The 57,671-nt window shown below is 62.7% G+C and carries 49 protein-coding genes, 1 other RNA gene and 1 pseudogene (1 of these 51 running past the window's edge); 14 read left to right on the top strand and 37 right to left on the bottom strand.

Annotated features, from left to right (window positions below; all coding sequences use genetic code 11):
* On the top strand, positions 1-106 hold the final stretch of the coding sequence (locus tag AWB75_RS27350) for an OsmC family protein (protein ID WP_061127173.1). The gene continues 317 nt to the left of window position 1, outside the view; only the last 106 of its 423 coding nucleotides appear in the window; the start codon falls outside the window, past its left edge; its stop codon occupies positions 104-106.
* A 65-nt stretch (positions 107-171) separates the two neighbouring features.
* Here the strand turns inward: AWB75_RS27350 and rnpB are convergent.
* The 3 genes from rnpB to pyrC form a co-directional block, all read right to left on the bottom strand.
* Positions 172-585: RNase P RNA component class A (gene rnpB, locus AWB75_RS27345), an RNA gene on the bottom strand.
* A gap of 18 nt (positions 586-603) precedes the next feature.
* A complete protein-coding gene (locus AWB75_RS27340) occupies positions 604-1,425 on the bottom strand; it encodes a DUF3025 domain-containing protein (protein ID WP_407642168.1) in 822 nt (273 codons plus the stop codon).
* A complete protein-coding gene (pyrC, locus tag AWB75_RS27335) occupies positions 1,421-2,494 on the bottom strand; it encodes a dihydroorotase (protein ID WP_061127157.1) in 1,074 nt (357 codons plus the stop codon). Before pyrC ends, AWB75_RS27340 begins: the two co-directional genes overlap by 5 nt.
* A gap of 180 nt (positions 2,495-2,674) precedes the next feature.
* Between pyrC and AWB75_RS27330 the strand changes: the two genes are divergently transcribed.
* A complete protein-coding gene (locus AWB75_RS27330) occupies positions 2,675-3,577 on the top strand; it encodes a class II glutamine amidotransferase (RefSeq protein ID WP_087086890.1) in 903 nt (300 codons plus the stop codon).
* 50 nt (positions 3,578-3,627) lie between these two features.
* Here AWB75_RS27330 and AWB75_RS27325 read toward each other — a convergent pair whose 3' ends face one another.
* The 6 genes from AWB75_RS27325 to AWB75_RS27300 all read right to left on the bottom strand — a co-directional run bounded on the left by AWB75_RS27325 (position 3,628) and on the right by AWB75_RS27300 (position 9,422).
* The gene (locus AWB75_RS27325; protein WP_061127155.1) at positions 3,628-4,353 is read right to left on the bottom strand and encodes an amino acid ABC transporter ATP-binding protein; all 726 of its coding nucleotides are present in this window, start codon (positions 4,351-4,353) and stop codon (positions 3,628-3,630) included.
* Positions 4,350-5,027: a glutamate/aspartate ABC transporter permease GltK gene (gene gltK, locus AWB75_RS27320; RefSeq protein WP_061127154.1), complete on the bottom strand. Its 678-nt coding sequence runs from the start codon at positions 5,025-5,027 to the stop codon at positions 4,350-4,352. Before gltK ends, AWB75_RS27325 begins: the two co-directional genes overlap by 4 nt.
* A complete protein-coding gene (locus AWB75_RS27315; RefSeq protein WP_061127153.1) occupies positions 5,027-5,767 on the bottom strand; it encodes an amino acid ABC transporter permease in 741 nt (246 codons plus the stop codon). The genes gltK and AWB75_RS27315 overlap by 1 nt, the downstream gene beginning before the upstream one ends.
* A 69-nt stretch (positions 5,768-5,836) precedes the next feature.
* Entirely contained in the window at positions 5,837-6,730 is an 894-nt protein-coding gene (locus AWB75_RS27310) for a glutamate/aspartate ABC transporter substrate-binding protein (RefSeq protein WP_061127152.1), read from the bottom strand.
* A gap of 298 nt (positions 6,731-7,028) precedes the next feature.
* Positions 7,029-8,342, bottom strand: coding sequence for a Glu/Leu/Phe/Val family dehydrogenase (locus tag AWB75_RS27305; RefSeq protein ID WP_061127151.1), 1,314 nt, complete (start codon positions 8,340-8,342; stop codon positions 7,029-7,031).
* Positions 8,343-8,450: 108 nt separating this feature from the next.
* Positions 8,451-9,422 carry a LysR family transcriptional regulator gene (locus tag AWB75_RS27300; RefSeq protein WP_061127150.1) on the bottom strand — a complete coding sequence of 324 codons (972 nt, stop codon included), beginning with the start codon at positions 9,420-9,422 and terminating at the stop codon, positions 8,451-8,453.
* 269 nt (positions 9,423-9,691) lie between these two features.
* Here AWB75_RS27300 and AWB75_RS27295 point away from each other — a divergent pair, with 269 nt between their 5' ends.
* Together AWB75_RS27295 and AWB75_RS27290 are read left to right on the top strand one after the other, a co-directional pair.
* The gene (locus AWB75_RS27295; RefSeq protein ID WP_061127172.1) at positions 9,692-11,080 is read left to right on the top strand and encodes an MFS transporter; all 1,389 of its coding nucleotides are present in this window, start codon (positions 9,692-9,694) and stop codon (positions 11,078-11,080) included.
* A 284-nt stretch (positions 11,081-11,364) separates the two neighbouring features.
* Positions 11,365-12,354, top strand: a complete 990-nt coding sequence (locus AWB75_RS27290) for a hypothetical protein (protein WP_143746512.1) — start codon at positions 11,365-11,367, stop codon at positions 12,352-12,354.
* A gap of 26 nt (positions 12,355-12,380) precedes the next feature.
* Here AWB75_RS27290 and AWB75_RS27285 read toward each other — a convergent pair whose 3' ends face one another.
* Positions 12,381-14,270 carry an ABCB family ABC transporter ATP-binding protein/permease gene (locus AWB75_RS27285; RefSeq protein WP_061127148.1) on the bottom strand — a complete coding sequence of 630 codons (1,890 nt, stop codon included), beginning with the start codon at positions 14,268-14,270 and terminating at the stop codon, positions 12,381-12,383.
* Positions 14,271-14,503: 233 nt separating this feature from the next.
* Here AWB75_RS27285 and AWB75_RS27280 point away from each other — a divergent pair, with 233 nt between their 5' ends.
* Positions 14,504-14,899: an acyl-CoA thioesterase gene (locus AWB75_RS27280; protein WP_061127147.1), complete on the top strand. Its 396-nt coding sequence runs from the start codon at positions 14,504-14,506 to the stop codon at positions 14,897-14,899.
* 10 nt (positions 14,900-14,909) lie between these two features.
* Here AWB75_RS27280 and AWB75_RS27275 read toward each other — a convergent pair whose 3' ends face one another.
* Both AWB75_RS27275 and AWB75_RS27270 read right to left on the bottom strand, forming a co-directional pair.
* The gene (locus AWB75_RS27275; protein ID WP_061127146.1) at positions 14,910-18,032 is read right to left on the bottom strand and encodes a sensor domain-containing protein; all 3,123 of its coding nucleotides are present in this window, start codon (positions 18,030-18,032) and stop codon (positions 14,910-14,912) included.
* A gap of 197 nt (positions 18,033-18,229) precedes the next feature.
* Entirely contained in the window at positions 18,230-18,709 is a 480-nt protein-coding gene (locus AWB75_RS27270) for a nitrate reductase associated protein (protein ID WP_061127145.1), read from the bottom strand.
* A gap of 188 nt (positions 18,710-18,897) precedes the next feature.
* Between AWB75_RS27270 and fdhD the strand changes: the two genes are divergently transcribed.
* Positions 18,898-19,725 (top strand): formate dehydrogenase accessory sulfurtransferase FdhD, encoded by an 828-nt coding sequence (gene fdhD / locus AWB75_RS27265; RefSeq protein ID WP_061127144.1) that lies wholly within the window; start codon positions 18,898-18,900, stop codon positions 19,723-19,725.
* 6 nt (positions 19,726-19,731) lie between these two features.
* Here fdhD and AWB75_RS27260 read toward each other — a convergent pair whose 3' ends face one another.
* From AWB75_RS27260 to AWB75_RS27175, 18 genes are all read right to left on the bottom strand, one after another.
* Positions 19,732-20,496 (bottom strand): enoyl-CoA hydratase, encoded by a 765-nt coding sequence (locus AWB75_RS27260; RefSeq protein ID WP_061127143.1) that lies wholly within the window; start codon positions 20,494-20,496, stop codon positions 19,732-19,734.
* A gap of 56 nt (positions 20,497-20,552) precedes the next feature.
* The gene (locus AWB75_RS27255) at positions 20,553-21,752 is read right to left on the bottom strand and encodes an acetyl-CoA C-acyltransferase (RefSeq protein ID WP_061127142.1); all 1,200 of its coding nucleotides are present in this window, start codon (positions 21,750-21,752) and stop codon (positions 20,553-20,555) included.
* A gap of 19 nt (positions 21,753-21,771) precedes the next feature.
* On the bottom strand, positions 21,772-24,201 hold the full coding sequence (locus AWB75_RS27250; RefSeq protein ID WP_061127141.1) for a 3-hydroxyacyl-CoA dehydrogenase/enoyl-CoA hydratase family protein: 2,430 nt from the start codon (positions 24,199-24,201) through the stop codon (positions 21,772-21,774).
* A gap of 692 nt (positions 24,202-24,893) precedes the next feature.
* Positions 24,894-26,681 carry an acyl-CoA dehydrogenase C-terminal domain-containing protein gene (locus AWB75_RS27245; RefSeq protein WP_061127140.1) on the bottom strand — a complete coding sequence of 596 codons (1,788 nt, stop codon included), beginning with the start codon at positions 26,679-26,681 and terminating at the stop codon, positions 24,894-24,896.
* Positions 26,682-26,752: 71 nt separating this feature from the next.
* On the bottom strand, positions 26,753-27,427 hold the full coding sequence (locus AWB75_RS27240; protein ID WP_061127139.1) for a TetR/AcrR family transcriptional regulator: 675 nt from the start codon (positions 27,425-27,427) through the stop codon (positions 26,753-26,755).
* Positions 27,428-27,698: 271 nt separating this feature from the next.
* Positions 27,699-28,940, bottom strand: a complete 1,242-nt coding sequence (locus tag AWB75_RS27235) for a phospholipase D-like domain-containing protein (protein WP_061127138.1) — start codon at positions 28,938-28,940, stop codon at positions 27,699-27,701.
* Positions 28,941-28,984: 44 nt separating this feature from the next.
* Positions 28,985-29,461 carry a dihydroneopterin triphosphate diphosphatase gene (gene nudB, locus AWB75_RS27230; protein ID WP_061127171.1) on the bottom strand — a complete coding sequence of 159 codons (477 nt, stop codon included), beginning with the start codon at positions 29,459-29,461 and terminating at the stop codon, positions 28,985-28,987.
* Positions 29,462-29,570: 109 nt separating this feature from the next.
* A complete protein-coding gene (gene aspS, locus AWB75_RS27225; RefSeq protein WP_061127137.1) occupies positions 29,571-31,373 on the bottom strand; it encodes an aspartate--tRNA ligase in 1,803 nt (600 codons plus the stop codon).
* 91 nt (positions 31,374-31,464) lie between these two features.
* A complete protein-coding gene (locus tag AWB75_RS27220) occupies positions 31,465-32,127 on the bottom strand; it encodes a DUF502 domain-containing protein (RefSeq protein ID WP_061127136.1) in 663 nt (220 codons plus the stop codon).
* Between the two features lie 131 nt (positions 32,128-32,258).
* Positions 32,259-32,672 (bottom strand): FmdB family zinc ribbon protein, encoded by a 414-nt coding sequence (locus AWB75_RS27215; RefSeq protein WP_087086886.1) that lies wholly within the window; start codon positions 32,670-32,672, stop codon positions 32,259-32,261.
* A gap of 149 nt (positions 32,673-32,821) precedes the next feature.
* Positions 32,822-33,439 (bottom strand): methyltransferase, encoded by a 618-nt coding sequence (locus AWB75_RS27210; protein WP_061127134.1) that lies wholly within the window; start codon positions 33,437-33,439, stop codon positions 32,822-32,824.
* A 13-nt stretch (positions 33,440-33,452) separates the two neighbouring features.
* Positions 33,453-35,027, bottom strand: a complete 1,575-nt coding sequence (gene ubiB, locus AWB75_RS27205) for a ubiquinone biosynthesis regulatory protein kinase UbiB (RefSeq protein WP_061127133.1) — start codon at positions 35,025-35,027, stop codon at positions 33,453-33,455.
* 21 nt (positions 35,028-35,048) lie between these two features.
* Positions 35,049-35,708, bottom strand: coding sequence for a ubiquinone biosynthesis accessory factor UbiJ (locus tag AWB75_RS27200; protein ID WP_087086892.1), 660 nt, complete (start codon positions 35,706-35,708; stop codon positions 35,049-35,051).
* Positions 35,709-35,901: 193 nt separating this feature from the next.
* Entirely contained in the window at positions 35,902-36,924 is a 1,023-nt protein-coding gene (locus AWB75_RS27195) for a Tim44 domain-containing protein (RefSeq protein WP_061127131.1), read from the bottom strand.
* 25 nt (positions 36,925-36,949) lie between these two features.
* A complete protein-coding gene (gene ubiE, locus AWB75_RS27190; RefSeq protein WP_061127130.1) occupies positions 36,950-37,681 on the bottom strand; it encodes a bifunctional demethylmenaquinone methyltransferase/2-methoxy-6-polyprenyl-1,4-benzoquinol methylase UbiE in 732 nt (243 codons plus the stop codon).
* 84 nt (positions 37,682-37,765) lie between these two features.
* Entirely contained in the window at positions 37,766-38,173 is a 408-nt protein-coding gene (locus AWB75_RS27185; RefSeq protein WP_061127129.1) for a gamma-butyrobetaine hydroxylase-like domain-containing protein, read from the bottom strand.
* A gap of 12 nt (positions 38,174-38,185) precedes the next feature.
* Positions 38,186-38,620, bottom strand: a complete 435-nt coding sequence (locus AWB75_RS27180) for an HIT family protein (protein WP_061127128.1) — start codon at positions 38,618-38,620, stop codon at positions 38,186-38,188.
* 36 nt (positions 38,621-38,656) lie between these two features.
* Positions 38,657-42,763 (bottom strand): DUF3683 domain-containing protein, encoded by a 4,107-nt coding sequence (locus AWB75_RS27175; protein ID WP_061127127.1) that lies wholly within the window; start codon positions 42,761-42,763, stop codon positions 38,657-38,659.
* A gap of 525 nt (positions 42,764-43,288) precedes the next feature.
* Between AWB75_RS27175 and ilvA the strand changes: the two genes are divergently transcribed.
* The 6 genes and pseudogenes from ilvA (at position 43,289) to AWB75_RS27145 (ending at position 48,677) form a co-directional block, all read left to right on the top strand.
* Entirely contained in the window at positions 43,289-44,812 is a 1,524-nt protein-coding gene (gene ilvA / locus AWB75_RS27170; RefSeq protein ID WP_061127126.1) for a threonine ammonia-lyase, biosynthetic, read from the top strand.
* A gap of 3 nt (positions 44,813-44,815) precedes the next feature.
* Entirely contained in the window at positions 44,816-45,727 is a 912-nt protein-coding gene (locus AWB75_RS27165; RefSeq protein ID WP_061127125.1) for a 5'-nucleotidase, read from the top strand.
* The gene (queF, locus tag AWB75_RS27160; RefSeq protein WP_061127124.1) at positions 45,724-46,548 is read left to right on the top strand and encodes an NADPH-dependent 7-cyano-7-deazaguanine reductase QueF; all 825 of its coding nucleotides are present in this window, start codon (positions 45,724-45,726) and stop codon (positions 46,546-46,548) included. Before AWB75_RS27165 ends, queF begins: the two co-directional genes overlap by 4 nt.
* 66 nt (positions 46,549-46,614) lie before the next feature.
* Positions 46,615-47,592, top strand: coding sequence for a hypothetical protein (locus tag AWB75_RS27155; RefSeq protein WP_200823041.1), 978 nt, complete (start codon positions 46,615-46,617; stop codon positions 47,590-47,592).
* Positions 47,593-47,646: 54 nt separating this feature from the next.
* A pseudogene (locus AWB75_RS38750) lies at positions 47,647-47,929 on the top strand (NADPH-dependent 7-cyano-7-deazaguanine reductase QueF); the annotation flags it as partial.
* A gap of 37 nt (positions 47,930-47,966) precedes the next feature.
* The gene (locus tag AWB75_RS27145; RefSeq protein WP_235012261.1) at positions 47,967-48,677 is read left to right on the top strand and encodes a hypothetical protein; all 711 of its coding nucleotides are present in this window, start codon (positions 47,967-47,969) and stop codon (positions 48,675-48,677) included.
* 121 nt (positions 48,678-48,798) lie between these two features.
* Here the strand turns inward: AWB75_RS27145 and AWB75_RS27140 are convergent, their stop codons facing one another.
* From AWB75_RS27140 to AWB75_RS27130, 3 genes are read right to left on the bottom strand one after another with little or no spacing between them, the layout of a single operon-like run.
* Positions 48,799-49,179 (bottom strand): RidA family protein, encoded by a 381-nt coding sequence (locus tag AWB75_RS27140; RefSeq protein WP_061127122.1) that lies wholly within the window; start codon positions 49,177-49,179, stop codon positions 48,799-48,801.
* A gap of 31 nt (positions 49,180-49,210) precedes the next feature.
* Positions 49,211-50,689 (bottom strand): N-acyl-D-amino-acid deacylase family protein, encoded by a 1,479-nt coding sequence (locus tag AWB75_RS27135; RefSeq protein WP_061127121.1) that lies wholly within the window; start codon positions 50,687-50,689, stop codon positions 49,211-49,213.
* A 2-nt stretch (positions 50,690-50,691) separates the two neighbouring features.
* Positions 50,692-51,579 (bottom strand): MurR/RpiR family transcriptional regulator, encoded by an 888-nt coding sequence (locus AWB75_RS27130; RefSeq protein WP_061127120.1) that lies wholly within the window; start codon positions 51,577-51,579, stop codon positions 50,692-50,694.
* 146 nt (positions 51,580-51,725) lie between these two features.
* Here AWB75_RS27130 and AWB75_RS27125 point away from each other — a divergent pair, with 146 nt between their 5' ends.
* On the top strand, positions 51,726-53,000 hold the full coding sequence (locus AWB75_RS27125) for an amino acid deaminase (RefSeq protein ID WP_061127170.1): 1,275 nt from the start codon (positions 51,726-51,728) through the stop codon (positions 52,998-53,000).
* Here AWB75_RS27125 and AWB75_RS27120 read toward each other — a convergent pair.
* Positions 52,997-53,467 carry a MarR family winged helix-turn-helix transcriptional regulator gene (locus tag AWB75_RS27120; protein ID WP_061127169.1) on the bottom strand — a complete coding sequence of 157 codons (471 nt, stop codon included), beginning with the start codon at positions 53,465-53,467 and terminating at the stop codon, positions 52,997-52,999. The genes AWB75_RS27125 and AWB75_RS27120 overlap by 4 nt on opposite strands.
* A gap of 17 nt (positions 53,468-53,484) precedes the next feature.
* Positions 53,485-55,080 carry an MFS transporter gene (locus tag AWB75_RS27115; RefSeq protein ID WP_061127119.1) on the bottom strand — a complete coding sequence of 532 codons (1,596 nt, stop codon included), beginning with the start codon at positions 55,078-55,080 and terminating at the stop codon, positions 53,485-53,487.
* 106 nt (positions 55,081-55,186) lie between these two features.
* Between AWB75_RS27115 and AWB75_RS27110 the strand changes: the two genes are divergently transcribed.
* Positions 55,187-56,035 carry an EcsC family protein gene (locus tag AWB75_RS27110; protein WP_061127118.1) on the top strand — a complete coding sequence of 283 codons (849 nt, stop codon included), beginning with the start codon at positions 55,187-55,189 and terminating at the stop codon, positions 56,033-56,035.
* Here AWB75_RS27110 and AWB75_RS27105 read toward each other — a convergent pair.
* Both AWB75_RS27105 and AWB75_RS27100 read right to left on the bottom strand, forming a co-directional pair.
* Positions 56,005-56,949 carry an alpha/beta hydrolase gene (locus AWB75_RS27105; protein ID WP_061127117.1) on the bottom strand — a complete coding sequence of 315 codons (945 nt, stop codon included), beginning with the start codon at positions 56,947-56,949 and terminating at the stop codon, positions 56,005-56,007. The genes AWB75_RS27110 and AWB75_RS27105 overlap by 31 nt on opposite strands.
* Positions 56,950-56,974: 25 nt before the next feature.
* The gene (locus AWB75_RS27100) at positions 56,975-57,421 is read right to left on the bottom strand and encodes a CHRD domain-containing protein (protein ID WP_061127116.1); all 447 of its coding nucleotides are present in this window, start codon (positions 57,419-57,421) and stop codon (positions 56,975-56,977) included.
* Positions 57,422-57,671: the final 250 nt, after the last annotated feature.

Below are 57,671 nucleotides of genomic sequence, written 5' to 3'. Positions count from 1 at the left end.
GGTCGAGCGCGCGATCAACCTGTCGCACGACAAGTACTGCTCGGCCTCGATCATGCTGGCGAAGTCGGCGGAGCTCACGCATTCGTTCGAGATCGTCGAAGTCTGAGCGCGAAGCATCCGCGCAAACAAAAAGAGCCGACGTCGTGCGACGCCGGCTCTTTCCTTTTATGTCGACAAAGCGGGCCGATAAGCCGGATTTTGTGCACACGCCCGGCCGAAGCCGGACGCGCGTGGCAATCATTCCTCTAGGCGCGCCATTGCTGACGCGCTCAAGCTTCCTACCCGCAGACGAAACGGGGGCCCCGTCCTGCATCGCGAGGATGCGCGCCTGCCTATTTGGAATTGCTCCGGGTGGAGGTTACCGTGCCGGAACGTCTCGCGACGTCCGCGGTGCGCTCTTACCGCACCGTTTCACCCTTACCTGATCTTCGGACTTGCGCCCGAAGCCATCGGCGGTTTGCTTTCTGTTGCCCTGTTCCGCGTGTTGCCACGGATGGCCGTTAGCCATCACCCTGCCCTGTGGAGTCCGGACTTTCCTCGCCCTCGGCGCCAAAACGCCGAAGCCGCGATTGCCTGGCCTGCTTTGCGGCATCGATTTTAACATCAGCGATGACGCCGGCCCGGGCGGAACACGGCGACATCGTCATAGAAATCGGGCGATGCGTTCGCCTCCCACCATCCCGGCACGCCCAGCACCGGCAGCGGCGCGAAGGCGCGGCTGTCGAGCGGCGCGTCGAGCAAGCTTTGCGCGATGCGTTCGTCGATGAGCGCGCGGCGGCCGGCATCGTCGAGCGTGAAATAGTCCGCAGGAACGTCGACGATCCACGCGTGCCCCGTGCACGCCTTGTACGGCGCGACGAGCTTTTCCAGCAACGCATGGCCGAAGATGCGCGCCTCGCAGCGCGTGCCCCACGCCGCGCGTTGTTCGATGAACAGCTTGCGCCAGTGAAAGCCGCGCAGCGAATCCGCGAGCGATGCATCGGTGCAGGCGAAGAGCACCGCGTTTTCGTCGAAGAGCGTGAGCGCGTCGCGCACGCCGCCGCGCGTCGGGCCGATGCCGCGTTCATCAATCTGCTCCGCCTGGCGCGCGTTGAGCGTCGCCTTGATGCGCGGATACGCGAACCACATCGAGCCGTTGAAGAAATCGTGGAGATTGTGGCGCGTCGGCACGCGGCCGGTCTGCGCGATGTGAGCTTCGTAAGACGCGCCGGCCGGCAATTCTTCCTGCGCGATGAACGCGAGCGGCCGCCCACGGCCCGTGAAAAGCGCGGCGGCGGACGCGTCTTCGTTCAGCGTCGCGAGATAGTCGGCGCAACCGGCGAGCGCCGCCGCCTGCCAGCGCCTGCCGCGCGGCTCGATCGGCGCGAGCCAGGGCCGCGTCCAGTCGATATCGGCGAAACCCGCGCTCACGTGCGTCGTGTCAATGCGCGTCCGAGAAGCGCCAGCCGATCGACTCGCCGCCGCGCAGCGGGACGATCGTCGCGTCGCCGGCGGTGAACTCGGCGGGCAGCGTCCACGATGCGCGTTCCAGCGTCACCTTTTCTGCGCTGCGCGGCAGGCCGTAGAAGTCCGCGCCGTGGAAACTCGCGAAGCCTTCGAGCTTGTCGAGCGCGCCAGCCTTGTCGAAGGTTTCGGCGTAGAGCTCGAGCGCGTGCAGCGCCGTGTAGCAGCCCGCACAGCCGCAGGCGTGCTCCTTCAGGCCCTTCGGATGCGGCGCGCTGTCGGTGCCGAGGAAGTAGCGCGGATTGCCCGACGTCGCCGCCTCGACGAGGGCCACGCGATGCATCTCGCGCTTCAATACCGGCAGGCAGTAATAATGCGGCCGCATGCCGCCGACCAGCATGATGTTGCGGTTATAGAGCAGGTGATGCGCGGTGATCGTGGCTCCGATCGGGCCTTCCGCGTCGCGCACGTAATCCGCGGCATCCTTCGTCGTGATGTGCTCGAACACGACCTTCAGCGCCGGAAAATCGCGGCGCAGCGGCGTCATCACGCGGTCGATGAACACCTTTTCGCGATCGAACACGTCGATGTCGCTGTCCGTCACTTCGCCGTGAGCCAGCAAAGGCATGCCGACTTCCTGCATCGTTTCGAGCGTTTTCGCGCACTTGCCGAGCAGATCCGTCACGCCCGCGTCGGAATTGGTCGTCGCGCCCGCCGGATACAGCTTCACGCCATGCACGAAGCCGCTCTCTTTTGCGCGGCGGATCTCGTCTGGCGGCGTGTTGTCGGTGAGATAGAGCGTCATCAGCGGCTCGAAGCGAGCGAGCGCTCCATCTTTCGGCAGCGCCGCCAGGATGCGCTCGCGGTACGCGGCGGCCAGTTCCGTCGTCGTGACCGGCGGCTTCAGGTTCGGCATGATGATTGCGCGGCCGAACTGGCGCCCCGTGTGCGGCAGGACGGCCGCGAGCGTCGCGCCGTCGCGCACGTGTAGATGCCAGTCGTCGGGGCGCGCGATCGTGAGCGATTTGGGCGAGGATGAGTTAGCGGACATGGCGAAGTGACGGGAGACGTTGGAAGGCGCACGTTCACGCGGAGACTGGAAAAAATCGCCGTGGAAAATCCACAACGCGTGCGCTGGCGAGCGCTCGCGCGATTTTTTCGCTTCAGCCTCGGTGCTATGCTTGTCGGACGTATTGTAACAACCAGGCCATAAGCCGCCCGCCCCAGCATCATGTGCCAACTTCTCGGAATGAACTGCGCCGCACCCACGGACGTGACCTTCTCGTTCACCGGATTCGCGGCGCGCGGCGGAGTGACGGATCATCACGCGGACGGCTGGGGCATCGCGTTCTTCGAAGACAAGGCCTGCCGGCTTTTCATCGATCATCAGTCTTCCGCCAGCTCGCCGCTCGCGGACATGGTGAAGCGCTATCCGATCAAATCGAAGAACACGATCGCGCATATCCGCAAGGCGACGCAGGGGCACATCCTGCTCGAAAACTGCCATCCGTTCATGCGCGAGCTGTGGGGACGCCACTGGATTTTCGCGCACAACGGCGATCTGGTCGGGCATTCGCCGGAATTGACGGGCGTGTATCAGCCGGTCGGTACGACGGACAGCGAGCTCGCGTTCTGCGCGCTGCTGCAGGGCTTGCGCAGCGCGTTTCCGTGCTCGCAGCCGCCGCTCGACGAGCTCTTCGACGCGCTCACCGACCTTACGCGCGGCATCACGCAACACGGCGTATTCAACTTCCTGATGTCGAACGGTCAGGCGCTCTTCTCGCACTGCTCGACGCATTTGTACTATCTGGTGCGGAGCTGGCCGTTCTCGACGGCGCATCTGATCGACGCGGACATGTCGATCGACTTCGCCAAGTACACGACGCCGGAGGACCGCGTCGCCGTGATCGCCACGTCGCCGCTCACCGACAATGAAATCTGGACGCGCTTCGCGCCCGGCGATCTCGCGATGTTCCAGGGCGGCGACCTCGCGCGCTCGGTGAACATTCCGGTGCCGGAGGAAGTCGCGAAGAAGGCGGCGGTGCCGCTCGCGAAGGCTTGTGTCGGGTCGGCGCTGAAAATCGACGAGATCCGCACGACGGCGGCGGTGGAAAGCGAACTCGGAATCGAATAAAAAACGGCGCTTCTTTTTCGGAAGCGCCGTTTTCTTCTTCGAAGACGAGGTCAGTGCAAAATCTTCGCCAGAAAATCCTTCGCGCGATCCGACTTCGGATTCGCAAAGAACGCGTCCTTCTGATCATCTTCCACGATGAGCCCGCGATCCATGAAGATCACGCGGTTCGCCACCTTCTTAGCGAAGCCCATTTCGTGCGTCACGCACATCATGGTCATGCCTTCCTGCGCGAGTTCGACCATCACGTCGAGCACTTCGTTGATCATCTCGGGATCGAGCGCGGAAGTGGGCTCGTCGAAGAGCATCGCGATCGGGTCCATCGACAGCGCGCGCGCAATCGCCACGCGCTGCTGCTGACCGCCCGAAAGCTGGCCCGGAAACTTGTCCGCATGCGCGCGCAGGCCGACGCGATCCAGCAGCTTCATGCCCTTCTGCGCCGCTTCGTCGTTCGAGCGGCCGAGGACCTTGATCTGCGCGAGCGTCAGGTTCTGCGTGATCGTCAGATGCGGAAACAGCTCGAAGTGCTGAAACACCATGCCGACCTTCGAACGCAGCTTCGACAGATTCGTCTTCTTATCCGTGAGCGACTGGCCGTTGATCGTGATCTCGCCCTTCTGGAACGGCTCGAGGCCGTTCACGGTCTTGATGAGCGTCGACTTGCCCGAACCCGACGGGCCGCACACCACGACGACCTCGCCCTTCTTCACTTCGGTCGTGCAGTCCGTGAGCACCTGGAACTGCCCGTACCACTTGGAAACATTCTTGATAGAGATCATCTTGCGACCTTTTTCTGAAGACTTTTGACGAGGGCCGACGCCACCACGCAGATCACGAAATAGCATGCGCCCGCGAACAGGATCATTTCGACGGACGTGCCGTCGCGGTCCCCGATGTTCGTCGCCGTGCGGAAGAAGTCCGCGAGGCTAATGACGTACACGAGCGACGTATCCTGAAAGAGCACGATGGCCTGCGTGAGCAGAAGCGGCACCATTGCGCGGAACGCCTGCGGCAGCACGACGAGTTTCATCGCCTGGCCATAGGTCATGCCGAGCGCGAACGCCGCGTTGACTTGGCCGCGCGGCACCGCCTGAATGCCGGCGCGGATGATTTCCGAATAGTACGCAGCTTCGAAGAGCGAGAACGCGACCATCGCCGAGGCAAGACGAATGTCGATGTCCGCCGACAGCCCGAGCACGTTCTGCAACAACTGCGGCACGATCAGGAAGAACCACAGCAGCACCATCACGAGCGGAATCGAGCGGAACAGCGTGACGTACGCGCTCGCGAACCATTGCAGCGGCTTGACGCCCGACAGGCGAAACAGCGCGAGCACCGTGCCCCAGACGATGCCGATCACGATCGCCAGCAAGGTGATCTGCAGCGTGATCTTCGCGCCCGTCATCAGCGTGGGCCACTGCGCAAGCACGTCACTCCAGTTGAACTGATGCATTACTTGCCTCCGATGTAGCCAGGCAGCCGCGTCTTCGCTTCGAGCCAGCGCATCAACGTCATCACGACAAGGTTGATGAGCATGTACGCGAGCGTCACCGCGATGAACGATTCATACGTCTGCGCCGTGTAGTCGACGAGCTGTCGCGCCTGCGCGGACAAATCCAGCAGACCGATGGTCGACGCCACCGCCGAGTTCTTGAACACGTTGAGGAATTCCGACGTGAGCGGCGGCACGATGATGCGGTACGCGACCGGCATCAGCACGTAGCGATATGTCTGCCATTGCGTGAAGCCCATCGCGAGGCCCGCGTTGCGCTGTCCGCGCGGCAGCGCGTTGATGCCCGAGCGCACCTGCTCGCACACGCGCGCGCCGGTGAAGAGCCCGAGACAGATGATCGACGATGAAAAGAACTGCGCGCCAGGCGGCAGTTGCTTGAACCAGTTGCCGATGGAAGGCGGCAGCAGCTCCGGTATCACGAGATACCAGACGAAGAACTGCACGATCAGCGGGATGTTACGGAAGATCGCGACGTAGACGGTGCCGATGCCCGCCAGCGTGCGATTCGGGACCGTGCGCAAGATGCCGAACAACGAGCCGACCACGAGCGCGATCACCCAGGCCGCGAGCGACACGGTAATCGTCACCCAGAAGCCGGAGATCAGCCAGCCGAGATACGTGGTGGGCTCGCCGGTCGAAACCGGACTCAGCAATATGCCCCAGTTCCAGTGATAAGACATGGACTCACTCCAAAAAGAAACGGAAGAAGCAAGCTCCTTCCGTTTCGTCTGTTCGATTATCCGAACCGGTTAGTCGATTGCCTTGTCATTCGGGCTCTTGTAGAGAGCCTTCATGTCGTCACTTTCAGGGAAGTTGAGGTTGAGACCCTTCGGCGGGATCGGGCTTTCGAACCACTTCTTGTAGATCTTGGCCGCATCGCCGGACGTTTCGACCTTGGCGATCGCGTCGTCGACGACCTTCTTGAACTCCGGATCGTTCTTGCGGATCATGCAGCCGTACGCTTCATGCGATTGCGGCGCACCCACGATCACGAAATCGTTCGGGTTGTTCGACTTGGCGCGCTCGCCGGCGAGCAGCGCATCGTCCATCATGAACGCGACGGCGCGGCCCGTCGACAGCGTCAGGAACGACTCGCCGTGATCCTTCGCGCTGATGATGTTCATGCCCATGTTCTTGTCCTGATTCATCTTGCGAAGCAGGCGCTCGGACGTGGTGCCGGCGGTCGTCACGACGGTCTTGCCCTTCAGGTCGGCCCAGTCCTTCACGCCGGAATCCTTCTTGGTCATGAGGCGCGTGCCGATCACGAAGATCGTGTTCGAGAAGGAAACTTGCTGCTGGCGCTCGGCGTTGTTCGTGGTCGAGCCGCACTCGATATCCACGGTGCCGTTCTGCACGAGCGGAATGCGGTTTTGCGAGGTGATCGGCGTGAGCTTCACCTTCAGGTCCTGCATGCCCAGCTTCTGCTTGACCGCTTCCACGACTTTCAGCGCGAATTCGTGCGAGTAGCCGACGACATTCTGCTTGTCGTCATAGTAGGAAAACGGAATGGACGATTCGCGATGCCCCAGCGAGATCACACCCGTGTCCTTGATTTTCTTGAGCGTGCCGGCGTCCTGAGCGTAAGCGCTCGTTGCGATGAAGCCCAGCGCGGCGACGAGAAGCGCAGCCTTTTTAACCTTCATGTGTTCGATCTCCTGTGGCGAAAAACCGCGGCAAGTTTAGCAGGGTAATTATTCTGAAAGAATGATTGTTAACCCACGTCGTCTTATTTCCGAGACGGTCGGGCCAACTCGCTGCGAGCGCGCATATTACTGGCGTTTTTACGCAGATGCTTGACCGAATACAGCTAGCCCGCCGACTTGTAGTTTTCATGCAAATGCGGGCGGCATTCCCGAGGAAATGCCGCCCGCATTTTAAGGGGCGCAATGGCGATCCGCTGATCGCGGACCGCTCGCCGGAAGCGCACTGAAGCGCATCGGATCAGGGATACAGGCCGCGCATTTCGCGCGCCTGCAGAATCCGCGTACACGCGACGATGAACGCAGCCGTGCGCACCGACACCTTGTGCTCGCTCGCGACCTGCCACACGCCGGCGAACGCTTCGCGCATCACGCGCTCGAGACGCTGATTGATCTCGTCCTCGGTCCAGAAGAAGCTGGAGAAGTCCTGCACCCATTCAAAGTACGACACGGTCACGCCGCCCGCATTCGCGATCACGTCGGGAATGACGAGGACGCCCTTGTCGGTCAGGATGTCGTCCGCCGCGGTCGTGGTCGGACCGTTCGCGCCTTCGACGACGATCTTCGTGCGAATCTTCCCTGCGTTCTTCTCGGTAATCTGATTTTCCAGCGCGGCCGGAATCAGGATGTCGCTTTCGATCATCCAGAACTCGTCCGCCTGCACCGGGTCCGCGCCCGCGAAGCCGCCCACGCCGCCGTTCTTCGCGACGTGATCGAGCAGCGCGATGGTGTCGATGCCCTTCGAGTTGTGGATCGTGCCCGTGTGATCCTGCACGGCGATGACCTTCGCGCCCGCTTCCTGGAACAGCTTCGCCGCGATGCCGCCGACGTTGCCGAAGCCCTGCACCGCGATGCGCGCGCCTTCGATCTCCACGCCGATGCGCCGCGCCGCTTCCGTGCCGACGACGAACACGCCGCGTCCCGTCGCTTCCTTGCGGCCGAGCGAGCCGCCCAGCGAAATCGGCTTGCCGGTGACGACGCCCGTGGCCGTCTGGCCCTGGTTCATGGAGTAGGTGTCCATCATCCACGCCATGATCTGCTCGTTCGTGTTCACGTCCGGCGCGGGAATGTCCGTGTTCGGCCCGATGATGATGCCGATCTCGCTGGTGTAGCGACGCGTCACGCGCTCGAGTTCGCCGCGCGACAGCGTGCGCGGATCGACACGGATACCGCCCTTCGCGCCGCCGTACGGCACGTTGACGGCCGCGTTCTTCACCGACATCCACGCGGACAGCGCCATCACTTCGGAGAGCGTCACTTCCTGGTGATAACGCACGCCGCCCTTGCCGGGACCGCGCGACGTATTGTGCTGCACGCGATAGCCTTCGAAGTGCGCGACGGTGCCGTTATCGAGTTCGATCGGGCAATCGACGACGAGAATGCGCTTGGGGCGCTTGAGCGTTTCGAGCCAGCGGGAGAGAGAACCGAGATACGGGGCGACGCGATCGACCTGCTGCAGATAGTTTCCCCAAGGTCCGAGATCGTCGGCGTGGAGATACGACGGAATGGCATGTTTTGCGTCCGGCGCTTGCACAGATTGCTTCGAGGCAGACATTGAGGCTCCAGCGGTGAAGGAATTCGCCCATTGTCGAAAAACGGCGTTTCCAAATCCAATGCCGTTTCCTTATCCGATCATGCAATTTCTGCATAACGTCAAAGAGCCTTACGCGGCGGGCTTTTCCGGCGATGCCTTCTGCAATTCCTCGCCGACCGCGTTCCAGAGCGCGCGCATCAACGCCTGACGCGGTTCCTCACCGGTCGCGGCGAGTTTGTCCCGATAGAGCCGGATGTCCATCGTCAGCGTGAACTGGCCGGCGGGCGTGCCGCGCGTGCCGCGATCGAGGCGAACGAGCCGCCCTTCTTCCACCGCGTCCTCGACGGCGCTGTGCGGCAGAAACGCGACGCCGTGGCCCGCGAGCGCCATCGCTTTCAGACCCTCGGCCATATCGGTTTCATAGACCTTGTCGAGATAGAGTCGCGTGGGCGCGGTCGCGATGATCACCTCGGTCATGCGGCCGAGATACGCATTAGGCGTGTACGACAGATACGGCACCGGCGATTCGGCCGTCGCGGGCAGCGTGAAGCGCGCGCGTCCGCCTTTGGTGACCGACGAGAACGGGCTGATCGGCTCGATTCCGAGCGTGAGCATGTCGTAGCGCGCGGGATCGAGCGCCACCGGATGACTCGGATGGTGATAGCCCATCACGAGATCGCAGCCGCCTTCGACGAGCGAGAGCACCGCATCGTGTACGTTCAACGCGCGCAGCCGCGTGCGAATGCGTCCGAGCCGCGCCTCGATGTGTTCGAGCCAGCGCGGAAAGTACGTGAGCGAAAGCGTATGCGGCACGGCGAATTCGATTGTCGCCGACGGCACCCCGCCCTGCCCGCGCAGCAGCGTGCGCGCCTCGTGGAACTGCGAGAGCATCGCGAGCGCCTGCTCGTAGAACACGTTGCCGGCTTGCGTGAGCCGCGTCGGATACACGGAACGGTCGATGAGCTCCGTGCCGAGCCACGCCTCCAGCGCCTGAATGCGCCGCGAGAAAGCGGGCTGCGTGATGTGCCTGAGTTCGGCGGAGCGGCTAAAGCTGCGCGTCTCCGCGAGCGAGACGAAGTCTTCGAGCCATTTCAGTTCCATTTCGACGGGCGCCGCCGGGCGCGTTGAAGGCGAAGACCGCATTCTAGCGGGCGCATGAACCGCGCGAAGGCGCGGCGCACCAACGCCAGGCGGTGGCGCACGGACGCGGTGCTTCTGCAGCGAAGACGTGACGCGCGCCGCGCCCTCGAATCCCGTCAGGCACGGCGCCGCGACGCATCGATGAAACAGGCATTCGATTGGCATGATGCTTGCAGTTTTCGGGGCCGTCGCGTGCTCATCCGGCGGCACGCGCGCATACGGAATCCGCAATGTCCAATCTGATCGCATCGCTCAAGAGCGGCAACTGGCGCTCGCTCCTCGCCTGCTTCCTTTATTTCGACACGGGTTTCACCGTCTGGGTGCTGTACGGGCCGCTCGCGCCGTTCATCGGCCACGAAGTGACGATGTCCGCCGCGCAGCAGGGCTTTCTCGTCGCGGTGCCGGTGCTCGCCGCGGCCATCCTCCGCGTGACGCTCGGCAATCTCTATCAATCGACCGATGGGCGGCGTGTCGCGCTGATGGGCGTCGTGCTCTCGTCGATTCCGTCGATCGTGCTGCCGCTCTTGCCCGGCGTGCCGTCTTATGCCCTCCTGCTCGTGCTCGGCGTGTTCCTCGGCATGGGTGGCGCGAGCTTCGCCGTCGCGCTGCCGATGGCCGGCAGCAACTATCCGCCGAAAGTGCAAGGGCTCGTGCTCGGTCTCGCCGCGGCCGGCAACATCGGCGCGGTGCTCGATGGTTTTCTGTTCCCGCATCTCGCCGATGCCTTCGGCTGGCAGATGTCGACGGCGGCCGCCTTGCCGCTGCTCGCGATCACGGCGGTTGCGCTGTATGCGTGGGCATCGGATGCGGGCGAAAAAACCGGCAGCACGCTGCGCGCGCTGTCGAGCTTCGCGGTGACGCTCGTCAGTCTGATCGTGCTCGTACTCGCGGTGCATGGCGGCGTGTTCGGCGGCGGCAAGGCCGGCGTGCTGCTCTTGCCGGTGATCGGCGCGCTCATCGCGATCGCGGTGCTGCCGCGGCACTATCGGTCGGTGCTCCGCGAGCGCGACACGTGGGTCATCATGCTGATCTACAGCATTACGTTCGGCGGGTTCGTCGGGATGTCGTCGTATGTGACGCTCTTGCTCACGTCGCTCTATCAGATGCCGAAGCTCGAAGCCGGGCTATTCATGTCGCTGCTCGCGTTTCTCGGCGCGATCGTGCGGCCGTTCGGCGGTTATGTCGCGGATCGCGTGACGGGCGTGCGTACGCTGCTCGTGCTGCTCGCCGCGATCGCAATCGGCGACTTCGCGTTCGCGATCTGGATGCCGCCGGTCACGGGCGGTCTCGCGATCTTGATCGGCCTGTATATCGCGTTCGGTCTCGGCAACGGCTCGACGTTCCAGCTCGTGCCGCATCGCTGGAAGGGCAAGACGGGATTGCTGTCGGGGATCGTCGGTGCGGCGGGCGGCATCGGCGGGTTCTATCTGCCGGTGATCATGGGCCTCGCCAAGGAAAGCACCGGCAGCTATCAGATGGGTTTCGCGACGTTCGGCGTGCTCGCGACGTGTGCGTTCGGCGCGTTGTTCGTGCTGCGCGGCCAGTGGCTGCGCTGGTCGTCGACGGCTTCGCTGTCGCGCGACGATGTGGCTATCGGCGGCGCGCACGCGATGGAGTGACGCAACCGATCATGGCCGGCGCACGGCTTCGCTGCCGGCGATCCATATTGATGGGAGTTTTCTTCTTTATGTGATTCGTTGGTTCTGGATAGATTGGTTGATGCAGCGAACAGGCCCGCATCCGGTGCTCGTTCGCTGCCAACCAATCTTCAAGAGGCGAATCAAATCAAGTGCGCATCGTCAAAACTTTACGCATCGCGGCACTCGTCGCGATGCTTGTTTCCGTTTGCTCAGGCAACGCTTCGGCCGCACCGGCCACGACCGGAGGTCAACCCAAGAGCATCATGATCCAGGTTGCGAGCTGGGGCACGTCGACAAGCGATCTGGTTTCGAAGATGGACTACATCTGCGCGGAGCATCGCGATCGCGCGAAGCCTGGGCTCATTCAGAACCTCGTGCTGATGGATGTCGCTTCCGCCGATCCAGACGCTTCCCCGCTGGAAACCACGCCGACGGCGAACGACGTCCTGTTGACCGACAGGATCGACGCATTGCTGCCTTACTTTCCGGGCGGCAACGGGCTATGCAATTTCGACAACGTCTTCGTCGGCACGGTCGATCTGAACGGCGCGAAGCCCGCGGGTACGGACGATAAATGGATCACGTATCGCGATGGAATCAAGGATCCGAACTTCCGCACGAACATGCTGCAGCGCTCGCTGAAGGTCGCCCAAGCCTTTCAGGACTATGTGAGCAAGTCGAACAATCCGAAGGTGGTCTATCACTGGTATGTCACTCAGGAAGCGCTGCTCGAAGCGTTCGCCGATCCGGCGGTCGAACAAGGCTACGAGGCGTTCATGATCCAGCACGTCGAGGATCTGTCGACGGTGGCTCCCAACCGTGCGTTCATCTGGTCGCCCGGCTTCCAGGCGCTGCCTGACAACGTGGGCGCGGCCGACAAGACCGTGTTGGAGACCAACCTCAAGACATTCTTCAATAACGTTCGCTCGGGCGTGCGTCCGTATAACGCATATCAGGCGAACAATGGCGGACCGCTCTGGCTGCATATGCAAGACCACGTCGGCTCGATGGCGAGCTTCTATCCGCGGATGACGAAGGAGGACGCCGCGAGCTGGTATGTCTTCGTGAAAGGACTTTTTCCCTTCACGAATATCGGCATGAACGTCGAACAGTTCACGACCATCAACTGGAAGTGCTGCTCCGCAGCCGATCCCACTGAGCTGATGAACCGCGAGCAGTATTATCTGCAGCAGAATATCGCGCTGGGCGCGGCATTCGAGCTTCGGTACTGGTATTCGAACAACCATCCGTAAGCAGCGAACCGTGCACCGCGACCGTTCTACGCGCCCGCGGTATGCGCGTCCTCGGTCGCGGCACTGTCGTGCGCCTCGCCCGCCCTCTGCTGCTGCAACGCCCACATCTGCGCGAACAAACCGCCCGCGCTCAACAATTCCGCATGCGTGCCCCGCTCCACGATGCGCCCGTGATCCATCACGATGATCTGCTGCGCATGCACGACCGTCGACAGCCGATGCGCGATGATGAGCGTCGTCCTTTCACGCGCGATCGAATCGAGTTCGCGCTGGATCGCGCGCTCGGATTTCGAATCGAGCGCGGACGTGGCTTCGTCGAAGATCAAAATGGGCGGGTTCTTGAGCAACGTTCGGGCGATCGCCACGCGCTGCTTCTCGCCGCCCGACAACTTTAGTCCGCGCTCGCCGACCGCCGTGTCGTAACCCGCCGGCAGCGCCTCGATGAACTCGTGGATATGCGCCGCGCGCGCCGCCGCGATGACTTCCTCGCGGCTCGCGGACGGCCGCCCGTACGCGATGTTGTAGTAGATCGAGTCGTTGAACAGCACGGTGTCCTGCGGCACGATGCCGATCGCCGCACGCAACGAATCCTGCGTCACGTCGCGAATGTCCTGCCCGTCGATCTCGATGCCCCCGCCCTGCGCGCGATCGAGATCGTAGAAACGAAAGAGCAACCGCCCGAGCGTCGATTTGCCCGAACCGCTGTGCCCGACCACGGCCGTCGTCGTTCCTGCTGGAATCGTGAAATCGACGCCGTGCAGAATCTGCCGCGCCTTTTCATACGCGAAGCTCACGTTCACGAAACGCACTTCGCCGCCGCGCACGGCGAGCGGCAGCGCGTTCGGCGCATCGGGCACTTCGCGGCCCGCGCCGAGCAGCGTGAACATGCGGTCCATGTCGGTCAGCGCCTGCTTCAGCTCGCGATACACCACGCCGAGGAAATTCAGCGGGATATAGAGCTGCAGCATGAACGTGTTGATGAGCACGAGATCGCCGAGCGTGAGACGGCCCGCCATCACGCCTTGAGTGGCGCGCCACAGAATGAACACGAGCCCGACGCCGATGATCGTCTGCTGCCCGAAGTTCAGCATCGACAGCGAGCGCTGCGACTTGATCGCAGCCGCCCGATAACGCTGCAGGTTCTCATCGTAACGGCGCGCTTCCCACGCTTCGTTGCCGAAATACTTCACGGTCTCGTAGTTGAGCAGCGAATCGATCGCCCGCGAGTTCGCCTTCGAATCGAGATCGTTCATCGTGCGGCGAAAGTGCGTGCGCCACTCGGTCACTTTCACCGTGAACACGATATACGTGACGAGCGCGATGAACGTGACGATCGCGTAATACGCTTCGTATTTCGTCACGAAGAACGCGAGCACGAGTCCGACTTCGACGAGCGTCGGCAGGATGCTGTAGAGCGAATAGGAAACGAGTTGCTGGATGCCGCGCGTGCCGCGCTCGATGTCGCGCGACATGCCGCCCGTCTGCCGCTCCAGATGAAAGCGCAGCGACAGCGAATGCAGATGACGAAACACCTGCAGCGCAAGTTGCCGAACCGCGCTTTCGGTGACCTTGGCGAAGAGCAGTTCGCGCAGCTCGGTGAAAAGCGAGGTCGACAGCCGCGCGGCCGCATACGCGATCACGAGCAGCCCGATGCCGCCGATCAGCACGATGCCCGGCGCATCGGTCGCGCGTCCGAGCGCGGTGAGATGCTGCACGGACGCCAGGCCATCGACGATGCGCTTCATCACGATCGGCACGCCGAGGTTCGCGACCTTCGCGCCGATCAGGCAAGTCAGCGCGAACGCGACGCGCCATTTGTACGTGGTGAGATAAGGCAGCAGCGAGCGGATCGTCTGCCAGTCGTTGCGCGGACCCTGGGCCATCGGGGCGGGCTCGCTGTTGGAGTAGCGGCGCATGAGTCGTATTGTGTGAGCGCGTCGCGTTGGGGCGCGGCGTCGGGGACGCTTATAGTCGAAGGGGGAGCACGTCTGATGCATGCTTCCCGTACAATTTACTGCGAGCCTTGGCGTTATCGAGTCATTGCCTCGCGCCGATGGGCTCTTCACAAATAAGCATTGTCGCAGAAGGTTCGAGGGGCCGCTTGGCGCCGCGAGCCAACGCTTGCGCCTTGCAAACCGGGACATCTTTCATGGCCGATCAATCGACACTTCCCGAAAAGCACGTCGCGCTGCGCGTCGTGCCGCAGCCCAGCGACGCCAACGTTCACGGCGACGTCTTCGGCGGATGGATCATGGCGCAGGTCGATATCGCCGGCTCCATCCCCGCGAGCCGCCGCGCGAATGGCCGCGTCGCGACCGTCGCGGTGAATTCGTTTCTGTTCAAGCATCCGGTGTTCGTCGGCGACCTTTTGAGCTTCTACGCCGATATCGTGAAGACGGGCAATACGTCCGTCACGGTATCGGTCGAGGTCTGGGCGCAGCGCATGAGCCTCGCGGAAGAACTCGTCAAGGTGACGGAAGCCACGCTCACCTATGTCGCGACGGACCGCGACCGCCGTCCGCGCGTGCTGCCGTCGCTCGACTGAGCACGCGGATTCAGTGAGGCAGCACGCCTCGCTGCAACAGGCCCGGAATCGCCTCGTGCGGCATCGGGCGTGAGAACAGGTAGCCTTGCATCTCGTCGCAGTCGCGTTCGCGCAGGAAGTCGTGCTGCGCGTGCGTCTCCACGCCTTCCGCGATCACCTGCAGTTCCAGCGAATGCGCGAGCGCGATGATCGCCGCCGTGATGGTTTCATCGTCGCTCGACGCGCCGATATCCGCGACGAACGAGCGATCGATCTTCAGCCGATGCACCGGAAAGCGCTTCAGATACGAAAGGCTCGAATAGCCGGTGCCGAAGTCGTCGATAGCAATGCCGATACCCAGCGCCGATAGCTCGGAAAGCATCGTGATGGCTTCCTCGGCGTTGCGCATGATCGCGCTTTCCGTGAGTTCGAGTTCGAGATAGCGCGGCTCCAGCCCCGTTTCTTCGAGCACGGACGTCACGAGCCGCGCGATGTCGCGCTGCTGGAAATGCCGCGCCGACAGATTCACCGACACGCGCGCCGGCGGCAGCCCGGCATCCTGCCAGGCCTTGTTCTGGCGGCACGCCTCGCGCAGCACCCACTCCGACAGCGGCCCGATCAGCCCGCTCTCTTCCGCCACCGGAATGAACGACGCCGGCGACACGAGCCCTTGTTCCGGATCGCACCAGCGCACGAGCGCTTCGATGCCGACGATCTGACGCGAGTTCATGTCCACCTGCGGCTGATAGTGCAGCAGGAACTCGCCGTCGCGCAGCGCGCGCCGCAAGCGGCGTTCGAGATTCATGCGCGCGCCGACGCTCGCGTTCATCTCCGGCTGATAGAACTGGTACGTGTTGCGGCCCATGTCCTTCGCGCGGTACATCGCGAGATCGGCCTTCTTCATGACGGTTTCGGCGTCGTCGCCATCTTGCGGGAAGAGGCTCGCGCCCATGCTGCAACCAACATACAGTTCGGTGTCGTCGAGCCATACCGGTTCCGAAATCGCCGCGCGCGTGCGCTCCATCCACGCGATCAGGCCGGCTTCGTCGGTGAGATCGGGCAGCACGACGACGAACTCGTCGCCGCCGTGACGCGCGACCGTATCGCTCGACCGCGCCGAGCGCGCGAGCCGCTCCGCGATCACCGCGAGCAGCCGGTCGCCGACACTGTGGCCGAGACTGTCGTTGACGTTCTTGAAGCCATCGAGATCCATGAATACGACGGCGATCTTCGTCTCGCGCCGCCGCGCCGCCTCGATCGCATGCTGAAGCCGATCCTTCAGCAGATTGCGGTTGGGCAGGCGCGTGAGCGTGTCGTAATTCGCCTGATATTCGAGCTCTTCCTGATAGCGCATCAGGTCGGTCACGTCGTTGATGATGCCGATGTGATGAGTGGTCAGTCCCTGCGCGTTCGGCACGGGCGCGACGAAAAGCTGATTCCAGAAGAGCGCGCCGTCCTTGCGATAGTTGCGCACCACGACGCTTGCTTCCGTGTTCACGGCAAGCGCGCGGCGAATCGATGTGAGTCCGTCCTGATCACCGTCCGGGCCATGCAAAAAGCGGCAATCATGTCCGATGACCTCGCTCGGGTCGTAGCCGGTGATGCGCTTGAACGCCGGATTCGCATATTCGATGACGTTCGCGCCGTCGACGACGCCCGTGATCAGAATCGCGTTGACGCTGGCATCGAGCGCGCGGCTTTGCAGACGCAGCGCGAGCTCGGCGCGCTTGTGATCGGTGACGTCGTGATAGGAGCCGAGTACGCCGATCGTCTCGCCTTCGCCGTCGAGCAGCGGCAGCTTGCTGGACACGACCGTGCGCAGCTGATCGCCCATTACGATATCGCGCTCGTGATGCATCTTCGGCACGGTAGTGACGATTACCTCCTCGTCGTCGGCGCGCACGATATCCGCGAGCGCGCTCCATGGCAGCTCGTAATCCGTCTTGCCGATGACCTGCTCGTTGTACGCAAGACCCGCATCGCGCGCGAACGCGTTGTTGCAGCCGAGATAGCGCAGCTCGCGGTCCTTCCAGAACACACGCTGCGGAATATTGTCGATGACCGCTTCGAGCATCTCGTTCGAGCGCCGCGCTTCCGCTTCCGCGTTGATGCGGTCCGTGACGTCGTTCGCCAGCATGAAGATGCCCGGCCGGTTCGAATACGCGAGCGCGTGATGCGACACGTCGGCGCTGACGATCGCGCCATCCTTGCAGCGATAACGCCACACGCCCGCCGGTCCTTGCCCCGACATCGCCGACATCGGCCGGTCGCCCGCTTCGGCGCCGCTGCGCGCGAGACGGGCGGCGAAGCTGTCGAAGTCGTCGGCATGATGCAGATCGCGCAGCGTCATGTTCATGAACTCCGGCTCGTTGAAGCCGAAGCGTTCGATCGCCGCCGGATTCACGGCGATGAAGCGCATCGTTTCGCGATCGACGATCCACATCGGCACCGGATGCGCCTCGAACATGCCGCGAAAGCGCTCGTTGCTGCGTTGCCGCGCGCGCACGACGCCGAGCTTTTCACGCGACTGCCGCTCGTGGCTCGCGAACAGATAGATGAGCACGCCGCTGCCCGCGAGCATCGTGAAGACGAGCAGCAGCATCGTGCCGCTCGATGCCTGCGCGGACCCGTCGAGCGCGGTGACCGTCGCGTTGTCGATCCGAGTGCGCACGACCGCGAGTTCCTCGTCCACGGCCTGCTGGTCTTCGCCGAGCGTGACGAACGCGGCATCGGCCCAGGCGCGCGAGTCGTCGGGTTGGGCGGTCTTCGCCTGCTCGAACGCGCGATCGGCATCGCGGCGCATCGCGGCGGCGCGCCTGGTGAGCGCATCGAACGCGGCGCTCATGCCGGGCTCCATCGCGAACTGCGCGCGCAGGCCGCTTTCGAGCGCGTCGAGATGCGCCACGCGCTCCTGATGGCGCGCTTCGGTGTCGGCGATACCGGTCGCTTCGAAGCGGCCCAGTTGCGTGAGCGATTCGCCGAGCGAGCCGCGATAGGCCGCGAGATCGCGCAGGAGGCTCATCGAGCGCAGCATGCGTGCGTCGCTGTCGCGCAATCCGCCGATGCGTTCACACGCGACGAACGCATTCGCGCCGAGCGCGGCCAATACGACAGCGATGTTGACGAGCAAACCCCTGGAAAGGAATCGAGTCATGAGCGGCGGGCGAATCCTTTGGTGCGCATCGGACGCGCATCGAAGGCAGGCGCGTCCACGCGAATGCGCGGCGTGCATCTCGTCCACACCGCGATTAATGGATAACGCCCAATAACGGCACCGCTCGCCCCATATTTAGGGCTGGCCTGCAAATAATCCGAAGAAAGCGGACGCTTAACGTTTGCGCACTACTGCGCTCACTCGGCAAGCCCGAACTCTCGCATCGCGGGCAGGAAGTCGTGATTGACCTTGTCCGTGTTGCGCGAGAGTTTCGCGAGCGCGTAACGCTGGAAACGGTCGAGAGCGCCCCAGCGATCGAGGCTCGGGGCGCTCACGCCGCACAGGCTGCTTTGCCGGATCACGGCTTCGGGCACGGCGTCGGCATGCGCCCACACGGGTTCGGGATCGCGCTCGATCTGCTCCGGCGCTGCGTTGGCGTGCGTCTTCATCATCTCTTCGAGCGCGAGGTCGAAGTTCTTCTCGAGTTCGGCATCGTCTTCGACGGGAAAGCGCGCGAGCAGCACACGATCCGCATGGGGAAGCTGCTGCCATTGATCGAGCGTGATGCGCATGCCGAAGCGGTCGAGATTAAAGCGCACGGCAAGCGGTAGGAAGCGCAGATTGTCAGAAGATTCGACTTCGAATTCGAAAAGACGCGCGGCGTCATAGAGTCCCATAACAAGCCTCGTTGGATTGAGGGGGTGCGCGACGCGCAACGCCACCTTAAGTTATTGTAGGGCCTTGGATCTGGCTGGAACCATTGCTGGCGAGCCGCTGCTCCGCACGATCACGCACGCGAACAGCAAGAACGGGCAGCAAGTCACGTACCCGACTTTACTTGAAGAACCGGTCTGGAGCAGCAAAAGTGAATCAACTCGAAACCGACGATCAACCCGGCTTCGTCGAGCGCCAGGTGCGCCGGCATCGCAAAGGCGAAAGCACGATCGCGGCGGATCACGTCGGTCAGGAATGGCCCGTCGCGCTCGTGTTCAACGGCATCTCGCATGCGGTGATGATGTGCACCCCGCGCGATCTCGAAGCCTTCGCCGTGGGCTTTTCCCTGACGGAAGGCATCGTCGAACGCGGCAGCGATATCCACGACATCGAAGTCTATTTCCGCGACGACGGCGTCGCCTTGCCGCATGCCGAAGTGCATCTGCAGGTCGTGCAGCAGGCGTTCGCGGCGCTCAAGGACAAGCGGCGCGCGCTGGCGGGCCGCACGGGTTGCGGCGTGTGCGGCATCGAGAGCATCGACTTGCTGGATCTTCAGCCCGAACGCGTGCCGGACACGGGCTTTCTCGCGCGCCTCGCATCCGATGCGATCGAGCGCGCCGCGCGCGAATTGCCCGCCTATCAACGGTTGACGAAGCTGACGGGCGGCCTGCACGCCGCCGCCTGGTGCGATGAAACCGGCGCCGTGCGCTACGCGTTCGAAGATGTCGGGCGGCATAACGCGCTCGACAAGCTCATCGGTCAGTTGATTCTCAGGCGCGAGGACGCGACTCAAGGCTTCGTGTTCCTGTCGAGCCGCGCGAGCTACGAGCTCGTGCGCAAGTCGGCGCGCGTCGGCGTGCCGATGATCGCGACGATTTCCGCGCCCACATCCCTCGCCATCGCGATTGCGAAGCAGGCGGGCCTGCGGCTCGTCAGCTTCGCGCGCGAGAACAGCTTCGTCGAATACGACGTGGAATGACGCCGCTCATTCGAACTGGCTGAAGTTCGGCTTGCGCTTGTCGAAGAACGCCTGAAACGCCTCGCGCGCTTCCGGCGCGACGAGCAGGCGCGCGAAGTGCGCGGCTTCCTCATCGATGCGTGCGGCCACTTCGCTGGCTTGCGCGCCTTTCATCAGCGACTTGGTCACCCGCAGCGACGACGCCGGCAGCATCGCCAGCCGCTTCGCCTTGTCGAACGCGTAGGCATCGAGTTCGGCGGCATCGATCGCGCCGTTCACGAAACCCATGCCGATCGCTTCGTTCACGTCGAACGCCTCGCCCAGCAAGAGCTTTTCCGCCGCGCGCTGATAGCCCGCCGTGCGCGGCAACAACAAACTCGACGCGGCTTCCGGACACAGTCCCAACTGTGCAAACGGCACTGAAAACTTCGCGCCCGGGCTCGCATAGACGATGTCGCAATGCAGGAGCATCGTCGTGCCGATGCCCACCGCCGTGCCCGCCACCGCCGCCACGATCGGCTTCGGAAAACCGCTGATACGCCGCAGAAACTGAAACACGGGCGCGTCGGAGCCTTTGGGCGGATCCTTCAGGAAGTCGTCGAGATCATTGCCCGCGCTGAACGTCGTGCCGACGGCGCGGATCAGCACCGCGCGCACGCTCGGGTCCATCTCGGCTTCGTAGAGTCCGTCGGCCATTTCCTGATACATCGCCGCGGTGATCGCGTTCTTCTTCTCGGGACGATTGAGCACGATGCTCAGCACGCCATCCGCGCGTTCGATCTGAATTTCCATACGTTGTCTCCTTTGGCGCAATCCACGCGCCTTCGCGACGCGTGGACGCGCATGGATCAAAGCCGCTCGATGATGCCCGCCGCGCCCATGCCGGTGCCGACGCACATCGTCACCATGCCGTACTTCAGCTTGCGCCGGCGCAGTCCGTGCACGACCGTCGAAGCGCGAATCGCGCCCGTCGCGCCGAGCGGATGGCCGAGCGCGATCGCGCCGCCGAGCGGATTGACCTTCGACGCATCCAGCCCGAGGTCGCCGATCACCGCGAGCGCCTGCGCCGCGAACGCTTCGTTCAGCTCGATCCAGTCGATGTCGTCCTGCTTCAGACCCGCGGCCTTCAGCGCGGCCGGAATCGCTTCCTTCGGGCCGATGCCCATGATTTCCGGCGGCACGCCGCGCACCGCGAAGCTGACGAAGCGCGCGAGCGGCGTCAGGTTGAACTGCTTCAGCATCTTTTCCGACACGACGATCAGCGCGCCCGCGCCATCCGACGTCTGCGAGCTGTTGCCGGCCGTGACCGAGCCCTTGTTCGCGAACACGGGACGCAGTTTCGCGAGACCTTCGATCGTCGTGTCCGCGCGCGGACCTTCGTCGAGCGCGATCGCGCGCGCGTTCACGCGCACTTCGCCCGATGCGAGATCCGGGAAGCGCTCGTTGAGCGTGTACGCCGCGATTTCATCGGCGAATTCGCCCGACTGCTGCGCCGCCAGCGCACGGCGATGCGACTCCACCGCGAACGCATCTTGCGCCTCGCGGCTCACCTTCCAGCGTTCCGCGACTCTCTCCGCCGTCAATCCCATGCCGTAGGCGATGCCGACGTCTTCATTGCGATCGAAGATATGCGGCGACAGCGACGGCTTGTTGCCCATCATCGGCACCATGCTCATCGATTCGCAGCCGCCGGCGATCATCGCATCCGCTTCGCCGACGCGAATGCGGTCCGCCGCCATCGCGAGCGCCGTGAGACCCGACGCGCAGAAGCGGTTCACCGTGACGCCGCCGACCGTGTTCGGCAAGCCCGACAGCAACGCGCCCATGCGCGCGACGTTCAAGCCTTGCTCGGCTTCGGGAATCGCGCAGCCGACGATCGCGTCCTCGATCACGCTCGTATCGAGCCCCGGCACTTGCGCGACAGCCGACTGAATCGCGTGGACGAGCAGTTCGTCCGGGCGCGTGTTCCTGAACACGCCGCGCGGCGCCTTGCCGATTGGCGTGCGGCTCGCGGCGACGATGTATGCGTCTTGAAGTTGTTTGGTCATTGCTTGTTTCGCTCCGCGATTAGTTACGAACCGGCTTGCCGGTCTGCAACATGCCCATGATTCGCTCTTGCGTCTTTTGCGTGCCGAGCAGTTCGACGAACGCGCGGCGCTCCAGCGCCAGCAGCCATTCCTCGTCGACGAGACTGCCCGCTTCGACATCGCCGCCACACACTGCTTCGGCGATGCGGCTCGCGATCAGATAATCGTGATCGCTGATGAAGCGCCCATCGCGCATATTGACCAGCGACGCCTTGATGGTCGAGATCGCCGAGCGGCCCGCAACCGGCACCTGCTTCACGCGCAACGGCGGCCGATAACCCGATGCGCTCAACGCGCGCGCTTCCTTCTTCGCGATGTCGAGCAGTTCGTGCACGTTGAAGACGATCGTGTCGGACGGCTTCAGATAACCCATCGCGCGGGCATCGAATGCGGAGGACGAGACCTTTGCCATCGCCGCGTTTTCGAACGGCTTTTGCAGGAACTTGAGCAGATCGGTCGTCGCGTTGACGGCGCTCGCGGCCTCGGCTGCGCGCAACGCGGCTTCCTTCAGGCCGCCGCCCGCGGGCACGAGACCGACGCCCACTTCCACGAGACCGATATAGCTTTCGACATGCGCGACGCGCGCAGCCGATTGCAGCAGCAGCTCACAGCCGCCGCCGAGCGCGATGCCCGACACCGCCGCCACGACCGGCACGTTCGCGTATTTCACGCGCAACATGCCTTGCTGGAATTTCTTCACGAACGGCTCGATGCCTTTCGCGCCGCCCATCATGAACGCGGGCATCGCTTCTTCGAGATTCGCGCCTGCCGAGAACGGTCCGCCCGGCGCGCCGAGTTGCAGCGAAGTCGGTTGCCAGATCACGACGCCCGCGTATTCCTTCTCCGCGAGTTCGATCGCTTGCGTGAGACCGTCGATCACGCCGGGGCCGATCGTGTTCATCTTCGTCTTGAACGAGACGATAACGATGTCGCTGTCGTCGCGATCGAGCCAGGCGCGGACGTTTTCGGTTTCGAAGAGAGTCTTGCCGAACGTCTTCGGATCGGCGCCCGACTCACCTTCGAGCGGCGCGCGGAACACTTGCTTCTCGTACACGGGCAACGTCGAACGCGCAACGAAGCGACGCGCGGCAGGCGACCACGAGCCTTCGTTCGTGTGCACGCCGTTCTTCGCGGCGACGGGACCGTCGAGCACCCACGCGGGCAGCGGCGCGTTCGAGAGCGCCTTGCCTGCATCGATATCTTCTTGCACCCACTGCGCGATCTGCTGCCAGCCCGCCGCTTGCCAGCTTTCGAACGGCCCCTGATTCCAGCCGAAGCCCCAGCGGATCGCGAGATCGACGTCGCGCGCGTTGTCGGCGATCGATTCCAGATGCACCGCGATGTAATGGAACACGTCGCGGAAGATCGCCCAGAGGAATTGCGCCTGTTTGTTGTCCGTTTCGCGCAGGAGCTTGAAGCGCTCGGCGGGCGGGCGCTTGAGAATCCGGCCGATGAGTTCGTCGGCCTTCGCGCCGCCATCGACATAGGACGCGGTCTTCGGGTCGAGCACCTTGATCGCCTTGCCTTCCTTGCGATAGAAACCGGCGCCGGCTTTCTGGCCGAGCGCGCCGTTTTGCACGAGCGCTTCGAGCACGGGCGGCGTCTTGTAGACGGCGAAGAAGGGATCGTCGGGCAGGTTGTCCTGCATCGTCTTGATGACGTGCGCCATCGTGTCGAGACCGACGACATCCGCAGTGCGGAAGGTTGCCGATTTCGCGCGGCCGAGACGCGAGCCAGTGAGATCGTCGACTTCATCGAAACGCAGGCCGAATTTTTCCGCTTCCGCGATCACCGCGAGAATCGAAAAAACGCCCACGCGATTCGCGATGAAGTTCGGCGTGTCTTTCGCGCGCACGACGCCCTTGCCGACCACGCTCGTCAGGAAGGTTTCGAGCTGATCGAGGATTTCGGGTTTCGTTGCCGTGGTCGGGATGAGCTCGACCAGATGCATGTAGCGCGGCGGATTGAAGAAATGCACGCCGCAGAAACGCGCTTTGAGTTCGTCGCCGAAGCCTTCCGATAACTCGGTGATCGACAGACCCGATGTATTGGTCGCGAAGATCGCGTTCGGCGCGATATGCGGCGAGACCTTCTTGTAGAGATCGTGCTTCCAGTCCATGCGCTCGGCGATGGCTTCGATCACGAGATCGCAGGTTTTGAGTTGCTCGATGTCGTCGTCGTAGTTCGCGGGCTCGATGTAGTGCGCGTCGTCTTTTATTCCCAGCGGTGCTGGGGAGAGCTTTTTGAGGTTGTCTATCGCTTTCAGCGCGATGGCGTTCTTCGGGCCTTCCTTTGACGGAAGGTCATAGAGCATCACCGGGACGCGGGCGTTGATCAGATGCGCGGCGATCTGCGCACCCATCACGCCTGCGCCGAGCACGGCGGCTTTTTTGATTTTCAGATTACTCACGAGGGGGTCACTCCTAGTGTTCGTGATGATTTGGTTTTGCTTCTTTTTTGGAATCCTGATTTCGTGTCGGTCTATTTGCTCTGCCCCTGTGCGGGGCGGCAGTCACTTTCTTTGCTGCTGCAAAGAAAGTGACCAAAGAAACAGCTATCCCCAGCCTAAGCACTTCATACCGGCCGCGGCGCAGAACTACTCTCGTGGTCCGGCAGTAGCGAGTACCCTCGTAGGTCTCACCGGGCTCGGATCGCGCACGATCCGTCACATCGCACCGCACTACTGACTGGTTCAGCACCATTTAGCTCCAGCCCGCTTCGCGGCCGACCGGTCAATCAGGTTTGCGTGAGCTTGCGTATTGCTAAGCATACCGTTGGTTTCCCTTGCAAACCCGGCGGCAGCGCGTAGCGCTGTGCCGAAGCAATTTTGTGCTGAACCTGCACGCTTGACGTTATAGGGCGGCAGACCGTGTGCGATCCAAGCCCGATTCTGCTTGTGAGGGCACTCGCTACTCCGGGTTCCATTCAGCCAATCGCCTGTGCCGCGGCCGGCGTGAAGTGCTTAGGCTGGGAGAAGCTGCTTTCTTTGGTTACTTTCTTTGCAGCAGCAAAGAAAGTGACTGCCGCCCCGCACACGGGCAACGCTAATAAACCAACACGAAAGCAGGATTCCACGAAAACCAACGCAAACGACAAAAGCAATCAGAAAAGCGCTTCGTCGAAATCCATCATCGGCTTGGCACCGGCCCTCGCAGCACGAATAGTCGAAGCCGTCTCAGGCAAAAGCTTGGCGAAGTAAAACCGCGCAGTCGCCAGCTTGGCGACATAAAACGCATCGCCGGAACCCGCGCGATCCAAAGCAACCCGCGCCATCCGCGCCCAGAAATAAGAAAACACAAGATGCCCGACGGTACGCATATAAGGCACGGCCGCAGCGCCAACCTCATCGGGATTCTGCATGGCCTTCATGCCGATCTCCATCGTGAGCTTCTGCACCTTCTCGCCGATATCCGCGAGCGGATTGATGAACTCCTGCATCTCGGGCTTCACACCCTCGGCCTCGACGAAATCCGAAACGAGCTTGCCGAAGCGCTTCAGCTTCGCGCCCATGTCGCCGAGAATCTTGCGGCCAAGCAGATCGAGCGCCTGAATCGAGTTCGTGCCCTCGTAGATCATGTTGATGCGCGCATCGCGAACATACTGCTCCATGCCCCATTCGGAAATGAAGCCGTGGCCGCCGTAGATCTGCATCCCCATGTTCGTGCCTTCGAACGCGTTGTCCGTCAGGAAGGCCTTGATGACCGGCGTCAGCAGCGCGACGAAATCAGCCGCCTCCGCGCGCACGGATTCGTCCGCATGCGAGAGTTCCTTGTCGATGTTCAATGCCGCCCAGTACGTGAATGCGCGGCCCGCTTCGGCATACGCCTTCTGTGTGAGCAGCATGCGCCGCACGTCCGGATGCACGATGATCGGATCGGCAGGCTTCTCGGGCGCTTTCGGGCCCGTGAGCGCACGCATCTGCAAGCGCTCCTTTGCATACACGAGCGAGTTCTGATAAGCAACCTCAGTGAGACCGAGCCCCTGCATGCCGACGCCCAGGCGCGCCGCGTTCATCATCACGAACATCGCGTTCAAGCCCTTGTTCGCCTCGCCGACGAGCCAGCCCGTCGCGCCGTCGAGATTCATCACGCAAGTCGCGTTGCCGTGAATGCCCATCTTGTGCTCGATCGAGCCGCACTTGATGCCGTTGCGCTGGCCCACCGCGCCGCTCGCATTCGGTAAGAACTTCGGCACGATGAAGAGTGAGATGCCCTTGGTGCCCATCGGCGCGCCCGGCAGACGCGCGAGCACCAGATGGACGATGTTCTCCGCCATGTCGTGCTCGCCGCTCGAAATAAAGATCTTCGTGCCGGTGAGCGCGTACGAACCATCGGAGTTCGGCTCGGCCTTCGTACGCAACATGCCCAGGTCCGTTCCGCAATGTGGTTCCGTCAGGCACATCGTGCCGGTCCACTCGCCCGAGACGAGCTTCGGCAGATAGGTCGATTTCTGTTCCGGCGTGCCGTGCGCGTGCAGGCATTCGTATGCGCCGTGCGAAAGACCCGGATACATCGTCCAGGCCTGGTTCGCGGAGTTCAGCATTTCGTAAAGCGCATTGTTCACGAACGCGGGCAAGCCCTGGCCGCCGTACTCGGGATCGCACCCGAGCGCGGGCCAGCCTGCATCAATGTACTGGCGGTAGGCTTCCTTGAAGCCGGCAGGCGTCTTCACGACGCCGTCGCCCTCGTAAGCGCAGCCTTCGCGGTCGCCGCTCTGGTTGAGCGGAAACACGACTTCAGAGCAGAACTTGCCGGCTTGCTCGAGCACCTGATTGATGGTGTCGGCGTCGAGGTCGGCATGCTTGGGCATGCTCTTCAATTCAGCTTCGACCTTCAGCACTTCGTGCAGCACGAACTGCATGTCGCGAAGGGGGGCGGCGTACTGTCCCATGTGTTTCTCCAGTTTCCTCGGGCTTCTGGTTTGCGCGCCGCCGAACCACCTTGTCGATGCGAACGGCGCCGCTAACGGCTATCGGTTTGATGCGAAGTCGCGTTCGTGGCCCCGTTCGGCGCCGGCTGCGAGGCGCCGGCTTCGGCGTTCCCATTCGGCGTCTGATAGGACACGATCGTCTTCTCCAGCGCGTCCCGCGTCAGTTGCACCGCTTCCGGCAGATGCAGGAAGCGCGCGTCGTGATGCAGGCCGAGCGTAAAGCTGTACAGCTCGAACAGCATCAGATGCGGATCGGTCTCCGCCTTCAGATGCCCTTCGTCCTTCGACTGGCGGATCGCGCGCAACAGCGCCTCGCGCCACATGCTCACGCTGTGCACCAACTGCTCGCGCACGGCGCTCGCGGCTCGGTCGTCGTACTCGACCGCTCCGCTGATGTAGATACAACCCGTGGTCACTTCCTGGATGCGTTTTTCCATCCAGCGATTCATCATCGCGCGCAATCGCGGCAGGCCGCGTGCTTCGCGCAGGCTCGGAAAGAACACTTCATCTTCGAAGCGCCTGTGGTACTCCCGCACCACTTCCACCTGCAGATCCTCGCGCGACCCGAAATGCGCAAACACACCGCTCTTGCTCATCTGCATCCGTTCGGCCAACAGGCCGATCGTCAGCCCTTCAAGACCGTCACGGCTCGCCAATTCCAATGCTGCGTCGAGAATCGCGGCCCGCGTCTGTTCGCCTTTTCGCATGATGTCCCTACCGTTCTTGTGTGACCCGTAAAATCGAACGGCCGTTCTATTATTGTGGCCGAACGTTTCTGATACAAGCAAATTTTTAGATACGCGTTTCTAAAACGCCCGGAAATGTCTATAGGATAAATCTCAACATTGCCCGCGGCCATTGTCGCGTTTTATGTACGGACTGCCTGTAAGTGACTGCCCGAGTTCCCAGTTCGTGGGAGGCTTTATCTAAATTTGCTTGCCGGCCTTTATTCTTGCGTATTGGCTGCCGATTGCCAGATTAATCGTACTGGCCGATGGTGATCATTTTCATCATCAGACGGTAGCCGTTATAGGCAAGCCAATTAAGCATCCGCTCGGTAAGCGGTCGCGACGCGTAGTGTTTTTCGTCGATGGGACGGCCTTCGTCGAAAGCCTGAAGAATCGCGTCGTGCAATTCGGCAATCTCCGGATGATTCACGAGCACCATGTTAGCCTCGTTATTGAGCACGAGTGAAAGCGCATCGAGGTTGGAGGAGCCGATCGTCGCCCAGTCCGCGTCCACGACAGCGACCTTACCGTGAAGCATTGTTTTCTCGTATTCGGCGATGCGCACGCCGTGCTTCAGCAGGTTGCCGTAGAGAAAGGGCGTGGCGTAATCGAGCGCGACGAATTCCTTGCGGCCGATGACGAGCGACACGCGCACCCCGCGCTCAGCCGCATGAACGAGCGCGCGCCGCAGCTTGCGCCCTGGCATGAAGTACGGATTCGCGAGCAAGACTTCGCTCTCGGCGTGCGCGATGGCCCGCAGATACGCCTTTTCGATCGCGCGTCGATTCAGCAGATTGTCGCGCGCGACAAAGGCGATGCACGGCTGATCGACCGCGTGAATCTCGCCGAGCCGCGCGCGCCTGCGCGCCAGCATCGCGCGGCGCGTGTTCCAGCGGCCCGGCGCGCGCTCGTCTTCCTGCGGCTCGCTTCCTGGTTGCGAAGGCTGACGCGGTTTCACGCCGAGACGAATGCGCTGCCATTGCAGATCGAACGCCTCGCGCACGTCCTTGACGACGGGGCCTTGCGCTTCCATCGCAAAATCCCAGCGCGGCCATTCGAGGCGCGTGCCGTTCTGTTCGTAGTCGTCGATGATATTGATGCCGCCGCAAAACGCGTACGTCTCGTCGATCAGCGCGAGCTTGCGATGCGTGCGCGACCAGCCTTGCGGGCCGAACAACAGATGCGGGTTGTAGATGCGATGCTCGACGCCGCGCTCCTGCCACAGCTTGAACATCGGCAGATTGCTTTGGGTGCCGATGCCATCCGTGATCACACGAACCGTGATGCCGCGTTCGGCCGCGCGCACGAACGCATCGGAGACGGCACGTCCGATGTCGTCGTTGGCGAAGATGTAGGTTTCCAGCGACACTGATTTCTTCGCGTTGTCGATGCGCTCGATCAACGCCGGAAAAAACTGCTCGCCGGTCCTGAAGAGCCGCACGTGATTGCCGGCCGTGAAGCACAAGCGCGGCGGCCGACGGCCAGAAAACATCGCCTGGCGCAGCCGCTTGAAACTGCGCCGAGGGCGCAGTCCGATCACCGGCTATGCGCCGCGAGGCGCTCGGGCAGTTGGAGAATGGCTTCCCGGTTCGACCACGAGAAGCACCGGTCTGCGGCCTCCCGGAACGGCAGCCACAAGTGTGCGGTGTGTTCGCGCGGCGCGAGTGTCACTTCGAGACAATGCGGCACGCACAGACTGAACTGATGTTCGGTGTTGTGCACGATGCCTTCCGCATAGCGATGCCGCCATTGCGGATAGATCTCGTACTGAATGCTGTGATGCCAGTCGATGAGCGCGGCTTCCGGCACCAGCGCGCCGCCGATCACGATGCCCGTCTCTTCCTGCACTTCGCGCACGGCGGTCTCGATGAACGGCTCGTCGATGCGATCCTTCGAGCCCGTCACCGATTGCCAGAAGCCCTTGTGATCCGCGCGTTCGATGATGAGCACGTCGAGATCCGGCGTGTGAATGACGACGAGTACGGATTCGGGGATTTTCGGCGGCTTGAGCATGTCGTTTTGAACGCGCGTTTCTTTGTCTGCATGGGCTTGGAGACTGTAACGCAAAAAATGAAAAAGGCGCACCCGGCGCCTTTTTCATCACTACGACAACTGAATCTGCTTAATGCGCCTTCTGTTCCGGCTGACGCAGACGGATGTGCAGTTCGCGCAACTGGCGCTCGTCCACTTCGCTCGGCGCTTGCGTGAGCAAGTCCTGCGCGCGTTGCGTCTTCGGGAACGCGATCGTGTCGCGGATCGAATCGGCGCCTGACATCAGCGTAACGATGCGGTCGAGACCGAACGCGATGCCACCGTGCGGCGGCGCGCCGTACTGCAGCGCGTCGAGCAGGAAGCCGAACTTCAGGCGCGCTTCTTCCGCGCCGATCTTGAGCGCGCGGAACACCTTGCTCTGCACCTCTTCCTGGAAGATACGCACGGAGCCGCCGCCGATTTCCCAGCCGTTCAGCACCATGTCGTACGCCTTCGCGAGGCAGCGACCCGGATCGGTTTCGAGATATTCGAGGTGCTCGTCCTTCGGGCTCGTGAACGGATGATGTGCGGCGACGTGGCGGTTCTCTTCCTCATCGAATTCGAACATCGGGAAGTCGATGACCCACAGCGGCTTCCAGCCGGTTTCGAGCAGGCCGTTGGCCTTGCCGAATTCCGAATGACCGATCTTCAGGCGCAGCGCGCCGAGGCTGTCGTTCACGACCTTCGCGCGATCCGCTGCGAAGAAGATGATGTCGCCGTCTTCCGCCGCCGTGCGCTCGAGGATCGCCGCGATCGCCGCGTCATGCAGATTCTTCACGATCGGGCTTTGCAGACCGTCGCGGCCTTTGGTCTTGTCGTTGATCTTGATCCACGCGAGACCCTTCGCGCCGTAGATGCGCACGAATTCCGTATAGCCGTCGATGTCGCCACGCGAGAGCTCGCCGCCCTTCGGCACACGCAAGGCAGCGACGCGGCCATCCTTCGAGTTCGCCGGCATCGAGAACACCTTGAAGTCGACGTCCCTCACGGCATCCGTGAGATCGGCGAATTCGAGCTTCACGCGCAGGTCGGGCTTGTCCGAACCGAAGCGGCGCATCGCTTCCGAATACAGCATGACCGGGAATTTCGCGGGCAGTTCGACGTCCATCGTCTCCTTGAAGACATGCTGGATCATCGCTTCGAACAGATCGCGGATTTCCTGCTCGGTGAGGAACGAGGTTTCGCAGTCGATCTGCGTGAATTCCGGTTGACGGTCGGCGCGCAGGTCTTCGTCGCGGAAGCACTTGGTGATCTGGTAATAACGGTCGAAGTTGGCGACCATCAGCAACTGCTTGAAGAGCTGCGGAGATTGCGGCAGCGCGAAGAACTGGCCGGCGTTCACGCGCGACGGCACAAGGTAATCGCGCGCGCCTTCCGGCGTGCTCTTGGTCAGCATCGGCGTTTCGATGTCGATGAAACCTTGGGCGTCCAGATACTTGCGCACTTCCATCGCGACGCGATAGCGCAGGCGCAAATTCTTCTGCATCTGCGGACGGCGCAGGTCGAGCACGCGATGCGTGAGACGCGTGGTCTCGGAGAGATTGTCGTCGTCGAGCTGGAACGGCGGCGTGACCGACGCGTTCAGCACGGTCAGCTCGTGGCACAGCACTTCGATCTTGCCGCTCGTCAGATTGGCGTTGACGGTGCCTTCGGGACGGTTGCGCACAACGCCCTGCACGCGCACGCAGAATTCGTTGCGCACGCCTTCGGCCACCTTGAACATCTCGGCGCGGTCCGGGTCGCAGACGACCTGAACGAGCCCTTCGCGATCGCGCAAGTCGATGAAGATAACGCCGCCGTGATCGCGGCGGCGATGCACCCAGCCGCACAGCGAGACGGTTTCGCCCAGTCGGGCCTCGGTCACCAGACCGCAGTATTCAGATCGCATCGACATGATGTTGTGTCTTTCGTTGTTCGTTGATCAACGGCTCGCGCGTTCGGGTCTCGCTCTTCCTTCGGCAGACTCGCGAATGCGCGCGCCGGCATTACATCGGCGGCTCGGTGGGGCGGCGGGCGGGCGCGACCGATGCCGGCGCGCTCGTCGAAGGCGCCACCACGCCCATCGAGACGATGTACTTCAGTGCGGCGTCGACGGTCATGTCCAGTTCGACGACTTCGCTTTTCGGCATCATCAGGAAAAAACCGGACGTCGGATTCGGCGTCGTCGGCACGTAGACGCTCACGTGATCTTCGTCGAGATGATTCAGCACGTCGCCGCCCGGAATGCCCGTCAGAAAGCCGATGGTGTACGAGCCCTTGCGCGGATACTCGATCAGAAGCGCCTTGCGGAACGCATTGCCGCTCGAAGAGAGCAACGTGTCCGATACCTGCTTGACGCTCGTGTACAGCGGCCCGACCACCGGGATATGACGCAGGATCGCGTCCCACCATTTCACGAGCTTCTGTCCGACGAAATTCTGCGTCAGCAAGCCGACGACGAAAATGAACGCGAGCGTCAGCACCGCGCCGACGCCCGGCAGATGGAACCCGACGACGCGCTCGGGCTGCCACGACTGCGGCAGGAGAAGCAACGTCTGATCCATCGTCCCGATGACGAGTCCCAGCACCCACAAGGTGATCGCGAGCGGCACCAGCACGAGCAGGCCGGTGAGGAACACGGTTTTCAGCGTAGTCTTTTTCGTCGTCATTTACACGGGCGAAGGCTGCGCCGGCTCTCGGTTGCGTTGGAGATTCGGCTTGAGGCGGGCCGCGCCGGTTTCAGGCGCGGTCGGCGAGATCATCTGCGGGTTGCGGCCGAACGGACCGGCCGTCTTGCGTTTCAGGCAGCGCCCGACGATGCGGACGCGCCCGCAGCGGGCTTGGCGGCTTCCGACGACGCAGTGCTCGCCGGAGTCGCGCTATCGCTCGCGTTCGAACTGTTCGAACTGTTCGAACTGTTCGAACTGTTCGAACTGTTCGAATCGTTCGAGCTGGCGGAACTGGAGGACGCATCATCCGATTTCGCCGCCGGCGCGTTCGGCGCGGCGTTGCCCTCTTTCGATGCGCTGTTGCCGCCACGGAAATCGGTGACGTACCAGCCCGAGCCCTTCAACTGGAATCCGGCGGCGGTCACCTGCTTCGAAAACGTGTCCTTTCCGCAGGCGGGACATTGCGTGAGCGGCGCATCGCTCAGTTTCTGAAGCACGTCTTTTTCATGGCCGCAATGTGCGCAGCGGTACGCGTAAATCGGCATGGCACTCTTCCTACAATGATCTGTCGACGCTTGCAAAGCCTTGAATTATAGCCGCAAACCCATATTGACCCGCGATTTTCGGGATCGCGGATACAAGATTAGTCGCCCGATATTTCAGGGCACAGTCGACACATTTCAAGCCATGCCGCTCAAAAACGCCGCCAGGTCATCCAGCGCTCGCGTCCGGCGAACACGGGTAGCGAGCCGCTCACCTCGCGGTCTTCGATCAGCTCGAAGTGCGGCGACAGCAGCGCGTCCAGTTCACCGCGCTCGATGCCAAAAGGCGGCCCTTTCGGCGTCGAGCCGATGAAAAAGAAGCCCGCGAGCAATGCGCCCGGCTTCAGAAGAGCCGCCATGCGGTCGGCGTAGTTCTCCCAGCGGTCTTTCGGCAGCGCGCAGAGAAAGGCGCGTTCATAGACCCAGTCAGTCGAAAATGGCGGCTCGTAGGCGAAGAAATCCGCTTCTTCGACGAGACCCGCGTGCGCGCCCAACTGCGCGCGCGCCGCCACGACCGCGCCGGCCGCGAAGTCGATCGCGCGCACCGGCCAGCCGCGTTCGGCGAGATAGCGCGCTTCATACGCGCTGCCGCAGCCGGGAATCAGCACGTTCTGCGTCTGCCGCGCGGCGACGAAGGTCTTGAACGCCTCCGGCACGCCGGCCTGATCCCACGGCGTGAAATGCTGGCCGAAGCGCTCGTTCCAGAAACCGGGCGAATTCGGATCGCGGTTTTCGAAGTCAGGCACGTCCGGATTCGTCGGATCGCTCATGGTGCTGAAGTCCTCACGGTTGGCCGAGCCACCACTGTGCGATCACGACGCCCGCGCCCGCCAACGCGATGAGACCACCGACGAGCAGCGTCACGAGCAAACGGTTCGTGCGTTTCTGCTCGGCGAGCAGGAGGCGCATGAGTTCGTCGCTGCCGCTCTTCGGCGCGTCGTGGCGCTCCGCGAGAATATGGTGGATGAGCCGCGGCAGTTGGGGAATGGTCTTGCTCCACTGCGGCGCTTCCATCTGCAGGCGTTCGTACCAGCCGCGCCAGCCGATCTGCTCGTTCATCCAGCGCTCGAGATAAGGCTTCGCCGTTTTCCACAGATCGAGCTCCGGGTCGAGCGAGCGCCCGAGCCCTTCGACGTTGAGCATCGTTTTTTGCAGCAGGACGAGCTGCGGCTGGATTTCGACGTTGAAGCGGCGCGACGTCGAAAAAAGGCGCATCAGCACTTGCCCGAGCGAGATGTCTTTCAGCGCGCGGTCGAAGTACGGCTCGCAGACGGCGCGAATCGAGCTTTCCAGTTCCTCGACGCGCGTGCTCGGCGGCACCCAGCCGGATTCGAGGTGCAGCGTCGCGACGCGGTGATAGTCGCGCTTGAAGAACGCGAGGAAGTTCTGCGCGAGATAGTTTTTGTCGAAATCCGACAGCGCCCCGACGATCCCGAAATCGAGCGCGATGTACCGCCCGAACGTCGCCGGATCGAGGCTGACCTGGATGTTGCCGGGGTGCATGTCGGCGTGGAAAAAACCGTCGCGGAACACCTGCGTGAAGAAAATTTCGACGCCTTCGCGCGCGAGCTTCGGAATATCGACGCCCGCCGCGCGCAAGGTTTCGACCTGGCTGATCGGCACGCCGACCATGCGCTCCATGACGAGCACCGTAGGCGCCGACATATCCCAATACATCTCCGGCACGAGCAGCAGGTCGAGCCCTTGGAAATTGCGGCGCAACTGGCTGCCGTTGGCGGCCTCGCGCATCAGGTCGAGTTCGTCGTGCAGATATTTGTCGAATTCGGCGACCACCTCGCGCGGCTTCAGACGCCGGCCGTCCGCCCACAGGCGCTCGGCCCAGATAGCGATGTCGCGCAGGAGCGCGAGATCGGAGTCGATCACCGGCAGCATGCCCGGACGCAGCACCTTCACCGCGACGTGCTTGCCCGCATGCTCGCCGTTCTTGATTTTCGCGAAATGCACCTGCGCGATCGACGCGCTCGCCACCGGCACGCGCTCGAAATCGTCGAACAATACGTCGATCGGCGCGCCGAGCGATTTCTCGATGATGGCTACCGCCACCGCCGAATCGAACGGCGGCACGCGGTCCTGGAGCTTCGCGAGTTCGTCGGCGATATCGACGGGCAAAAGGTCGCGCCGCGTCGACAGAACCTGGCCGAACTTGACAAAGATCGGGCCGAGACTTTCCAGCGCGAGCCGCAGCCGGATGCCACGCTCAATATTGAACCTGCGGCCGAATGTCGTGATGCGCATGAGAAAGCGCACACGGCGATCGTCGATGCCGCTCATCACGAGCTCATCGAGCCCGAAGCGGACGATCGTGAAAAAAATCTTGAGGAAACGCAGAAAACGCATGTTCGGATTCGCTTCAGCTCGTTATTTGTGCGAGTCGCGCACGGACTCGCCACCGGTTCGCGCTGAGGCGCCGGGATCCGGTCTTGATTGATCAGCTCTTTGTTCGATTCGTTCGATGCGCTTTTCGACGCGCGCAAGCGCATCGCGCGTTTTCGACAGTTCGGCGTTGAACGCGTCGAGCGCGCTCTTGCGCACGAGTTGCGGACGCTCGTCGAGGAAATACTCGGTGAAGGTGTCCAGCAGATTACGGCCGGTGCGCTGAGCCTGCTCCTGCACCGCGCGCGCTATGAGCCCCACGCGATGCGCGGGCGCGTCGCCGATCACGCGCGCGAGGTCCTCCTCGGGGTCCCAGCGCAGATGCTCCGCGAGCTTAGCAAGCGTCGTCGCGAATTCGGCGTCGCCTTCGATGCGCACGTGCTTCATCACCGCGGCCTGGCCGCCTTGCAGAAACGCGGGCAGCGCGTCGATCGGCACGGCTATGGTGACGTCGAATACGCCGGCTTCCGCCGCAGTGGTGGCGGCGAAGAGACCGTCGGGCTGCACCACGAGCGCGATCGAAACCGGCGTGCACGACAGCTTCACGCACTTGCCGGCGTACGGCTTCACGCGTTCACGAGCCCAGGGCTCGCGCGCTAGCAGATGATTCACGGCGGCCGCGAACCCACTGGACGCGGTCTTCAAGGCGGGATTTGCTACGGGACGGGCGGATTCGTCTGCGTTCGTCATCGGCTATGAGATGAAAAAACCCGCGCGAGAAGCTCGCGCGGGTTTCTATTCTACCGCCGCAACCGACGATCACACTGACGGCTGCCGGCTCCTGGCCATTCGGCCGATGGCGGCGGCCGGGGACTCGCGCCCCGGCGCGCGGTCACGCTCAACTGACCTGCTGAATCCCCGCCAGCAGCCACCCTTCGTTGCCCGCTTTCTGCTTCGACAGATTCCAGATCTCGACGAACGGCTCTGCCGCCGCGCCTTCCGACTCGCGGATCAGGCCGTGGAAGCGCACGCTCGCGAGATACTCGGCCGGGCGATCCTCGACGCCGAGGACATCGGCGTTGAGCTGCACCACGTCCGTGCGATTCGGCGCGCTGCCGCGTGCATCGACGTCGAGTTTCACTTCGGCGAACATTTCAGGCGTCGTGAACTCGCGGATGTCGTTGACATTGCCGCGGTCCCACGCGTCCTGCAGACGCACGAAGTAAACCTTGGCGTTGCGCACGAACGCTTCGGTGTCGAAGCCCGCCGGCACGTTCGCCGGCACGGCCTGCTGCGGGGCCGCGGACTCGATGTAGTTCGCGCCAAAGCCCGTCGGCTGTTGCGGCACCTGCGGCGGGTCCTGGTTCAGGCTCGTGCGCGCGGTCGCGCCGTACGGCGAACCCGAGGCCGAGCCCGCGCCGGCATACGCGGGCGCGCCGTTGCCCTGGTTGCCCTGACGCTTGCGCATGATGAAGCGGAACAGCATGACGGCCGCCAGCACGATCAACGCGATCATGATCATGTTGGCCATCGCGCCGGCGAACGCTTCGCCCAGCCCGAAGTGCGACAGCAGCGCAGCGATGCCCAGACCCGCCGCGAGACCGGCGATCGGTCCTAGCCAGCGGTTGCGCGCGGGTTGCGCCGCGGCCGGCGCTGCGGGCGCGGGTTGCGCCCGCTGGGCTTGCGCGGCCTGGCCCGGCTGGCCCTGCTGCATGGATTGCGACGGCGGCGTCGCCTGATGCTGCTGCGTGGCATTGGCCGACTGCCGGCCCATGCTGCGCCCGCCGCCCATGCGCTTGGCTTCCGCCGATTCCGCGAAGATTGCGCCAGCCGCAATAACGCCAGCCAGCGCCAAGATTCCGGCCTTCCTGAAGAAGAGGTTCAGGAAACCCCGGGATTGGGGTTTGCGCGAATCGAACATATCGAATCCTTAAGAGAGTGGAACACTAAAATTTAGTCCCGACGTGTAACGCTACCACGCCACCTGACAAATTGTAATATTCGACTCGATCCAGGCCCGCTTGTTCCATCATTGTTTTTAGGGTTTCCTGGTCCGGGTGCATGCGGATGGACTCGGCAAGGTACCGATAGCTGTCCGCATCTTTGGCCACTTTTTCGCCAAGCCACGGCAAAATCTTGAAACTGTAGATATCGTACGGCTTCTTCAGCGGCTCCCACACTTTCGAGAACTCTAGCACCAGCAGCTTGCCGCCCGGCTTGATGACCCGCGCCATTTCGGCCAGTGCGCCGTCCTTGTGCGTCATGTTACGCAAACCGAACGCAACCGTAACCACATTGAAATAATTGTCCGGAAACGGGATTTTCTCAGCGTCGCACAACAGCGTCGGCGTCAGCACGCCCTTGTCGATCAGCCGGTCACGCCCGACGCGCAGCATTGATTCATTGATGTCCGTGTGCCAGACTTCGCCGGTTTCGCCCGCCTGTTTCGCGAAAGCCATCGCCAGATCGCCCGTGCCGCCTGCGATGTCCAGCACCTTGTAGCCCGGCCGCACCTTGGCTTGCCCGATCGTGAAGTGTTTCCAGATCCGATGCATTCCGCCGGACATCAGGTCGTTCATCAAGTCGTAGTTGCTCGCGACGGAGTGAAACACGCCCGCCACTTTCTTCGCCTTGTCCCGCTCGTCGACCGTTTCGTATCCGAAGTGGGTCTTGCTCATCGTGCTTCTTCCTCGCCTGTTTGTTCGTTCTAGTCTGCGCAATCATCGCGCCGGCTGTGCGGCGTTATGCCGCTTCGGTATGAGTCAGTGGCAATGTCCACCGGACGGCTTCTCGGCCATCGGAGTATCGCGGTCCACGCCCGCGGCTTCCAGCTTCGCCAGATACTCGCCCCACAGTGCCTCCTGACGCGTCGCCAAGTCGTGGAGGATGTCCCAAGAATAGATGCCGGTATTGTGGCCGTCAGAGAAATTGAGTTGCAGCGCGTAATGACCGACCGGATCGATGCCGATGATCGTCACGTCGCGCTTGCCCGTCTGCAGCGTTTCCTGCCCCGGCCCGTGCCCCTGCACTTCCGCCGACGGCGAATAGACGCGCAGCAGTTCGAACGGCACGCGATACGACGTGTCGCCGTATTGCAGTTCGAGCACACGGGATTTCGAATGCACGACGACGCCGGTCGGAATCGGCGTGGTTGAAGTGAGTCCGGTCATGATGAAGTCGTCTTATTGAGTGCCGAACACCTGGTTCAGCTCGTTGCGCAGTTGTTCGCGCAGCAGCGTGGCCTGCGCGCGGCGCTTCGACAGCTGCGACTCGGAGACCGTGCGCTGACGCGGCGCCCAGATCGGCAGAGGGAAACGCGAATCGTTGGAAAAGCGCGGAATGACGTGCCAGTGGACGTGCGGCACCTGATTGCCCAAGCTCGCCAGATTGATCTTCTCGGGCACGAGCACGCGGCGCATCGCGCGCTCGACGCCGTTCACCGCGGTCATCACGCGCGCGCGGTCGCCATCCGACAAATCGGACATTTCGGCGACGTGCGCGCCCCAGATCACGCGGCACAAGCCCGGCCAGTCGGGCTCGTCGGCGAGGACGACGCGCAACGTGTCGTCCGACCACAGCACTTCGCCGCCGTCTTCACGGCAAAACACACAGTCCATCTCATACCTCTAGCGAATCAAACCTCGATTTCGCTATTACACCAGCACGCGCTCGATACCGCCATTGTTCGCGCGTTCGACGTACTGCTCCATCCAGTTTTCGCCGAGCACCTTGCGCGCAATTTCCACGACGATATAGTCCGCCTCGACATTGGCGTCCTCGTTGTAACGCGAGAGCCCTTGCAGGCACGACGGGCAGCTCGTGAGAATCTTCACGTCCTGACCCGCGGTTCCGTTGGTCGGCTGCGGACCGTCGCCGGCCTTGAGCACGGAACCCGGTTGCGCGCCCGCCGAACCTGCCGCCGCGTTCGCCATGTTGATGGCGTTCGCGCCCGCTTCCGCGACGAGCGGAATGCCGCGCAGCTTGGCCGCGCCCTTGCGGATTTCCTCTTCCTTGCGAAAGCGCACCTGCGTCGAGATATCCGGACGCGTCACCGCGAGCGTGCCGGATTCGCCGCAGCAGCGATCGTTCTTCTCTATCTTGTAGCCGTCCTTCTGCGCGCCCATCAATTCGTTGACGAGCTTGACGGGGTCCATCGTCTTGATCGGCGAGTGGCACGGGTCGTGATACATGTAGCGCGTGCCCGCGACGCCGTCGAGCTTGATGTTCTTTTCCAGCAAGAATTCGTGAATGTCGATGATCCGGCAGCCTGGGAAAATCTTCTCGAATTCATAGCCCGCGAGCTGGTCGTAACACGTGCCGCACGACACGACCACGGTCTTGATATCGAGATAGTTCAGCGTATTCGCGACGCGATGGAACAGCACGCGATTGTCCGTGACGATCTTCTCGGCCTTGTCGTACTGGCCCGCGCCCCGCTGCGGATAACCGCAACACAGATAACCCGGCGGCAGCACGGTTTGCACGCCCGCTTCCCACAGCATGGCCTGCGTCGCGAGTCCGACCTGCGAGAACAGACGCTCCGACCCGCAGCCGGGGAAATAGAACACGGCTTCCGAATCGACGGTAGTCGTCTGCGGATTGCGGATGATCGGAACGATCTTGTTGTCCTCGATATCCAGCAGCGCGCGCGCCGTCTTCTTAGGCAGATTGCCCGGCATCTTCTTGTTGACGAAGTGGATCACCTGCGTCACGGCCGGCGGCTTGCCGACCGTCGCGGGCGGTTTGGCCGTCTGCTTCTTGACGATTTTCTTCAGCACTTCGTTGCCGAAACGCTGTGCCTTGTAGCCGAAATCCATCATCACGTTGCGCGCGAGATTGATGGTCTGCGGATTCGTCGCGTTGAGAAAGAACATGCCCGCCGCGTTGCCCGCGTTGAACTTCTTCTTGCCCATCTTGCGCAGCAGATTGCGCATGTTCATCGAGACATCGCCGAAATCGATCTTCACCGGGCACGGCGTCACGCACTTGTGACAGACCGTGCAGTGATCGGCGACGTCGTTGAACTCGTCCCAATGCTTGATGGACACGCCGCGGCGCGTCTGCTCTTCGTACAGGAACGCCTCGACGAGCAATGATGTGGCGAGAATCTTGTTGCGCGGGCTGTAGAGCAGGTTCGCGCGCGGCACGTGCGTCGCGCAGACGGGCTTGCACTTGCCGCAGCGCAGGCAGTCTTTGATGGACTCGGAAATCGCGCCGATATCCGACTGCTGCATGATGATCGACTCGTAGCCCATCAGCCCGAACGACGGCGTGTACGCGTTGCGCAAATCGGCGCCTTCGAACAGCTTGCCCTTGTTGAAGCGCCCATGCGGATCGACGCGCTGCTTGTACGCGCGGAAGTCGCCGATTTCCTCCTCGGTCAGAAACTCCAGCTTCGTGATGCCGATGCCGTGCTCGCCCGAGATCACGCCATCGAGCGAACGCGCGAGCTTCATGATGCGCGCGACCGCGTGATGCGCGTCCTGCAGCATCGCGTAATTGTCGGAGTTGACGGGGATGTTCGTGTGCACATTGCCATCGCCCGCGTGCATGTGGAGCGCGACGAACACGCGCCCGCGCAGCACTTGCTTATGGATGGCCTGCGCTTCGTCGAGGATCGGCTTGAACTCGCCGCCATTGAAAATCTGGCGCAACTCCGCGCGGATCTCCTGCTTCCACGAGATGCGCACCGTGCGGTCCTGGGCAACGTGAAAGACATTCGCGTCCGGCTGCACGTCGACGCGATCCGCGAACTTCTCCGCGAGCGCCTCGTAGCCGAGATTCACGAGATAGTGCTGCGCCTCGCGCAACGGCAAATCGAGCTTGTCGCCGACGAACGTCCAGCGCTCGCGAACGCGCTTCAACAGATCGAGCGCCTGCTGCACGCGATCTTCGAGCAGTTCCGCGCTGGGGATTTCGTTGGCGTCGTCGGTCTTGCCGAGCGGCAGCTTGCCGGTGCGGAAGAACGCTTCGAGCGCATCGACGAGTTGCAGCTTGTTCTTGATCGACAGTTCGATATTGATGCGTTCGATTCCGTCCGTGTACTCGCCCATGCGATCGAGCGGAATCACGACGTCTTCGTTGATCTTGAACGCATTCGTGTGCTTCGCGATCGCGGCCGTGCGCGAGCGGTCGAGCCAGAAGCGCTTGCGCGCCTCGGCGTTCACCGCGACGAAGCCTTCGCCGCTCTTGCCGTTCGCCATGCGCACGACTTCGGACGTGGCGGCAGCGACCGCATCGGCGTCATTTCCGACGATGTCGCCGATCAGCACCATCTTCGGGAACGCGTTGCGCTTGCTCTTGGTCGCGTATCCGACCGCGCGCAAATAGCGTTCGTCGAGGTGCTCCAGACCGGCGAGAATCGCGCCGCCCTGCTTCGACGTCTCGAACAGGTAATCCTTGATCTCGACGATGCTCGGAATCGCGTCGCGCGCCTGGCCGAAGAATTCGAGGCAGACGGTGCGCGTGTGCGCGGGCATCTTGTGCAGAATCCAGCGCGCGGACGTGATCAGACCGTCGCAGCCTTCCTTCTGCACGCCGGGCAGACCGGCGAGGAATTTATCGGTGACGTCCTTGCCGAGACCTTCTTTGCGGAACGTGCGGCCCGTGATATCGAGACTTTCGGTGCGCAACAGCTTCTCGCCCGGCGGACGATTGCCGTCGAACCAGTCGAGCCGGAAACGCGCCACTTCGACGTCGTGAATCTTGCCGCAGTTGTGATCCAGACGCGTGACTTCGAGCCAGTTGCCTTCGGGATCGACCATGCGCCACCAGGCGAGATTGTCGAGCGCCGTGCCCCACAACACCGCTTTCTTGCCGCCCGCGTTCATCGCGACATTGCCGCCGACGCACGATGCATCGAGCGAAGTCGGATCGACGGCGAACACGAAACCCGCCTGCTCCGCCGCTTCCGTGACGCGCCGCGTGACGACGCCCGCGCCCGAGAAAATCGTCGCGACCTTGTGTTCGACGCCCGGCAGATCCGTCATTTCGACCGGCCCGAGCTGTTCGAGCTTTTCAGTGTTGATGACGGCCGAGAACGGCGTCAGCGGAATCGCGCCGCCGGTGTAGCCGGTGCCGCCCCCGCGCGGAATCACGGTGAGCCCCAGCTCGAAGCACGCCTTGATCAGTCCGGCGATTTCGGCTTCGCTGTCCGGCGTCAATACGACGAACGGATATTCGACGCGCCAGTCGGTCGCGTCCGTCACGTGGGAAACGCGCGAGAGGCCGTCGAACTTGATGTTGTCTTTCTGCGTCTCTTTGCCGAGCACGCGCGATGCGCGGCGTCGCAAGTCGGCCATGCTGCCGAACTCGGCGGCGAAGGCGTCCACGGCGCGGCGCGCGGCCGTAATCAGCAATTGCACGCGCTCGGCACGTTCGCGGCTACCGGCTTCGTCGCTGTGGGCGGAGAGATCGGCGCTGCGGCGCTTCTCGATTTCAGCGAGACGGTGATTCAGCGCTTCGACCAGCAGCGCGCGGCGTTTCGGATTGTCGAGCAGATCGTCCTGCAAATACGGATTGCGGCGCACGACCCAGATGTCGCCGAGCACTTCGTACAGCATGCGCGCCGAACGGCCGGTGCGGCGCTCGTTGCGCAGTTCGTCGAGCACGGCCCAGGCTTCGTCGCCGAGGAGCCGCATGACGATTTCGCGATCGGAAAACGACGTGTAGTTATAGGGAATTTCGCGCAGACGGGGCTCGAGATCGAGCGCCAAGGCGGCATGGGCGCCGTTCGGATCGAAGGCTTGAGGTGCGTTCATGTTCGACGGTTCGGTGTGCCGACGCTCGCGCTCTGAGAGAAGCGGAAACGCCGGCGATGCGCGTGGGGGCGCAAATTTTCGAATGAGACTTATCTTGGCGAAGGCCGCCGGATCGCTCGCTACTTGCCTGGCTGGCGAGCATCATTCACGGCGCCTTCGATGTGCCCTGGATCAACGCCACGATCGCGCGTGACGGGCATGCCGCTCCGCCGCGGGGTGCGACTCGCGGGAGACATGCGCCGAGAATTCGATCCGAAGCTGCCGGTGCATCTGCCGATCCTGATTGCTGATTCGTAAAAGGAAATTCTAACCCATCGCGATGACGCGCGTCGGCGGGCGCTAGCAGCCAGAAGGGGCTTTTGCGTGCATATTCGCGACGAGTTCATGTCATTTTCGACACTTTTTTGCACGACCGTCCGGACGGTCGAAACACATGGCGCGCCCGGAGAACGCGCGGTTGGCGGTATTATTGATGCTTTCGCCCTCAAAAACCCGCGCGCATTGCGGCCGCAGACGACTCCTCGCATGACACATCCCGACTACCTGAAAAAAGTGCTGACCGCACGCGTGTACGACGTCGCGCGCGAAAGCGAGCTCGAGCCCGCGCGCAACCTGTCCGCGCGCCTGCACAACGCCGTGTTCCTGAAGCGCGAGGACAATCAGCCGGTTTTCTCGTTCAAGATACGCGGCGCGTACAACAAGATGGCGAACCTCACCGCCGATGAACTCGCGCGCGGCGTCATCACGGCGTCGGCGGGCAATCATGCGCAGGGCGTGGCATTGTCGGCGGCGCGGCTCGGCTGCCGCGCGGTGATCGCGGTGCCGACGACCACGCCGCAAGTGAAGATCGACGCGATCCGCGCGCACGGCGGCCCGACGGTCGAAGTGGTGCTCGCGGGCGAATCGTACAGCGACGCCTACGTGCGTGCCGTGCAGCTTCAGCAGGAGCGCGGCCTCACCTTCGTGCATCCGTTCGACGATCCCGACGTGATCGCCGGACAAGGCACCGTCGCGATGGAAATTCTGCGCCAGCATCAGGGCCCGATTCACGCGATCTTCTGCCCGATCGGCGGCGGCGGACTCGCGGCGGGCGTCGCGGCGTATGTCAAGGCGGTGCGGCCCGAGATCAAGGTGATCGGCGTGCAGACCGAGGATTCCTGCGCGATGGCGCGGTCGATCGAGGCGGGCGAGCGCGTCACGCTGAACGAAGTCGGCTTGTTCTCGGATGGCACGGCGGTGAAGCTCGTCGGCGAGGAAACGTTCCGGCTGTGCAATGAGCTGCTCGACGAAGTCGTCACCGTCGATACAGACGCGCTCTGCGCCGCGATCAAGGACGTGTTTCAGGACACGCGCAGCGTGCTGGAGCCGGCCGGCTCGCTCGCGGTCGCGGGCGCGAAGCTGTATGCGGAGCGCGAGGGCATCGAGGGCAAGACGCTGATCGCGGTGACGTCGGGCGCGAACATGAACTTCGACCGCATGCGCTTCGTCGCGGAGCGTGCGGAAGTCGGCGAGGCGCGCGAGGCCGTGTTCGCCGTGACCATTCCGGAAGAGCGCGGCAGCTTCAGGCGCTTCTGCGAGCTCGTCGGCACACGCAGCGTGACGGAGTTCAACTACCGCATCGCCGATGAAAAAGCCGCGCATATCTTCGTCGGCGTGCAGATCAAGTCGCGCAAAGAGACAGCGCAGATGATGTCGGCGTTCATCGAGCATGGTTTCGCAACCGTCGATCTTTCGCACGACGAGCTTTCGAAACAGCACATACGCTATATGGTCGGCGGCCGTTCGCCGCTCGCGCAGGATGAACGCCTGCTGCGCTTCGAATTTCCCGAGCGTCCGGGCGCGCTGATGAAGTTTCTCTCGTCGATGGCGCCGGACTGGAACATCAGCCTGTTCCATTACCGGAACCAGGGCGCGGACACCAGCTCGATTCTCGTCGGTATTCAGGTGCCGCAGTCGGACAACGCGGAGTTTGAACGCTTCCTCGCGACGCTCGGCTATCCGTGGTGGGACGAGCAGGCGAATCCGGTCTACAAGCTGTTCCTGGCGTAAGCGATGCCCAAGTTCACGCTCGAAGACAAGCTCGTCGTCGCGATTTCGTCGCGGGCGCTCTTCGATTTCGAGGATGAGAACCGCGTCTTCGAGACGGGCGATCTCGCGCAATACGAAGCGCTGCAACGCTCGCGGCTCGACAAGCCCGCGAAGCCGGGCGTCGCTTTCGGCCTGATTCGCAAGCTGCTCGCGCTGAATGCGGGCGAGCAGCGCGTGGAAGTCGTGATTCTGTCGCGCAGCGATCCGATCAGCGGGCTGCGCGCGTTTCATTCGTGCCGGGAGCATGGCCTCGCGATCGAGCGCGGCGTGTTCACGCGCGGACGTTCACCGTTCGCGTATCTCAAACCGCTGCACGCGTCGCTGTTTCTGTCGGCGAATCCGGACGATGTTCGCGATGCGCTCGCCGCCGGTTTTCCCGCCGCGCGCGTGCTGCACGAAACGCCGCGCGCGGCGAGCCGTTATGCGGACGAGATTCGCATCGCGTTCGACGGCGACGCCGTCCTTTTCTCCGACGAAGCCGAGCGCGTGTTTCAAAGCGATGGCTTGCGCGCGTTCGTCGGTCATGAAATCGACAAGCGCGAACAACCGTTGCCCGGCGGACCGTTGAAACCGCTGCTGGCGGCGCTCAACAAATTGCAGCGGATCGCGGACGACCACGACAACAAGCCGATGCATATCCGCACCGCGCTCGTCACCGCGCGCTCCGCGCCTGCGCATGAACGCGCGATCCGCACGCTGATGGCCTGGGACATCGAAATCGACGAAGCGATGTTTCTCGGCGGGCTGGACAAGGGCGAATTCCTTCGCGAATTCGAGCCCGACTTTTTCTTCGACGATCAAATTCGCCACTGCGAATCGGCTCGCGTCGTGACCGCGACCGGGCACGTTCTCAGCGGCATAGCGAACGCATCATGACACCCGATCAATCTCCGCTCGGCAAGCCCGTCCACTACACCGAACAGTACGATGCGTCGCTGCTGTTTCCGATCGACCGCAAGCGCGCGCGCGACTCGATCGGCGTGCCCGCGCGCCTGCCGTTCTTCGGCACCGATATCTGGAATGCGTACGAGCTTTCGTGGCTGAACCGGCGCGGCAAGCCGCAAATCGCGGTCGCGACGTTCTTCGTGCCTGCGGATTCGCCGAACATCGTGGAGTCGAAGTCGTTCAAGCTGTATCTCGGCTCGTTCGCGCAGACGCAATTCGATTCGATCGACGATGTGCGCGCCGCCATCAAGCGCGACGTTTCCGCGATTTGCGGCGCGACGGTTTCGGTGCAACTGGCGGCGCCGGCGGATTTCGGCAAGCTGGCGATGGAGGAATTCGACGGTTTGTCGCTCGACCGGCTCGATCTCGATTGCGAGGTTTTCTCGCCGGACCCTTCTTTATTGAAGGCGGTGCACGATGAAGGGTCAGTCGATGAGACCTTGTTCTCGAATCTGCTGAAGTCGAATTGCCCGGTGACGGGACAGCCGGATTGGGGCAGCGTGCAGATCCGCTATTACGGCGGGCAGATCGATCATGCTTCATTGCTGCGGTATATCGTGTCATTCCGCGGGCACACGGGCTTTCATGAGCAATGCGTCGAGCGCATCTTCATGGACATCATGCGGGAATGCAAACCGGAAAGGCTCGCGGTTTATGCGCGATACACGCGGCGCGGCGGGCTCGATATCAATCCGTTTCGCACGAACTTCAATTTGCCGATGCCGGATAACGCGCGGTTGGCGAGGCAGTAAGCGCGCCGCGGACGCCCCTTCGCCGCCTTCTGATTCTTAGACTGGCGCGCGAGCGAACGCGGCATCGTGCCGTTCTCGCTTGCCGAAATCGAGCGGCACGGGTACGGCGATTGCAAGGATCTGTCGATGCTGCTCACCGCCATGCTGCGTGCCTCCGGAATCAAGGCGGAGCCGGTCTGGGTGGAACGCGGCGCCTTCGCTTCGCCGCTCATCGCGCCGAATATCTATGCGGTGAATCACGCCATCGTGCGCGCGGAAGTCGATGGCGCCGTCTGGTGGCTCAATCCGACCAATCCCATATTCGCGCCCAGCGTCACGATGCCGGACATACAGGAGCGCTGGGCGCTCGTGATCGGTGCCGATGGCATCGTGCGGCAAGACACCATTGCGCTTAGCCAACCGGGCAGGAGTGTCGACGTGACATTCAGGGAGCGTCTGTCGAACGGAGAACAAGGTGAAGTGGACGCGACGCTCGGACTGAGCGGCAAGCCGCTGATGGACTTGTCGATCGCCGATCGCAACCAGGGCAAGAGTGCGAGCGACAAGGCGATCTGCAATATCGTTGCGATCGAGCCGGGCCAATGCGATGTTCAGCGCCAGGCGGTCGGCTTCCTCATTCCGGAGCGATACACGGCGCGAGCGCGCGTCGTCGATCTGCGAGCGCTCGACCCGCGTGGGAGCCAATACTCGTTCAGCCGTCCGGGCCTGCTCGAACTCTGGGATGCCTTCGCGCGTTACAAGCGCAACGGGCAGATGTCGGACCTTTACTTCGGCGCGCCCGAAGCCACCAGAGCGGATGTCGCGCTCGTCGCGAAGCGCACCGATGGTCAAGCGCGCGAGTGCGCCGTGCGCAACCGCTGGTTCGATCTCGAACTGTCAGGCAAGCCGGCGCCGGATGGTTATCGCTATCGATACAGCCTGACCCGCAAGATGGCGTGGCTCGCGCACGACGAGATCGTCAGCGCGGACTTTCAGAAGATGGTCGATCAAAGCCGCGCTTGCGTGAGCGGGCTTCAGTTCACCGTGCAGCCGCTCAAGGGATGAAGCAGCGCGGCTGCGCGGCATGATTTTGCCGCGCAGCCGTCGAAATCGTCGGAAAGCGATCTGCTGAAATCGAATTGCCTGATGACGGGACAGCCGAATTGGGGCACCGGGCAGATCTATATGTTTCGCTGCTGCGGTACATCGTGTTGTATCGCGGACATACCAGGTTTCATGAGCACTGCGTCGCGCGCATCCTCATGGATGTCATGCGGGAGTGCAAACCGGAAAGACTGGCGGTTTATGCGCGATACACGCGGCGCGTGTGGGCCTCAACATCAACCCGTTCCGTATCAATTTCAATTTGCTGACGCTTGATAATGCAAGATTGGCAAAACGCAGGCAAAATGTCAGCTACCTGATGGAAGGTCAGCGCAATGTTGACTTTCTTGCGATCATTTTTATCAAAGTATTTAGTAATGCGAAATATTACAATCAAAAAAAGCTTGACGATGCTGGGTGCAGTTTTAGTCGTGGGATGCGTCCACGTCGATCAGAAGTCTTTGCCCAAGGATTCAGTCGCCACGCTCTCCGGCAAACGCATCGACTTCACCGAATACGAGAAGTCAAGCTTTAGCGCAATGACCGCCGGTAAAGTCATGTTTGGGTTGCTTGGCGTGCCCGCAATGATTGCAGCGGGAAATCAGATCGTTAAAGAGAACAATATCGAAGATCCGTCGATACGCATCAGTCAAGAGCTGACGAATCGGCTTGTGACGCAACATGGCATGCAAAAAGCCCAGCATCGGTCTGAGCTCGCGGAAAGCGATGATTTGGCCTCACTCTTGAGAAACCGTGCCGATATCGACTTCCTCCTGGATGTCAAAACCATCAACTGGTCGTTCACTTACTTTCCAAGCAACTGGACGCACTACCGAGTCCTCTACACCGCGCGTATGCGTCTCATCGACACGGCACAACAACAAGTCGTAGCAGAAACGCTATGCCACACACGGCCTGTTGATGAGACGAACCCGCCCACCAGAGATGAACTGCTCTCGGACAATGCCAAAATGCTGAGAACATTCCTGGAGAAAGCAGCCGATGATTGCACTTCAGTGCTGTCGAAGGATTTCTTGCAGCTTTGAGGACGATGGGCTAGCGAAGGGAGTGGGCCGCTGCCTATCAAGGAAAGCGGCCCGACGGCGACAAGAGTCCGTTTAGCAGAGGTCTTCAGTGAGCGCGAGAGATATCACTGCACACGCCTTCTTACGCCTTCTTATAAGCCACGCAATCCACCTCGACCTTGCAGTCGACGACCATCGACGAAACCACGCAGGCGCGCGCCGGCGGATTCGCGCCGAAGTATTCCTTGAAGACCTTGTTGAACGACGCGAAGTCGCGCGGATCGTCGAGCCACACGCCGCAGCGCACGACGTGTTCCGTGCCGTAACCCGCCTCTTTCAAAATGGCGATGACATTCTGAATCGTCTTGTGCGATTGCTCGACGATGCCGCCGTTGATCACCTCGCCGTCTTCCATCGGCGTCTGGCCCGACACGAACAGCCAGCCATCGGCCTCGACCGCGCGTGCGAACGGCATATGCGCGCCGCCTTGTCCCTTGCCACCTTCCACGCCATAACGCTTCATCGTTTTAATCCTTTGCCAAAACAATCAATCTTCAGAACGCGCCCGCCGCATCCAGCTTCGATGCAGCGCCGCGCGCCACGAAACGTCCCGCGCGCGCGCCGGTCACGGCCCGCTCGCGATACGTCAAAACCCCGTTCACCCACACCGCGTCGATGCCGTCCGCCGGCTGCTGCGGCGTGGCGAACGTCGCGGCATCGCGCACGCGCTCGGGATCGAACACGACGAGATCCGCGTGATAGCCCACCCGGATTTCACCGCGCTCGACAAGACTGAAACGCCGCGCCGACAAGCTCGTCATCTTGCGCACGGCTTCTTCGAGCGAAATCAGCGCCGTGTCGCGCGCGTAGTGGCCAAGCACACGCGGAAACGCGCCCCACAAGCGCGGATGCGGCAGCGGATCGTTCGGCAAGCCGTCCGAGCCGACCATCGTCGCGGGATGCGAGAGGATGCGCCGCACGTCGTCTTCCGACATGTTGTGATACACCGCGCCCGCCGGTTGCAGCCGCTTCGCGGCTTCCTGCTGCGTCACCTTCCACTCATCGGCGACTTCGCGGATCAGCTTGCCCGCCATCTCGGGATGAGGCGTCGACCATGTGACCGTGATGTCGATATCGCCCGTTACCTGCTTCAAATCCAGCGTCGACGAACTGCGGTTGTACGGATAGCAATCGCAGCCGATAGGCTGTCCTTCGCGCGTGGCTTCGATGGACTTCAGCACCTCCGTGCTGCGCCCCCAGTTCGACGGCCCCGCGCACTTAAGATGCGAAATCACCACCGGCACACGCGCATGACGCCCGACGCGGTACGCCTCGTCCATCGCGTCGAGAATGGCGTCGAACTCGGTGCGCATATGCGTCGTGTAAAGCGCGCCCGCTTTTGCGAGCGGCTCGGCGAGCGCCTGCAATTCCTCCGGCGGCGCGTTGAACGCCGATCCGTACGCGAGCCCGCTCGACAGGCCGAGCGCGCCGTTATCGAGCGCTTCTTCGAGCTGCGCGCGCATCGCCGCGACTTCATCGCTCGAAGCGGCGCGATCCAGCCGGTCCATATGATTGTTGCGCAGCGCGGTATGCCCGATCAGCGCGCCGACGTTCACCGTGGGACGCGCGTCGTTCACGGCGTCGACATACGCGGCGAAGGTCGGATACTTGAACGCGGCGGCATCGCCGAGCAGGTTCATCGGATCGGGCGGAGCGCCCCTCAGCGTCACCGGCGACGCGCTGATCCCGCAATTGCCGACGATCACCGTCGTCACGCCCTGCGTGATCTTCGGCATCATCTGCGGCGAGCGGATCACGTGCGTGTCGTCGTGCGTGTGGACGTCGATGAAACCGGGCGCGAGCACTTTGCCCTGCGCATCGAACGTTTCATCGGCGCTCCATGCGGACAAACCGCCCGGCTCGACGATCGCGACGATGCGCCCGTCGCGCACCGCGACATCGCGTGCAACGGCCGGGGCGCCCGTGCCATCGATCAATCGCGCGCCGATGATCAGCGTGTCGGCTTCTTCCATGATCAGTCTCCCAAGGGTTGACGCTCGCCGCCGCCGCGATGCGAATCGAGCGCGAGCTTCATGCGTCGCAAGAGTTCACGGCTGTGATCGGCCTGCTTGACGGCCAGTTCGGTGACGAGCAAATCGAGCGCCATCATCATCGCGTAGCGCGACGACGACGGCTTGTAGATGAAGTCGGTTTCGATCGCGATGACGGGAATCAGCCAGTCCGCCAGCGCACCGAGCGGCGACGCGGGCGCGGTCAGTGCGATCACGCGCGCGCCGTACTCGCGCGCGAGGCGGCAGTTGTCGACCATCTCGGGCGTCTGCCCCGTCACGGAAAGCGCGATGACGACCTGCTCTCTCGACAACGTCGACGCCACCATGCGCTGCAACAGCCCGTCCTGATAGGACGCGACCGGCCGCCCGAGCCGCACGAGGCGAAAGCGCATCTCATCGGCGAGCGCGGTCGAGCCGCCGCCCATGCCGAACACGTAGATCATCGACGCCGCCGCGAGCGCGTCGGCGGCCTCGGCGATTGGCGCGGCAGCGAGCGCGCCCTGATTTTGTGCGAGCGTCGCCTGCACTTCCTCGAAGATGCGCGCAGCGAGCGAATCAGGCACCGCATCCGGATCGCGCCTGAAAAAACGCTGCCCGACGCCCGCGGCCTGCGCAAGCCGCAGCTTCAGTTCGCGCACGTCCTCGCAACCAACCGCCTTCGCGAAACGCGTGACCGTCGCGACGCTGACCTCGGCCTTGTCCGCTAGCGCGCCGATGCTCGCGCGCGACGCGCTCACGATGTCGTCGAGAATCAGCGCGGCGACCTTGCGCTCCGCGCTGCGCAACTCGGGCGCGCGTTCGGCGATGCGTGCGACGATATCGATGCTGAGCGAGTCGGCGTGGCCGTTCATGTTGTCTCTGAGGGTTTACGAGCAGCGCATGTTACTAAATAACATTTCCATCGACGATGCTACTTTGATTAACATAGCACCGTCAACCTTGGTGCGCATTGGATCATGCACGAGGCTAATTTAAACGGACGATGGAGTGGCAGCACATGAAAGTTACAAACTATCAGAACGCGACGATCGACCCGTTCGGCAAGGGTCTCGGCATGGTGCCGGGCACGAGCATCCAGTTGAACGACGCGTCGCGCCTGCAATGGAACCTGCTCGAAGAGGACGTGAGCCTGCCCGCCGCCGTGCTCTATTCCGATCGGATCGAGCACAACCTCAAGTGGATGCAGGCGTTCGTCGGCGAATACGGCGTGAAGCTCGCGCCGCACGGCAAGACGACGATGGCGCCGCAACTCTTTCGCCGTCAGCTCGACACCGGCGCGTGGGGCATCACGCTCGCGACGGCGCATCAGGTGCGCGCGGCGTATCGCGGCGGCGTGCATCGCATCCTGCTGGCGAATCAGCTCGTCGGCAAACGCAACATGGGCATGATCGCGGAGTTGCTCACGGACGCGAATTTCGAATTCTTCTGTCTGGTGGATTCGGCCGATGGCGTCGATCAGCTCGGCGAATTCTTCAGTTCAGTGCGCAAGAAACTGAATGTGCTGATCGAACTCGGCGTGCCGGGCGGCCGCACCGGCGTGCGCGACGACGCGCAGCGCGAGGCCGTGCTCGCCGCGATCGCGCGCTGGCAAGGCACGATCGAGCTCGCGGGCATCGAGTTGTATGAAGGCGTGCTGCAGGACGAAACGAAGGTGCGTGAGTTTCTGCAAAGCGCGGTGGACATCACGCGCAAGCTGAACGCGGAAGGCAAGATCGCGCGCAAGCCGGCGATTCTGTCAGGCGCGGGTTCGGCATGGTACGACGTCGTCGCCGACGAATTCGCGAAGGCGAACAGCGACGCCATCGAAGTCGTGCTGCGTCCGGGCTGCTATCTGACGCATGACGTCGGCATCTACAAGAAAGCGCAGAACGAAATTTTCGCGCGCAATCCGATCGCGAAAAAGATGGGCCAGGGTTTGAAACCCGCGCTGCAATTGTGGGCGTATGTGCAGTCAATTCCGGAACCGGATCGCGCGATCATCGGGCTCGGCAAGCGCGATTCCGCGTTCGATGCGGGCATGCCCGAGCCGGCGAAGCACTATCGTCCGGGCAACGATGCGCCGCGCGATGTATCGCCGGACGAGGGCTGGGAGATTTTCGGCCTGATGGATCAGCACGCGTATTTGCGCATCAAGCCGGGCGACGATCTGAAAGTGGGCGACATGATCGCGTTCGACATCTCGCACCCGTGCCTGACCTTCGACAAGTGGCGTCAGATTCTCGTCGTCGATCCGAAGTATCGCGTCACCGAAGTGATCGAAACGTTCTTTTAAACGCGATCTACGACGGCGGCCGCCTGCGACGCGTTCGCGGCCGCCACTTCCTGAATGCGCCCCTCGAACATGTGCAGCGCGCTCGACAAGGCTTCGATGGCCTCGTCGGGCAGCGACGCCATCGTGTCGTGCAGGAACGCGTTGCGGCGCGGCAGGCTTTCTTCCGCGACCGCGCGCCCTTGCGCCGTCAGCGCGACATTCGATACGCGGTTGTCGCGCGCGTCGACGCTGCGCACGATCCAGCCGAGCCCTTCGAGCGTCTTGAGTTGCCGCGTCAACGCGCCCGGATCGACCTTCAAACGCTCGACGAGCTTCTTCTGCGACAGCACGCCCGCATGCTCGTGCAGCGCGAGCAGGATGCGCCAGCGCGGCATCGGCTGGCCGACGGCCGCTTCGAACGCCGACATGAACGTGCGATACGTGCGCCCGAACTGCTGTATCACGGCGATACGGTCCTGTTCATTCATGCTTTCGATTTCCGTAGTCATTCGGCGAGGATGACCGGTTCCTGCGGTCCCTTCAGGCGCACCGGCGGCACGCGGCGCGATTGCCACAACGACACCACGGCCACCAATGCCGCCAGCGCGAGACCGATGTGAATCGCGGCGACGAGCGCCTCACGCGCCGCTTCGAGCAGCATCGCGCCGTTATGCCCCGCCGCCGTCAGTTGCGCGAGCAGCGTCTGCTGCCCTTCGCGATTGATGAGAATCTGCGGATCGGCGAGATCGCTCGCCCAGTGCATCGCGTCATCCTTTTCGAGAGCGATGTTCACGCCGCTCGCGTACAGATGGCTCACGAGCGTGCCGGTGAGCGCGGTGCCGATCATCCCGCCGATCATACGCAACGATTGCAGCAAAGCGGTCGCGATGCCGAGATGCGCGCGCCCAGCCGTCTGCTGCGCGAATACGGTGAGATTCGGCATCACGAAGCCGAGGCCGAGGCCGCCGAGCAGCATGACCACGAGCAGCAGCGAGCGCGGCATGTTGTGCGTGGCGACGACGACGCCCAGGCACGACACCGCGAGCAGCGCGAAGCCGACGTACAGCATGAGATTCGCGTTCTTGAGCCGCGTCACGATGCGTCCGTTCACGATACTCCCGATCGTGATGAACACGACGAGCGGTGTGATCATCATGCCCGCGTCTTTCGGCGACATGCCGAACCCGCCCTGGAACAGCAGCGGTGCGTAGAACAGCAGCGAGAACATCGTAAAGCCGCCGAGAATCCCGAGCGTGAAGAGCGCGGCGAGCGCCTTGTTGCGGAACATGTCGATGGGCAGGATCGCGTAGTCGCAGCGCGTCTCCCATTTCCACAGCGCGAAGCCGGCGGCGATGCTCATCGCAAGCAAAACGGTGGTTTCGGCGCTGAAACCGTACTTCGGCAACATTTCGACGAGCAATTGCAGCGCGCCTAGCACCACCGCGATCAGCGCGGCGCCGGGCCAGTCGAGACGCATCTTGCCTTCGTGCGCGACGTGACGCAGATGCGGCAGGAAACGCCATACAAAAAACAGCGAGATGACGCCCACCGGCAAGTTGACGTAGAACACCGACCGCCAGCCGTAATATTGCGTGAGAATGCCGCCGAGCGACGGCCCGACCGCATTCGCGATTCCGAACGCGGAGCTCATCAGCACTTGCCAGCGCAGGCGCACGACATTGTCCGGAAAAAGATCGGCGATGCAGGCGAACGCAGTACCGACGAGCATCCCGCCGCCGATGCCCTGCAAACCGCGCGCGAGCACGAGGAACATCATGCTGTTGGCGAGCCCGCACAGCACGGAAGCAACAGTGAACACGACGATCGACGCGATCACGAACGGCTTGCGGCCGTAGTAGTCGCCGAGCCGGCCGAAAATCGGCACGGTGATGACGGACGTCAGAAGATAGGACGTGGCGACCCACGCGTAGAGATCGAACCCCTTGAGCTCGGCGACGATTGTCGGCAGCGCGGTGCCGACCACGGTCTGATCGAGCGCGACGAGCATCGTGACGAACGAGACGCCCAGCATCGCCATGAGGGATTCGCGAAAAGGCAAAACCTGTCCGCTGGAATGATGCGCGGCTGTATGAACGGCCATATTTGCGGGCGCAATGATTGACGAGTCAACGGAAATGGAATCATAGCACGCGGGCATACTCTAATTCTGCGTGCCGAATCACCCTTCTCCGGACTGGAAACATCGCATGGAACCGACGCCGATCATCACCTCGCCGCTCACGCCCGAAGATTTCGCGGCCCTATCGCGCGCGAAAGAATTGCTGGAAAGCCCGTCGCTGACGATGAAGCTCGCGAGCGTCGTCGGTGCGCCCATCGAAAAACTGATGGGACGCTTGCCGTCCGTCGCGCAGGAAAAAGTCGATGAAGCGACGCAGCTCGCGCTCAGGAAGTGCCTTCAGCTCGCGCTACGCACGATCGGCAAGAGCGCGCCATCGGATTCGTTGCTCGCGCCGCCGCCCGACAAGCCGCATAACCTGATGCACAAGCTGGCCGTCGCGACGACGGGCGCGGCGGGCGGCGCGTTCGGACTTTTCGCGCTTCCGGTCGAACTGCCGGTCACGACCACGCTGATGTTCCGCTCGATCTGCGATATCGCGCGCAGCGAGGGCGAAGACGTGCATCGCGTCGAAACGCAATTGCAATGCCTGATGGTGCTCGGCATGGGCGGCGCCAAAGCCAGCGACGACAACGCCGATATCGGCTACTTCATCGTGCGGGGCGCGCTCGCGCAGTCGGTTTCGCGCGCGACCAGTGAAGTCGCCGCGAAGGGGCTGAGCAGTCATGGCTCGACGGCGCTGCTCAAGTTCTTGCAGACGATCGCGTCGCGCTTCTCGGTGCAGGTCAGCGAGCAAGTGGCGGCGAAGTCGATTCCCGCGATCGGCGCGGTGCTCGGCGCGATGGTCAACACGGTGTTCATCGATCACTTCCAGCAGATGGCGCATGGCCACTTCACCGTGCGCAGGCTGGAGCGGCGCTATGGCGCCTCGGCCGTCGAGCGCGCATATCAGACGATCGAGGTTTTGAGTGGACGATGAGCCCGCGCTGCCGACGTCGCCGCTTCGATGAACGCAGCGGCATGTGTGAGCGCGTCACGCGCTTCCGGCATGAACGGCGCCCAGATCTGAAAGATATGCGGAACCTTGCGCCAGATTTCGACGTCGACGCGAACGCCCGCAGCGCGCGCTTTTGTCGCGACGCGCGTCGAATCGTCGAGCAGCAGTTCCGTGTCGCCGACGTGGATCAGGAGCGGCGGCAAGCCGGCGAAGTCTCCGAATAGCGGCGATGCGCGGGGATCGCGGGCGTCGGCGGCGCCGAGATACTGCGCGGCCACGCGTGGAAACACCGACGCGTGATACATCGGATCGCGGCCATCGTTGAGTCGCATCGAATCGCCGCTGCAGGTCAGGTCCGTCCACGGCGAGAACAGGACCGCCGCGGCGGGCAACGGATCGGCTGCATCGCGCAATGCGAGCAGTGTCGCGAGCGCGAGGCCGCCGCCAGCGGAATCGCCCGCGATCACGATCGATTGCGCGAGAACGCCATCGGCGAGCAAACGGCGGTAGGCGGCGACGCTATCGTCGAGCGCAGCCGGAAAGCGATGTTCCGGCGCAAGTCGATAGGCCAGTGAAAAGACGCGCGCGTTTGCCCGCGTCGCCAGGCCGAACGTGATCGCACGGTGACTGCGCGGCGAGCAGAAGTAATAGCCGCCGCCGTGAAGGTAGAGGATGGTTGCGCTGGGGATCGTCGCGGGCGTGAGCCATTCGCCGCGCAATGGAGCATCGGCGCTCGTATCGCGGATATCGAGCTGCCAACCTTTCGGCACGCGCGGCGTCCACAGTCGACGGGATGCGTATCTTCGCGCGAACTCGACGTCGAGTTGCGGTTTCGCCGAATGAGGACGCATGCCTGTGCGCACACACCAGCAAGCCAGGACGCTTTGCCAGCTCATCGACGGTTTGTCGCTCTTGCTTGCGTCAGTTGGCGGGCATCACCTGACCGCGTATCTCGCCGGTCGGGTTTTCCTGCGTGTGAACGTTGAAGTACCACTGCCCCGCCATGAGATCGATCACCTGTTGCTCCGTGAGCGTTGCTTGTCCTGTCATCGGGCTCGCGAGTGCTTTTTTATCGACGGGCAGCTGGACTTTCGCGTTCTGTCCGACGGGCGCGGGGCCGTGGAAGTGCGCCATCGTCACCGGGCCAGATAGCTCGGCGTAGGTCGCGGTCCAGGTGAGCAGTTTCGTGTCGGTGTCGAAGGTGGCGTCGAGCATGCCGTGGCCCTTGCTGACGCGCGGCGGAACTTCGCTCGAGGGTTGCAGATTGGCTTTGAGTGCGACGGTATCGGCGAGTGCGGTGCTCGAAGCGATGAGCGAACAAACCAGTCCTGCGGTCCAACGACGATGCATTTTGCGTAACGCGATCATGCCTGCTCTCCTCGTGACGGCCAGAACTCGAAGACCAATCTCCGTACGGACATCAGCCGCGATCTCATCGTAGAGCATACGGCTTCGCGATGCATATCTTTCCCGTCCCGCGAACCAATGCAAAAGGGCACCTTGCGGTGCCCTTTTGCTACAGCTTACAACTCAACCACTTTTGTATAGACCGGAGACATGGGTAACAGGTGTGTCAGGACATGGGTAACACATTTAGCTCCTTTGACTGCCACGTTTC

This window comes from Caballeronia catudaia, assembly GCF_001544755.2.
Taxonomy (GTDB): domain Bacteria; phylum Pseudomonadota; class Gammaproteobacteria; order Burkholderiales; family Burkholderiaceae; genus Caballeronia; species Caballeronia catudaia.
Note: the sequence above shows the minus strand (reverse complement) of the source record. Positions and strands in the feature narration are given on the sequence as shown.

Excerpts from the sequence above, each read along its gene's own strand:
- pyrC (WP_061127157.1), bottom strand. The coding sequence starts at position 2,494 with ATGTCCGCTAACTCATCCTCGCCCAAATCGCTCACGATCGCGCGCCCC.
- AWB75_RS27330 (WP_087086890.1), top strand. The coding sequence starts at position 2,675 with ATGTGCCAACTTCTCGGAATGAACTGCGCCGCACCCACGGACGTGACC.
- AWB75_RS27325 (WP_061127155.1), bottom strand. The coding sequence starts at position 4,353 with ATGATCTCTATCAAGAATGTTTCCAAGTGGTACGGGCAGTTCCAGGTG.
- gltK (WP_061127154.1), bottom strand. The coding sequence starts at position 5,027 with ATGCATCAGTTCAACTGGAGTGACGTGCTTGCGCAGTGGCCCACGCTG.
- AWB75_RS27315 (WP_061127153.1), bottom strand. The coding sequence starts at position 5,767 with ATGTCTTATCACTGGAACTGGGGCATATTGCTGAGTCCGGTTTCGACC.
- AWB75_RS27310 (WP_061127152.1), bottom strand. The coding sequence starts at position 6,730 with ATGAAGGTTAAAAAGGCTGCGCTTCTCGTCGCCGCGCTGGGCTTCATC.
- AWB75_RS27305 (WP_061127151.1), bottom strand. The coding sequence starts at position 8,342 with ATGTCTGCCTCGAAGCAATCTGTGCAAGCGCCGGACGCAAAACATGCC.
- AWB75_RS27300 (WP_061127150.1), bottom strand. The coding sequence starts at position 9,422 with ATGGAACTGAAATGGCTCGAAGACTTCGTCTCGCTCGCGGAGACGCGC.
- AWB75_RS27295 (WP_061127172.1), top strand. The coding sequence starts at position 9,692 with ATGTCCAATCTGATCGCATCGCTCAAGAGCGGCAACTGGCGCTCGCTC.
- AWB75_RS27290 (WP_143746512.1), top strand. The coding sequence starts at position 11,365 with ATGATCCAGGTTGCGAGCTGGGGCACGTCGACAAGCGATCTGGTTTCG.
- AWB75_RS27285 (WP_061127148.1), bottom strand. The coding sequence starts at position 14,270 with ATGCGCCGCTACTCCAACAGCGAGCCCGCCCCGATGGCCCAGGGTCCG.
- AWB75_RS27280 (WP_061127147.1), top strand. The coding sequence starts at position 14,504 with ATGGCCGATCAATCGACACTTCCCGAAAAGCACGTCGCGCTGCGCGTC.
- AWB75_RS27275 (WP_061127146.1), bottom strand. The coding sequence starts at position 18,032 with ATGACTCGATTCCTTTCCAGGGGTTTGCTCGTCAACATCGCTGTCGTA.
- AWB75_RS27270 (WP_061127145.1), bottom strand. The coding sequence starts at position 18,709 with ATGGGACTCTATGACGCCGCGCGTCTTTTCGAATTCGAAGTCGAATCT.
- AWB75_RS27260 (WP_061127143.1), bottom strand. The coding sequence starts at position 20,496 with ATGGAAATTCAGATCGAACGCGCGGATGGCGTGCTGAGCATCGTGCTC.
- AWB75_RS27255 (WP_061127142.1), bottom strand. The coding sequence starts at position 21,752 with ATGACCAAACAACTTCAAGACGCATACATCGTCGCCGCGAGCCGCACG.
- AWB75_RS27245 (WP_061127140.1), bottom strand. The coding sequence starts at position 26,681 with ATGGGACAGTACGCCGCCCCCCTTCGCGACATGCAGTTCGTGCTGCAC.
- AWB75_RS27240 (WP_061127139.1), bottom strand. The coding sequence starts at position 27,427 with ATGCGAAAAGGCGAACAGACGCGGGCCGCGATTCTCGACGCAGCATTG.
- AWB75_RS27235 (WP_061127138.1), bottom strand. The coding sequence starts at position 28,940 with ATGTTTTCTGGCCGTCGGCCGCCGCGCTTGTGCTTCACGGCCGGCAAT.
- nudB (WP_061127171.1), bottom strand. The coding sequence starts at position 29,461 with ATGCTCAAGCCGCCGAAAATCCCCGAATCCGTACTCGTCGTCATTCAC.
- aspS (WP_061127137.1), bottom strand. The coding sequence starts at position 31,373 with ATGTCGATGCGATCTGAATACTGCGGTCTGGTGACCGAGGCCCGACTG.
- AWB75_RS27220 (WP_061127136.1), bottom strand. The coding sequence starts at position 32,127 with ATGACGACGAAAAAGACTACGCTGAAAACCGTGTTCCTCACCGGCCTG.
- AWB75_RS27215 (WP_087086886.1), bottom strand. The coding sequence starts at position 32,672 with ATGCCGATTTACGCGTACCGCTGCGCACATTGCGGCCATGAAAAAGAC.
- AWB75_RS27210 (WP_061127134.1), bottom strand. The coding sequence starts at position 33,439 with ATGAGCGATCCGACGAATCCGGACGTGCCTGACTTCGAAAACCGCGAT.
- ubiB (WP_061127133.1), bottom strand. The coding sequence starts at position 35,027 with ATGCGTTTTCTGCGTTTCCTCAAGATTTTTTTCACGATCGTCCGCTTC.
- AWB75_RS27195 (WP_061127131.1), bottom strand. The coding sequence starts at position 36,924 with ATGTTCGATTCGCGCAAACCCCAATCCCGGGGTTTCCTGAACCTCTTC.
- ubiE (WP_061127130.1), bottom strand. The coding sequence starts at position 37,681 with ATGAGCAAGACCCACTTCGGATACGAAACGGTCGACGAGCGGGACAAG.
- AWB75_RS27185 (WP_061127129.1), bottom strand. The coding sequence starts at position 38,173 with ATGACCGGACTCACTTCAACCACGCCGATTCCGACCGGCGTCGTCGTG.
- AWB75_RS27180 (WP_061127128.1), bottom strand. The coding sequence starts at position 38,620 with ATGGACTGTGTGTTTTGCCGTGAAGACGGCGGCGAAGTGCTGTGGTCG.
- AWB75_RS27175 (WP_061127127.1), bottom strand. The coding sequence starts at position 42,763 with ATGAACGCACCTCAAGCCTTCGATCCGAACGGCGCCCATGCCGCCTTG.
- ilvA (WP_061127126.1), top strand. The coding sequence starts at position 43,289 with ATGACACATCCCGACTACCTGAAAAAAGTGCTGACCGCACGCGTGTAC.
- AWB75_RS27165 (WP_061127125.1), top strand. The coding sequence starts at position 44,816 with ATGCCCAAGTTCACGCTCGAAGACAAGCTCGTCGTCGCGATTTCGTCG.
- queF (WP_061127124.1), top strand. The coding sequence starts at position 45,724 with ATGACACCCGATCAATCTCCGCTCGGCAAGCCCGTCCACTACACCGAA.
- AWB75_RS27145 (WP_235012261.1), top strand. The coding sequence starts at position 47,967 with ATGTTGACTTTCTTGCGATCATTTTTATCAAAGTATTTAGTAATGCGA.
- AWB75_RS27140 (WP_061127122.1), bottom strand. The coding sequence starts at position 49,179 with ATGAAGCGTTATGGCGTGGAAGGTGGCAAGGGACAAGGCGGCGCGCAT.
- AWB75_RS27135 (WP_061127121.1), bottom strand. The coding sequence starts at position 50,689 with ATGGAAGAAGCCGACACGCTGATCATCGGCGCGCGATTGATCGATGGC.
- AWB75_RS27130 (WP_061127120.1), bottom strand. The coding sequence starts at position 51,579 with ATGAACGGCCACGCCGACTCGCTCAGCATCGATATCGTCGCACGCATC.
- AWB75_RS27125 (WP_061127170.1), top strand. The coding sequence starts at position 51,726 with ATGAAAGTTACAAACTATCAGAACGCGACGATCGACCCGTTCGGCAAG.
- AWB75_RS27120 (WP_061127169.1), bottom strand. The coding sequence starts at position 53,467 with ATGAATGAACAGGACCGTATCGCCGTGATACAGCAGTTCGGGCGCACG.
- AWB75_RS27115 (WP_061127119.1), bottom strand. The coding sequence starts at position 55,080 with ATGGCCGTTCATACAGCCGCGCATCATTCCAGCGGACAGGTTTTGCCT.
- AWB75_RS27110 (WP_061127118.1), top strand. The coding sequence starts at position 55,187 with ATGGAACCGACGCCGATCATCACCTCGCCGCTCACGCCCGAAGATTTC.
- AWB75_RS27105 (WP_061127117.1), bottom strand. The coding sequence starts at position 56,949 with ATGAGCTGGCAAAGCGTCCTGGCTTGCTGGTGTGTGCGCACAGGCATG.
- AWB75_RS27100 (WP_061127116.1), bottom strand. The coding sequence starts at position 57,421 with ATGATCGCGTTACGCAAAATGCATCGTCGTTGGACCGCAGGACTGGTT.